Raw genomic sequence first — 57,671 nt, 5'->3', positions numbered from 1 at the left:
TAACATCCAGTATGCGGTCGCCCTTCGTGACGATTTTTTTGACGGTAAAGTCATAGTCCAGACCGTGCTCCTTGGCTAAACGCTTTAAGTCATCAATAACCTGTCCTGTCTGTGTCAGTGCCAGAGCACTTTGTCTACTGCCAACTACGATTGTACGCATCTTTCATTCCTCCTGATTATTCGCAATCCACTGCTTGATCTTGTCCTCACTCCAGGGCACATAACCTCCGCGGCGAATCTCTCCGAGCATATCCATGCGGTATGCCTTGTGCAAAAGCCGCCTGCGTGCGTCAGCCGACTCCACCTCTTCCCTGATCATCGAACGCATCTTATATAAAAAATCCAAATAGTCCTCATACTCAGGCCCGAACTGGTCTTCGAGCTCGTCGCGTATCTCGCGTGCGGCCATCGGCCCTGCTCCTGATGTGGATACAGCCAGCGTAAGCCTTCCCCGTCGCAGCACCGTCGGGTTGATAAACGTTCCGGCCTCGCCGTTGCTGGCCACGTTAACCAGTACGCCAAGACGATTGGCATCCTCCGCTATTTGCAGATTCAGCTTGCTGTCATCCGTTGCCGCATGGACCATAAACGCGCCTATCAGATCGTCTGATTGATACTTCCGCTTCGTCCATCGAAGAGTCTTCTCACTCTCTAAACGTTGAAGTTTCTCGCTTCGTAATAAGGGACTTACAATATGTACGACTGCCCCGGCATTCAGTAGGGTGACGGCTTTACGTTCCGCCACCTTGCCACCGCCGACAATCAAGCATAAACGTCCCCTGCAATTCAGCATAACGGGTACATAATGATCATCACAGGCCATTCTTGCCATCACACTCCTGACCAACTATGGAAAGCGGACCACGTATTGAGAAAGAAATTCAGAATAATGAACCCATACCCGATTAAAGCCCATATAGCCGCTTCCCTGCCGGACCTTCTCCACAAGCGACGTTTGATGAAGTAAACCAAATACATCGCAAGCGCCGTCATGGTAGACATGACTTTGATGTCCAAAAACAGAGTCCACCGTCCAGCCATGGCCACCGACATTACGGCCAAGATGAGCGACATGACCAGAATAATCGTGCCGGCCATCAGCGCTTTATAGGAGTAAACATCCAGCTTCTCCAGACTTGGCAGCCTGCGCATCGTATCATTCCATTGCTTGTGCTTCAGTTTCCGGTGCAGGAACATATAAATCGCCGCAAACACGGCTCCGACGGTCAAAGCGGCGAAGCTGATACTCGCCAGGGCAATATGAATAAGCAAGAGACGATGTTCCGTCTCCCAGCTGTGCAATGCATTGTCTCCTGTCGTGAACCATAAACGATTGACCAGCATGACGCTAAACCCGACAAGGTTCATAAGCAGGACGGCAAATTCCGACCGCTTCATATACGCCAGAGCAATCGAAGTGATCGATATGCAGAACGCCAGCAGGAACAGGAAATCAAACAGCGTAAATACCGGAAAGTGAAAATGTCCGCCTTCCATCGCTCTGATGCCGATTCCGGTGAATTGTAACAGCGCAGTAATAACAAGAAGCCCTGTGCCTATCCGCTTCGCCACCGAATTGCGTGAAACGCAATCCGAGATATAAAACAGAAGGCTCAGGGCATAGATACAAATGCCGGTGATATAAATTAAGTTTAACAGCATGGGTTGTACTCACCCTCCTCAAAGGGTGGCTGGGGCCAGAGACACCTTGAGCGGTTTCTCTTCTGCCTGCTGATCTACAGCATTCTTCGACCGTTCAGCTTTAACGGGTGCAGTTGCTTTCTTGTTGCGGCTGCGGGCTTCCTGCTCATTCTCATGGATCAAGCTTTCCAGCGCAAAGATTTGTGAAAAATAATCCAGTGCTTCACCGCCCTGCTTGCCGCCCGTCATTTCCTTAATCCGGTTAATGGGATCATGCATCATCTGATTAACGATGCTCTTGGTCAAACGACGGATGACTTTTCGCTGGCGTTCATCCAGTTCCGGAAGCTTGTTAAACAAGCTTTCCATCGTTTCTTCATGAATGGCATTCGACTTCTCCTGCAAAGCCCGAATCGCCGGTCTGACACCGAGCGTCTTCAGCCATGTGTGGAATGCATCCATCTCCTCTTGAATCATCACTTCAATCTTCGCTGCTTCCGCCCGGCGCATTTCCATATTGGTCTCTACAATGCCTTCCAGATCATCAATATCGTACAGGAACACGTTGGAAACTTCCCCAACCGCCGGATCAATGTCCCGTGGCACAGCAATATCAATCATGAACAACGGACGGGACTGGCGTTTCTTCATGCTCTCTTTTACCCGCTCCGCATTCAGAACATATTCATTCGAGCCCGTGGAGCTAATAATGATATCCACGTCATTCAGCAAATGCTTGGCTTCGGCAATGGTGCATGGCGTCCCCTTGAATTTGCTTGCAAGTTCCTGAGCACGGCTAAGCGTACGGTTAGCCACAATTACTTCAGCGGCACCGCTGGCATAAAGATGCTTCACGGTAAGTTCGCTCATCTTGCCTGCACCAAGTATCATCACTTTTTTATCGTTAAATGCCCCGAAAATTCGTTTACCCAGTTCCACCGCTGCATAGCTGACAGAGACGGCACTCTCTCCGATCGATGTCTCCGAATGAGCCCGCTTGCCGAGCGTAACGGCTTGCTTAAACAACATATTGAACCAAGTACCCGTGGCATTCTGCTGCTGCGACGTCAAAAAAGCATTGCGCACCTGTCCCAGGATCTGCGTCTCTCCAATGACCATGGAATCCAAACCGCAGGTAACCTTAAACAGATGGGAAATCGCTTGTTCGTCTTCATATATATAGAGGTGCTGTGTAAATTCTTCACGATTAATGCCGAACCACTGTTCCATAAAACTGCGGATAAAGTAGCCGCACATATGAAGGCGGTCTACCACAACATAAATCTCAGTTCGGTTGCAGGTAGCGACAATGACGCCCTCCAATACGCTCTTGGTCGAATTAAGCTGCTCTAACGCCTTGGGCATGTCTTCTTCCGAGAATGTAAAGCGTTCTCTGACTTCCACAGGCGCCGTGCGATAGTTCAACCCAACAACGACGATGTGCATTGCATGTTCACCTGCCTATTTCTCCGAGTAGTTTTGCCGTTCACAACGGACTTCCTTGACCTTGTTCATTATATCACAGTATGCTGAACAGCCTTGTCTATTTTATGAAATGTTTATGAAATCCCCATACTTCTTCGTTCCATTCATGAAGCTTTCTACCTGTTTGATCGCACCTTACTATTGTGGATATAGAACAGCTTAGATATACGTGTTATTTACTACGAAATCTCATTTCAGAGAACGACTCCCTGGAATTCCGCCGATCTTCTCATGTTCTCAAAATAAATAACCATGGAAAAATCCATGGTTATCAGTATACGCATTTTTTAGAAGGCTGGATTAAACGAGTTCAGCCTGTTTCATCTCAGGCGTTTCCACGGTCATTTCACCGAGTCCGCGCACGAGTTTCTTGGCATAGCATTTTTCAGGTTTCAAAGCGGATACCAGATAGTCAATAGCCAACTGCGGATCTACTGTCTCCCCGCAGGTATAACAGTCAATCGCAGCAAAACCTCTCTCAGGGTATGTGTGAATCGAGAGATGGCTTTCCGACAGCAACACCAGCACAGTCGCACCTTGTGGTTCAAACTGCTTGGATTGGACGGACAATACCGTTGCTCCACATGCTTCAGCGGCTTCCACCATCTGAGCTTGTAAAAATTCTGCACTGTTCAATAGTTCAAAATCGACTCCCCAAGTATCAACAGCAACGTGTCTTCCGAAAGTTGAGTATTCCATCTTCCGGGTTCCCCCTTCCTAGGAATAAAATGTTTGAAAATTTCATCCGCTAGGACCTACGTCATTCACTTCCCGAGGGAATAATCTCTCGCAACATTACATGTCCTGAGTGAATCCTGGTTCCTATATTCTTTTCAACGAGATTAAAAATAACATCTATGACGCTTAAATGCAACACCTTTTTCGAAAATAACCCATAAATATTTTACAGCTCAATATATGTGCGTCTGAACTACTTGGTGTCATGGATCCAATAATAAAAAAAGCCGCCCTGTTACAGGGCAGCCTCCTTAGGCTTCTAGCACGAATAGGCGTTGATTAAACTGTCGCAGCCGCTCATCTATCGTCTTCGTAATAAGTTTATCATTCCCTGCTGCAATCCGCTGGTCCAGAAGCACATTAATATGATGCTGGATGGATTCGATCTCTTTCTCTGCTTCATTGCTGTTGAAGAGTCGCTGCAGTTCTCCTGCCGTATTCTTGTACTCATAAATGACAATGCTGTCGTTCCCGGCGACTTGCGTAATTCTGTGCACCGTTCCCGCATGGTAGTCGTAGCTCATCGTAAAGCCGCGATAAATCCGATTCACTTTACCTGATCCCTTAAAAGCCGCAAACAGTTTGCGTACGGCATTTGTCAGATGGGGAGTAACCAATCGGCACGACAGCTCACAGACGTACAAGCCATTCTTGCGTTCAAAGGGCAAATGAACTTCTTCCCCGCTTTCATCTTCGAGCACAAACTCCTGCTCTCCGCTATCCATGACTTTTACCCGGTTAGTAACCCGGAAAGCTTGGGTATATTGCAGAAATTGATCCATTTGAATATCCGTCATTTGCATTGTGGCATTAACATATTCTGTGGCTAACCGCTGAGCCATAAAAATCTCCCTCAATTCTTTTAACTTACTACCATTATACAGCAGATCCAAGCGGTCTTTCCTGCCGTTCGAACGAGAATATCCATCATATTTCATAAAAAAACGGAATTAGCCGGAATCAGAGCGATATTTCCCGCAAGATGCTCACTTTCCTATAAAGAATACACCGATTCCCTATATTACCCTCGAAAAAAATATCACGAAATGAACCGGATCAGGATTGCTCATTGCCTTCCGTTTCCGAATCCGAATATGTCTCTTCCTCATCATCCTTTGTCCCCATGTGGGACTCCATGATGGCCCATAACTCATCTTTACCCAAACCGAGCTCGGATGAAAACATGACAAAAGAGTGATAGGGTTTGAAGCCAAGCGTCTCCTTCACAATCTTAACATGCTTCTGGCGGCGTGTTTTCGGAATTTTGTCTGCCTTGGTCGCGACCACGCATACTGGCCGGTTATAATGCTGCAGCCATTCATACATGCTGATATCGTCCTTTGAGGGCGGGTGACGCATGTCCACAATCAATAATACAAGCTTCAGTTCTTCCCGGCTGAGCAAATATCTCTCAATCATTTCGCCAAATGCCGCACGCTGGGTCTTGGATACCTTCGCATAACCATAGCCGGGAAAATCGACCAGATACAGGTCGTCGTTCACCCGATAATAGTTGAGCTGCTGGGTTTTCCCCGGTGTTGCACTGGTACGGGCCAGGTTCTTACGGGATATCATACGGTTAATCAGTGATGACTTGCCCACATTGGAACGCCCTGCCAGAGCAATTTCCGGCAAGGCGTCTTCAGGATATTGAGCAGGTACGACAGCACTGATGACAAACTCGGCTTTCGTAACTTTCATAATTTAGACTTTCCTCTCTAGTGCACTCCCGCTTGTTCAACGAGCGCATGCTCCAGAACCTGATCCATATGGGATACCGGAACGAACTCAACGTCGTTCTTCACGCTGTCAGGGATATCACGCAAGTCACGTTCGTTATCCTTAGGGAGTAATATTTTTTTGTAGCCGGCACGGTGGGCTGCCAGGGATTTCTCTTTCAAGCCACCAATCGGAAGAACGCGTCCCCGAAGTGTAATTTCCCCCGTCATGGCCACATCACGGGCTACATGCCGTTTGGTTAAAGATGAGATAAGAGCCGTCGCAATCGTAATGCCGGCTGAAGGGCCATCCTTCGGAATGGCTCCCTCCGGGATATGGATATGGACATCCAGCTTCTCGTGAAAATCCGGATCAATGCCCAGTTCTACCGCTTTGGAGCGGGTAAAACTGAAAGCGGCTTGAGCCGATTCCTTCATCACGTCGCCAAGCTTACCCGTCAAGGTCAGCTTGCCGGTCCCAGGCACCACGGTTACCTCAATGGTCAGTGTCTCGCCGCCCACTTCCGTCCATGCGAGCCCTGTTACCGTGCCGACTTGATCTTCAAGCTCGGCCATGCCATAGCGAAACTTCGGAATACCGAGATATTCCTTAATATCGTCAGCCTTAATCTCAATGGATTCCGATTTATTGGTGACGATCTGTTTGGCGGCTTTGCGGCACAGCGCAGCCACTTGCTGTTCCAGATTCCGCACCCCGGATTCACGGGTATACTCCCGGATCACCTTCATGAGCGCTTCCTCGTCCAGAATCAATTGCTCCGGCGTCAGCCCATGCTCACTCTTCTGCTTGGGCAGCAAATAACGATTGGCGATCTGCAGTTTCTCCAGCTCCGTATATCCTGGAATGTACAGCACTTCCATCCTGTCCAGGAGCGGTCTTGGAATGTTGTGCAGCACGTTTGCCGTCGTGACAAACATGACGTTGGACAGATCAAAAGGAATCTCCACGAAATGATCGCTGAACGTATTATTTTGCTCAGGATCAAGTACCTCAAGCAGGGCTGAAGACGGGTCGCCCCGGAAGTCGGATGCCATCTTATCGATTTCATCCAGCAGGAATACAGGATTCATTGACCCCGCCGTTTTCATGCCTTGAATGATACGTCCCGGCATGGCCCCTACATAAGTGCGCCGGTGGCCGCGGATTTCCGCCTCGTCTCTTACCCCGCCTAACGAAATGCGAACGAACTTGCGCTCCAGAGAGCGGGCGATGGACCGGGCCAGTGATGTTTTGCCGACCCCCGGAGGGCCAACCAGACATAGAATAGGCCCTTTCATCTTCTTCACCAGCTTTTGCACCGCCAGATATTCCAGCACGCGCTCCTTCGGCTTCTCGAGTCCGTAATGGTCTTCGTCCAGCACTTGCTCCGCTTTGACGATGTCCAAATCGTCCTCGGTCATGTTGGTCCACGGTAACGCCAAAAGCCAATCGACATAGTTCCGAATCACGCCGCCCTCAGCAGAGCTCGCCGGCATTTTCTCGAGTCGGTCGATTTCCTTCTCTACCTTCTCGTGTACGCGCTCGGGCAATTCAAGCTCCTGAAGCTGACTTCGGAGTTCCTCTACTTCCCCGGCACGACCTTCCTTGTCGCCAAGCTCTTTCTGAATGGCCTTCATCTGTTCGCGCAAGTAGTATTCCTTCTGGGTCTTCTCCATTTGCTTCTTGACCCGCTGGTTGATCTTGCGCTCCAGCTCCAGCACTTCGCGCTCGTTATTCAGTATATCTAGAAGTTTCTCGAGCCGTTTGCGAACATCAATTGTTTCGAGAATTTCTTGCTTATCCTTAATCTTCAGTGACAAATGACTCGTGATGACGTCTGCCAGTCGACCCGGCTCATCAATATCGGAAACGGCCGCCAGTGTCTCTGGTGTCACCTTCTTTGACAGATTGATATAATTCTCAAACTGAGACAGTACGGTTCGCATTAATGCGGAAACTTCGGGGTCATGGTTCTCTTCTTCGGGAAGTTCCCGAGCGATGACCTCATAGTATTCCTCTTGATCCGTATATTCAATAACTTCCGCCCGTTCCATACCCTCCACTAGCACACGTATGGTACCGTTGGGAAGCTTAAGCATCTGGCGTACATTCGCAACTGTGCCAATCCGAAAAATATCATCCTGCGTCGGTTCTTCAATGTTCACTTCCGATTGAGAACATAGGAGAATCAAATTGTCTTCAACCATCGCCTTTTCTAAAGCCTTTACCGACTTCTCCCGGCCTACATCCAAGTGAAGCACCATGCTTGGATAGACCAAAAGACCTCTCAAAGGCAGTAAAGGAAAACGACGACCTTTGGATCTACTGGGTCCCATCGCTTTCGCACCTCCAATGGCTCTCAATGTTGACACTATTCCTATTTTATCAAATCTGCGTATAAAAAACCAACCATACGAAGCTTAACATCCTCCTGCGTCCGTTATTTTACCGTTACGCGGAGGCGTCGCCTGCAGCAATGAAGCGGAAGAGGATGGAAATACCTCGTTTGCAGGGAGCTGAACAACCTCCGGAGCGAACGTTCCGCCAAAAATATGGCCGAACACTTCATCCACCGATTCGACCGGAATTACCCGTAAACCGCCGCTCAAATCCTGGAACAGCGTCTGCCAGTTGTCTTTAGGGATGATCACGCGGGTCGCGCCTGCTTGGAATGCCGCCTCCACTTTAGCGATGACCCCGCCTATCGGTTTTACTTTTCCATGAATGCTCATCTCGCCGGTCATGGCGACTTTATTATCGACTTCAATCCCTTTCATGGCTGATACGATCGCAGTAGCCATCGCAATACCCGCGGAAGGGCCGTCAATCGGCGTTCCTCCAGGGAAATTGATATGCAGGTCATAGTTTTTCGGCGTAAAACCCATCGAACCCAGCACGGTCAAGACATTCTCGATTGAGCCTTTGGCCATGCTCTTGCGGCGCAGCTTGCGAGCACCCCCGCCAAATTCCTCTTCATCCACAACCCCGGTGATATTGTAGGTACCCCGGCCCTTCTCGACAGGTACCGCAGATACTTCAATTTCAAGCAGTGCCCCCATATTCGGGCCATATACAGCCAATCCGTTGACTACGCCGATCTGAGGCTTCTCCGGTATTTTCCGGTCGGGCCTAGGCTGAAGCTGGCTGCTGCTGGCTACCCATTCCACATCCGCGGCCCGCAGCGAATCTCGTTTCTCGGTCAACGCAAGACCGGCAGCCAATTGAATCATATTGACCGCTTCCCGCCCGTTAGAGCAGTACTGCTTCACAACTTCAACCGCTTCCGGCGCAGCATTCAAACCAATTTTCTGAATGGCATCCTCTGCAATCCTCCCAATCTCTTCAGGCAAAAGCGGACGGAAAAAAATCTCCATGCAGCGTGAACGAAGCGCAGGAGCAATCTCTTCGGGCGAACGTGTCGTAGCACCCACCAGACGGAAGTCCGCCGGAAGGCCATTTTGAAAGATATCGTGTATATAGGCAGGTGTATTGGCATCCTCAGAATTATAATATGCACTTTCAAGCAGCACCTTGCGGTCCTCCAGCACTTTTAAAAGCTTATTCATCTGAATCGGATGCAATTCCCCAATTTCATCAATAAACAGGATCCCGCCATGGGCCTTGGTCACCGCTCCCGGCTTGGGCTGAGGAATACCTGCAACCCCCATGGCTCCGGCACCTTGATAAATCGGATCATGAACAGACCCGATGAGCGGGTCGGCAATCCCGCGCTCATCGAAGCGAGCCGTCGTGGCATCAATCTCTGTGAATTTCGCGTCATATTTAAACGGAGATTGCGGGTTCTTCTTGGCTTCCTCCATCACCACGCGGGCGGCTGCCGTCTTCCCGACTCCCGGCGGTCCATATACAATTACATGCTGGGGATTTGCGCTGCATAAGGCTGCCTTTAAGGCGCGCAAGCCGTCCTTTTGACCCACGATGTCATCCATCGTTTGCGGCCTTGTTTTCTCAGCGAGCGGTTTCGTTAGCGATATCGACCGGAGTTTGCGGAGTTTATCGAGCTCCTTGCGCGATTCCCGATCCACCGCTGTTTTGCTTGTCTTCTGCCCGCGCAATAAATTCCAAAAATAAATGCCGATGATGACCGCAAAAAACAGCTGCACCAGCATAATCACGATACTTAAATTCACAAGTCATTCCTCCTGTACTCCATTATGTCTTCATCCAAACGTTAATACATGGTAGTATTGCCGATTCCTTGGATGGTAAAACGCTGGAGGCGGAAAAGTATCAAAAAGTAGATGGATACACTTAAGTGAGACGTTCCAATGAGACGCTCCGCGTACGTATCGTTCCTTTCGATCGCTGTTGTTTCCGAATTTCATGAATGAGAATAGTAATGTAGAAATTCGGCAACAGCTTATCCTTCCGATGCGAGTTTTCCTGCGGAAAACTTTCAGCCGACCGCTTCACTTCTCCGGAATCGATTCGTCTGCTCCGCTGGTGCGACCCATGGCATCCTTCTTCATCGTGGGGGTGGGGAGAGGGTAGAGCTGAGCTTCATTTATCAGAAGCTCGGTTAGGAGCGATTATACTTGGAACAACAACAGAAAGCATAATTGCCTTTAGAAAAATATTAGATCGCTTAAAAATACATTCATATAAATTTGAACCACACATCACCTAAGACCCTGTGCTTCCTTAGAAAACAACAAAACGGCAATCTCTTGTGGTCCAGAGATTGCCGTTTTTATATTAGAGATTGAAACTACCTATACGGAAACTTAGTTATCCAGCTTAAACCGTGGATTTGTGCTTGCGGCCCGGGATTTCGCCCGTTTCCTCGTACACCTTCACGATATGATCGATTTCTTTCTTAAGCTCTTCAACCATGGTCGCTTCAGGTACCTTACGGATCATCTCTCCGTAACGGAAGAGTAGACCTTCACCACGTGCTCCCGCAATCCCGATGTCGGCTTCCCTAGCCTCACCGGGACCGTTTACGGCACAGCCCAGAACGGAAACCTTGATTGGCACTTTGATCTTCGAGATGTACTCCTCCACTTCATTGGCAATGGAGAACAAATCGATATCCAGCCGTCCGCAGGTCGGGCATGATACCAAGGTTGCCGCATCCGAGATCAGTCCGAAGGATTTTAGCAGTTCTCGGCCCACCTTGATCTCTTCCACCGGATCGGCGCTCAAGGATATACGCATCGTGCTGCCGATTCCAAGAGACAACAGCGCGCCAAGCCCGGCGGCACTCTTGACGGTACCCGAGAACAGGGTGCCTGCTTCGGTAATGCCCAGGTGAAGCGGGTATGGTATTACTTCCGCGGCCTTCGTGTAAGCTGCAATCGCCATCGGTACATCAGAAGCTTTAAGCGAAACGATGATATCATGGAAATCCAGTTCTTCGAGGATCCCGATATGATACAGGGCGCTTTCCACCATGGCTTCTGGTGTCGGGTACCCGTATTTTTCAAGGAGATGATTCTCCAAGGAACCGGCGTTAACCCCGATCCGAATCGGAATTCCCTTCTCTTTGCATGCTTTCACGACAGCTTCGACCTTTTCACGCTTACCGATGTTTCCCGGATTGATCCGGACTTTATCGATACCGTTCTCGATCGCCATCAGGGCAAGCTTGTAGTTAAAATGAATATCCGCCACAAGCGGAATATGAATGCGTTTCTTGATTTCCTTAATGGCCGCAGCTGCTTCCTCATTGTTCACCGTTACCCGAACGATCTGACATCCCGCTTCTTCCAGACGGAGTATCTCAGCAACGGTCGCCTCCACATCTGCTGTTTTGGTGGTGCACATGCTTTGAATAATGACTTCGTTCTTTCCCCCAATGGTGAGATTCCCCACCTTGACGGGCCGTGTGTCTTGTCTCAAAAACATGGTACGATCTCTCCCATATAACGCCAAAGCTCCACTCCAGCAAAACCCAACTGGGTATAACTGGAAGTGGAGAATCAGCGTAGATTTATTCCACGTCTAATGCGCTAAAGCACATTAGGCGCTTTCTTCTTGTTTCTTGTCGTCATCGTTACTTTTGGCTTGCAGTTCAGGAATCACTTTATCCCGAACGACCTGCTCCGTAATGACGCAATCCTTAATGTCATCTCTGGACGGCACTTCATACATCACGTCCAGCATGATGCCTTCAATGATCGAACGCAGTCCGCGTGCACCAGTATTGCGCTTAATGGCTTCGCGGGCAATCGCTTCTAGCGCGCCTGGCTCAAATTTGAGGTTTACGTTGTCAAATTCAAGCAGCTTTTGGTACTGCTTCGTCAGCGCGTTTTTCGGCTCAGACAGAATCCGTACCAATGTTGCCTCATCCAGCGGTTCGAGTGTAGACACAACTGGCAGACGACCAACGAACTCCGGAATCAAGCCGAATTTCAGCAAATCTTCCGGCAGAACCATCGTCAGGTATTCACCTGGCTTAAGATCCTTCTGGTTTTCTCCGGATGCATTAAAGCCGATAACCTTTTTACCGATCCGGCGTTTAATGTACTGTTCCAATCCGTCAAATGCTCCGCCGCAAATGAACAGGATGTTCGTCGTATCGATCTGAATGAATTCCTGATGCGGATGCTTGCGTCCACCTTGCGGAGGCACGGAAGCAACGGTGCCCTCAAGAATTTTCAGCAGCGCCTGCTGGACCCCTTCACCGGAAACGTCACGGGTAATGGACGGGTTCTCCGATTTACGAGCCACTTTATCGATCTCATCAATATAGATAATGCCGCGTTCCGCTTTTTCCACATCATAATCCGCTGCTTGAATCAGCTTCAGCAGAATGTTCTCAACATCCTCACCCACATAACCAGCTTCGGTCAGTGAAGTTGCATCTGCAATAGCAAACGGCACGTTGAGAATTTTGGCCATGGTTTGCGCGAGCAATGTTTTACCGGAACCTGTAGGTCCGAGCAGCAAAATATTACTCTTTTGCAATTCTACGTCCTCAATCTTGCTCTGGGTGTTGATCCGTTTATAGTGGTTATAAACAGCAACGGAAAGGGATTTCTTCGCTTGATCCTGACCGATTACATATTGATCCAGAATGTCACGAATGTCGCGCGGTTTCGGAATATCCTTCAGATCCACTTCTTCCTCATGGCCGAGTTCTTCCTCAACGATCTCTGAACACAAGTCAATGCACTCGTCACATATATAAACACCGGGCCCCGCAACCAGCTTGCGGACCTGCTCCTGCGATTTACCGCAGAAGGAGCATTTCAGCTGCCCTTTGTCATCGTTAAATTTAAACATGCTATTACCACCCCTTAAGATTTGGTCGGTGAAGACAGAACATCATCAATAATACCGTACGCCTTCGCTTCCTCCGCGCTCATGAAAAAGTCGCGGTCTGTATCGCGTTCGATTTTTTCAAGGGGCTGACCCGTGCGCTCCACATAGATTTGATTCAGCTTATGTCTGGTCTTGATGATCCAATCTGCATGGATTTGGATATCGGATGCCTGACCTTGAATACCGCCGAGCGGCTGATGAATCATCACTTCACTGTTCTCGAGAGCATAGCGTTTGCCTGGCGCTCCCGCAGTAAGCAACAGTGATCCCATGCTGGCAGCCATGCCAACGCAAATCGTGGACACATCAGGCTTGATCAACTGCATCGTATCATATATACCCATCCCGGCTGTAACCGAACCGCCAGGGGAATTGATGTACAAAGAGATGTCTTTTTCCGGATCTTCCGCAGCTAGAAACAGAAGCTGGGCAATGACAAGATTGGCAACATCGTCATCGATCGCACTGCTGAGGAATATTATGCGATCCTTCAGTAATCTTGAGTAGATATCGTAAGATCTTTCGCCTCGACTGGTTTGTTCCACAACCATAGGTACAAGACTCATGCGACCAACCTCTTTTCCTTGAAAAATATACTACAGCGTTACAAAAGTTATTCTAACATGTTCAAAGCACGATGTCATTTTTTAACCCTGCTTACATTCTATGAACTTGCCAAGAATTATATCCTGCCAACTTGTCTCATTATGTATGTCGAAATTAATAACCAATTCATGTCACAATTAGTAGTAAATTGGCTATTCTTAGTTAAAAATAAGGCACGCATGAAATGTACGTGCCTTATCTAATGTGAGGGCAGCTTATCGCAGCTGCCTATTTATTATTCTTCAGTTGCTTCTTTTTTCTCAACAGGAGCGCCTTCTACGCTGTTTTCCAACAAGAAGTCGATTGTTTTGCGAAGAAGCAGTTCTTCACGAAGGCTGACAAGGGAACCGTTAGCACCCAGGATGCTGCGGATTTCATCAGCAGGACGTTTGTACGTGTCAGCCATGTTCTCCAGCTCTTTGTTGATTTCCTCTTCAGATACTTCGAGTTTTTCTTCTTTTGCGATTTGCTCGAGCACGAGGTTGTTGCGAACGCGTTTTTCAGCATCGTCTTTCATTTGACCTTCCAGATCGGCATTCGTTTGGCCGGAGAAGCTAAGGAACATTTCCAGGTTCATGCCTTGCTGGCGAAGACGGTTGTCGAAATCGCGCATCATGTTTTGAACTTCGGATTGAATCATAGCGTCAGGAATTTCAACTTCAGCGTTAGCTGCTGCTTTTTCAACGGCTTCGTTCTCACGAACGCCTTGTGCTTCTTGCTCTTTGCGAGTCAGCAATTGTTTCTTCAGATCTTCCTTGTACTCGTCAAGCGTATCGAATTCACTTACGTCTTTAGCGAATTCATCATCCAGCTCAGGAAGCTGCTTGCGTTTGATTTCGTGAACTTTCACTTTGAAGACGGCTTGTTTGTTAGCCAATTCTTCAGCATGGTAAGTTTCAGGGAATGTCACTTCCACGTCTTTGAAGTCACCAGTAGCCATTCCGATCACTTGGTCTTCAAAGCCTGGAATGAACGTGTTGCTTCCAAGCTCAAGGGAATAACGCTCAGCTTGTCCGCCTTCGAAAGGAACGCCGTCAACGGAACCGTCAAAGTCGATTACAACGATATCGCCAGACTGGGAAGCACCTTCGTCAATAACGGTAAGCTCAGCATGACGTTGTTGCAGACGCTCAAGCTCTTCGCTCAGTTCCTCGTCGGAAACTTCAGCAGCTACTGCAGCAACTTCGATACCTTTGTATTCGCCAAGTTTAACTTCTGGTTTCACAGTTACTCTTGCTTTAAACTTGAAAGTTTCGCCTTTAGCGAATTGCTCGATGTCTACTTCCGGACGATCCACAGGGAAGATATCCGCTTGTTCTACAGCTTCGCTGTATACTTCCGGAAGAAGGATGTCGATTGCATCCTGGTACAAGCTCTCAACGCCAAAGCGAGCTTCGAAGATCGAGCGAGGTACTTTACCTTTACGGAATCCAGGTACATTTGCTTTTTTAGCTACTTTATTAAAAGCTTTGTCGAGGGCGGATGCAACGCGCTCCGCATCAACCTCAACGTCAAGAACGCCAAGGTTCTTCTCTATTTTTTCCCAAGTTGCTTTCATTTATGCTTTCCCCTCCAAAATAATTCACGTGGTCGACGCAATAATGTATCACGTACCGAATAACCACTATAGTATAAACAACATTAAATTCTTTTTCAAGGGCGAACCCTTATGCTACGATACCGTAAACGTTTTCCAACTCTGGCTAATCTTCCACGCCAGCTGCGACAAATTGCTTGAGAGATCGATAGGCTCCCTCATAGCGGAACCTCATGGTGTCCGTTATGCCGTAGAGCGGGCGGATTTCCTCCTCATTACGAAACCCTTTTAGACTCTCCGACACGATGTCATGCAGAGCAGCCGCCCATATGTCAAGCGTGGATTCTTCTTCATCCAGCATGGAATGGTAATCTTCGGTGCCGTAAATCGCCATGATGAACTGAGACCATAATTCCTGTGCAAAATAAAACAGTGTCGGTTCATGAACCTCAGTCTGATCGGCAACGCGCTCCAAAATTCTCGTAATGGCATCCGGGAAACCTCCCGGGTCCAGGGGAACCGTATCGATCTCAATCTCGACGGCCTCCTGCCCGCGATGAAGGCTCACATGCCCTTCCATCCCTCTTCTCCGCAGCGTTTGCAGCACCCGAAATTGCAGCAGCGGATGAAGCGGCGTATCATGCAGCCACTCAACCAAAATAGCGTCGATCTCCGGACGGTCCAAATAAGCAAGCTGTTCCAGCGCCAAAATGGTTTGCTCCGTCAGCGGTCCGTTCATGACCGAAGCCAGCAGCTTGTCGGCATATCCGGCATCCTGGGCAACTTTGTCCCTAACCATCTGCCTCGCCATGTCCGCTTCGTCCGGATCATCCTCCTCGGGCTCTGCCTCGTTAACTGAACGGGGTACAGCCTGTTCCGGAAATGCAGCTTCAAGCCAGTCGAGGAGCGAATTCCACTCTTCATAATGCCGTTCATTCTGTCCGCCGCATTTCAGCAGAAAGCGCAGAACCTCCATCGCTTCACCGTAACGTTCATTCTCGAGCATAACCGTAAGCTGAATCTGGTAATAATCCAGCGTCTTCGGAAACAGGATGATGTTCTTGTCCTCTTGTTCTTGGGAGAAAGAGTCCTTGATAAGGACACCTCCTTTCTAGTCCTGTTTTTCGTATTTGTTGATTATAGCATATGTAATGCCAAGTTAAAAAAAAGGCGATCGTTCCTCATGCGTTGCCGCATCCGGCAACAAGTTGACGACTGTTTTTATATATTCCAGCCTATATTTTATCAATATAACCCGATATGCTGCACTCATAATCTTACAGAACCAATAATCTTTGCAACTTAAAATAATGATTGAATTTTTCCGACGTATGTGATAATATATTTTTTGCTTGAAAAATTTCTATGTCCCAGTAGCTCAGCTGGATAGAGCAACGGCCTTCTAAGCCGTCGGTCAGGGGTTCGAATCCCTTCTGGGACGTAAAAAGGCACCGCCTCTTAAGGGCGGTGTTTTTGCGTTCACGAGGATGAGAACCCCTGATAGGGGTTCGTCGGAGCCTACGCTTCGGGAGGGTAGCTTCGCAGTCGGCCTAAAAGGCCGCATCCCTTCTGGGTCACAATGAGCATATGAACTCGATAGCAGTTACTAAAACATCCCACACAGAACACAGACTCTAACGGACCGTAGGTTCGTTATTTCTGGTAAAACGGCCCAATTTAGAATTTAACGGACACCACAGCCGTTATTTCGCTATTTCATAGGCAAATTACCCTCATTTTTCCTAAATAACGGACTTCAGGTCCGTTACCAAACCTGTAAGAGCGTTTTCTCCGAAAATAACGGACCCTGAGTCCGTTAAAGCAATGCATACCCGCCACTTGCTCTTAGGGTGGCTTCGCAGTCGGCCTGAAGGGCTGTATCCCTTCCGGGACGTAAACAGGCACCGCCCCATGGGGTAGTGCTTTTGCGTCTAAGGGGATATGAACCCCAAAGTCGATCCTAAAACATCGCGCACAGAACACAAACTCTAACGGACCGTAGGTTCGTTATTTCCTATAAAACGGCCCAAATTAGAAATTAACGGACACCACAGCCGCTATTTAGCTATTTTATAGCAAAATTACCCTCATTTTTCCTAAATAACGGACTTCAGGTCCGTTACAGAACCTGTAAGAGCGTTTTCCCCGCAAATAACGGCCCCTGAGTCCGTTAAAGCAACGCATACCCGCCACTTGCTCAATAAGCTTCTGCAAACAGTCCTGCCTATCGCCAAGCACTGACCCGCTCCGATTTCTTCACGACAATGGAAGACAACGCTCTCGCTCGCGCGGTCAGAAGTATTTTCCTTCCTTCGGGCGTGCGAGTATAGACCAGTTCGGCAGGGCCGATATGCTTGCGCCACAGCTGGGCAAACCGTTCCGCGTGTTCTTTGCGGCGACCGATTTCCTCCGGCACGGCATGGTAATCCCGTTTCTTCATAAACCAGCTTCGCGATTCACGGTATAGAAGATAACGCGGGTTATTGATCGGGTCCAGCACCTGCTGCAGCGAATCCAAAAAGAGTGTTTTTTCCTGAGTGGTTCCGTCCCTAAGCCAACACGTGACGGTTCCTCCCACTTCCTCAGCTTTCAATCGGTGAATGCTTGGCCCAGATTCGACCAGCTTCATATCGAACAGGGCCGTATAAACGACGAGACCAACTTCACGGATACTACGCTCCAGCGACTGATGCCGCGCCAGCATTTTGATGGCTTTATATACCCATGGGCTTGATACGAGTAAGGCAAAGGCAACCGGGATTAGTATATTGAACCAGGCCGGCGCGTCCGATTGGAACAAACGCGGAGACGTTAACGTCTCGCTGAAGGCGCCCAATCCCAGACCAACGGCGAATAGGAGTACGGCTTTCACCGTATGAGAAAACACGACAGGCCTAGGGATGCTCTCTCGATCCGCCGTCAGTTCTTCCGTCATGGAGCTGTGAAGGGCAATCGCCGAATCCCAACGCCCCTTCAGAAGATGCCGCTGCTTCGCACGCTCCAATGTGTCGCGGTTATAAGCGTTAATGCTGTCTGCGGTTTGCCTTTTCCGAAGATCAAGACCCATGCGCTCCAAGCCCGACTCTATGGTCTGGTGCGAGATCGATAAACCTACGAGAGATCGAAATCTTCGGGCCAGCGAGCCCAAATCTTCGCCGCCGTCGCTCTTGGCTGTATCTATGCAGGCCAGATGCCAGATCGCTCCGGTCTTATCGGGATTCCCGCGCTGCGCCCGAATCGCCCGCCCTCTCATCTGATTGGACAGCATGAACGAACCGACATATGATGCCATGACCAAGGAATTGATTCCGGGGGCATCCCACCCCTCACCCAGAAGAGCCGCCGTACCAACCAGCACCCGGATTTCTCCCTCCGAAAACACTTCCGTTATGATTGCGACGATAGCCGAGCGATTCGCATCACGAACATCAATCGTTACATAGCGGCTGTCGTGAGCAAGCGGGCGCTCCGATAAGTGAATATCTCGCCGATCGGCACAAACCCTGGCTAAAGGCAGAGCCTTTGCCGGCAGCACTACAAAGGAGCCGGTCAGAATTCCGATAGGCAGCTCATGCTCGCTCTGCGAGCTGTTTTTCTCATCCAGCTGCCTTCTGATTAACTCGAAAATGGGGACAACGCCGAGCCGATGAAGCGGCTTCTCGTCAGCTGCATCCTTCGGCAGGTCCTCCTTACGGATATAATCGGTCAAAATCACCATCCGCAAGTTCTCCCCCAGCATGGAACGCTCGAAATCAAGAATACGCCCGATGCCGTGCAATTTCGAAACGCTCTGGACCAGCATTTTGTCAAATGCCGGGGTAGAACGCATATAAACCCTCCGGCGTTCAATCATGCCCATTCGGCTGAGCCTCTTTTGTAAACCCTTTAACTCCGGCAGCTCACGATCCATATGCGGATCTTTATACAGCATGCCGCTAAGGAGTTCCTCCAACCACTCTTCCGAAAAATCGGGCGTTTCCTTCTCCTTCATTCCGAGCAGCTTCACCGCTTCCTTCCAGATGGGCTGATTGGCGGCACGCAGATAAAGCACCATGCTGGAGTAATACTCGGGCGAGGATAATATTTCTTCGGTATACGTTTCGGATTGCGTAATCCAAGGATGATTGACAATCAAATCCGTCAGGAACTTATCCCGGATCAGCTCGTCCTTAACCTGGGCTGCCTGCAGCCGAAACTCCCGGAGTTTAGCTGCCTCCTCTTGTGTAGGCGTGGTTAAACTTATGTAATCCTGATGCGGGCACAGCTCACCATGACGGACCAACTCCGGGACGCTAATCTCTTCGTCGATGGGACCGCAAAGCTCGATATACCGCTGCCATTCCCTTGGATTAACATCATATGGCGGTGTGGCAGTAAGGGCAATCTTCGTCGGCTGGCCCAGCATTTCGCACAGCTGCATAGCACTTTGCCACCAAGACATCCGGAGATGATGCGCCTCGTCAAAAATGACTGTATGATAGCCCTGTCGCTTCAACAATTCCAAAGTTTCTTGAGCCTCGGTACCGTTCGTGATATCATCCTCGCTAGCGCTATCCATCACCTCCGCCTCAGAAGCTTCCATGGCCATTTCGGGATCCCTGTAGTTCTCATCTTCAACCTGTTGCGCATGCTCTATCTCCGCCGTACCTTTCTTCCTCACAGAGGTTTGCTCCCCAGCAGTACTAAGCAGGCTATGAAGGGCTTGATAGGTCGTAATCGTTACCAATGCCGGTCGCTTGAGCGAGGTGGAGATCCATTCGGGCTGTTCTTGATCGTCTAGGAATAATTCCACGAATCGGCTCGCCCATTGCTGCTTGATGGTGAGTGTGGGGGCCAGGATGATTGTCGGCCGGTTAATGCGCAGCATGATTTCCAGTCCAAGAACGGTCTTCCCCGAACCCGGCGGCGCCACCAAATGCAGATGCCGATTCTTCAGATGATGCTCCAGCCCGTGAAGGACCCTTTTCTGATAGGAGCGCCACGGATAACGAAACGACAGATTACTCGGAAAAAACTTCATGAATTCCTCCAGTTTAGATGCACCTCTTTCTTCTTCGGTGTGTATAAGAAAAACGTCTATCGACGTACGTTCACAGAAGACAGATCGCGTGTAAAGGATGTTTTTCTTGCATTATCGATTGGGTTCAGCTGCGCTGAAAACTTATATATTCGATAGTCTAAAAAAGTGATCCATGACCTACTGTAATTCCATATGAATAAGCGGAAACGGCTTTCCGGAGCCGTCCAGCTCGGAGCGACCGATTTGCACGAAGCCGTATCTTTTATAAAAAGCATGGGCCATGGGGTTCTGTTCATTCACATCGACTTGCAGCCTCCGCCCCTTGAGCTGTTCGGCATGCCGGATCAGTTCCGTTCCTGAGCCTTGGCCGTGATGGAGGGGATCCACAAACAGCATTTCGATTTTGGCCCCTTCCAGCCCCATAAATCCAATCGGTTCCTGTTCGGTATTCAAGCAGACCCAGATCTCTACGGCTCTCAGCGCTCCATTTTGCATCATCTCATAATAAAACCGGATATCTTCCTCCGTCAGGAAATCATGCGTTTGGGATACGGCACGAAGCCATATTTCCACCAGCCGATCATGATACTCTTCTGTATAAGGCGCTATATGTAACACCACTTCATCCAGTCCCTTCCAAATCATTCGATCTCATCGATATTCATGATAACGTGTAAATTGCTCTATACTATTATAGTGGAATTCGGTACATTAATCAGAGACTTTATCTTTGTCAGGAAGGAGAGAACAACATGCCGTTATGGCTTATATATGCATTGCTGTCGGCGGTCACGGCGGCTCTTGTTGCCATTTTCGGAAAAATAGGTCTGCAAAACATCGATGCCAATTCGGCAACGGCGATCCGCTCTGTCATTATGGCCCTGTTTTTGCTGGGAGTCGTGGGGGTTCAGGGCAAATTCTCAGAACTCGGTGACATTCTGGTTCAGAAGAAAGCCTTAAGCTTCATTGTGCTCAGCGGCATTGCTGGGGCATTGTCCTGGCTGTTTTATTTTCTTGCGCTAAAATACGGCAAAGTATCGCAGGTAGGACCTATCGATAAATTGAGCGTTGTCATCGCGGTCATTCTGGCTTTTGTGTTTCTTGGAGAAAAGATATCCTGGATTAACGCAGCCGGCGTTGCACTCATTGCCGTTGGCGCTCTTCTGGTTGCCGTTAAGTAAGGTTCTACTTAAAACCGCTGCTCAGCGGCTTTTTGTTCGTTCATTTATTGTTAAAACCTATCAATATTATCACATTTATATATTTCTAATTATAAGATAAACATGTCACAATGAGGATAATTCATGGGTGAGGGAGTTGTTGTTATGTCAGAGCAAGTATGGAAAGCGCACGATTATGATCGGCAGTTATCGTTTGTCTCGGCTTATGGAAAAGACGTAGTAGAGCTTCTTGCGCCCCAACCCGGAGAACGGATTCTTGATCTCGGCTGTGGAACCGGTGATTTGGCAAATGAAATATCTGCTTCGGGTGCACATGTAACCGGCATGGATGATTCGGCCGAGATGATTGAGCGCGCCAAAAGCAAATACCCCGGGCTTACGTTTCTGACCGGAGACGGCGAGAACTTCGACACCGAATCACCGTATGATGCCGTCTTCTCCAATGCCGCCCTGCATTGGATGAGGGATGCTTGTGGTGTGGTACGCTCCGTCTATGGCGCACTCAAGCCCGGTGGCCGATTCGTAGCGGAGTTTGGAGGCAAGGGGAATATCGACGGAATTTACCAAGCTTTGAAAACGGTATTCGCCGACCATTATGGAATGGATGCCGACACCCGAAATCCGTGGTATTTTCCCAGCTTGGGCCAATATACGACCTTACTTGAATCCCATGGGTTCCGGGTGCATATCGCCCATCACTTCGACCGTCCCACGAAGCTGCCTGAGGGCAAGGATGGCGTGAAGTATTGGCTGCTACATTTTGGCGATCGTTTCTTTGCTGGATTCTCGGCTCAAGAGAAGGACGAAGCCATTGCCCGTATCAGCCAAGCTGCACAGGCGACGCTCTGGCGTGAGGATGCATTTTATGCAGATTACAAACGCCTGCGAGTCTTTGCAGAGAAGGTTTCAGAATTTTAGGGTTGATTTTCTAAATAGAATGGTTAATAATATGAAAAACTTGAACATGTGATTTTCGTTGATTGGGAGAGTAACTGCACTTGACTTTAGTCCAAGCGAGCCGGGAGGGTGGAAACCGGTACAAAGTCGGCGGTGAAACGGACCCAGGAGATGGTCTTCCGAAATGAAATATCGTAGGAAGCCCCGGCTTACACCGTTATCGTATCAAGGTGGTTAAACCCTCTGTGGTTTAACAACAAGAGTGGTACCGCGAGCACAAGTCCTCGTCTCTTTAGGAGATGAGGGCTTTTTTTGATTTTTCTGACGTGTTTTGTTTATTTTTCAAAGGGGGATTTAACGTGTTAAGTCATTTGATTACTTCGAGCCTTCAGCAAGCTGTAAACCAGGTGTGTGAAGATATGGGCGTCCAACTGCCCGATTCTACTCCAATCCAGATTGAGCAGCCTGCCAGCATGGAGCATGGGGACTATGCCACCAACATTGCGATGCAGCTTGCGAAGCTGCTTCGTAAAGCTCCGCTGCATATTGCCGAGCTGATTCAAGCCGAGCTTGAGCAGGATACGACCTATAAACAGCTTGTCTATGCCACGGAGATTGTTGCCCCAGGTTTTATGAATCTGCGTATCGATTGGGAATATTGGGCTGGTCATCACTTTGAATTACCTCCGGCAACGAACGAGAAGATTGTCATTGAGCATACTTCCATCAATCCGAACAAGTCCGCCCATATCGGCCATCTAAGAAACTCCTGTATCGGTGATACGCTGGTCAGGCTGATGAGGAAGCTTGGTTACGAGGTGGAGGTTCATAATTATATCGACGACCTTGGCAATCAACTAGCAGATACGGTCGTCGGGATGCTCCACACGCCGCTGTCAAAGGAACATGCCCGGTTCGGCGATTACTGCTGGGACGTGTATTCAAGTACCAATAAGGCCTACGAAAGGGAGCCCGGGCTGGTCCAGCATCGGACCGAGGTTCTGCACGCACTGGAAGAGGGTAACCAGAATCTGTCCTGGATCGGACTGCTCGTTGCCGAGAGAATTGTCAAAGAGCATCTTGAAGAAATGAAGCAGTTCGGCATTGACTATGATCTGCTTGTGTGGGAGAGCAGCATTGTCAGAGAGGGGTTCTGGGCGTCCGCTTTCGAGCTGTTGAAGAACACGCCGCTCTTCCATCAAGAAACCGAGGGCAAACTTGCAGGCTGCTGGGTGCTCAAGCAAACAGGAACGGAAACCGTGGACGGTCCGGAGTCAGACCACAGCATGGATAAAGTGCTCGTGCGCTCCAATGGCATCCTGACATACACCGCCAAAGACATCGCCTATCACTTGTGGAAATACGGTGTGCTCTCCAACGATTTTGTATATAAAAAATTCACACACGAGGTTTGGACGACGAGCACTCATGGCGAGCAGCTCTCTTTCGGCAAAGCAGACATGGTCATCAACGTCATTGATTACAGGCAGCAGTACCCGCAGGCGATGGTGAAGCAGGCGCTGGAAAGCTTGGGATTCCATAAAGAGGCCGACAAGCTCCGTCATGTCAGCTACGGCGTCGTTTCGTTAAGCCCTTCCGCCGCTTCGGATCTCGGCATCGATACTTCCGACGGGAAAGCATCCTACGCGATGTCCGGACGTCAGGGGATCGGAATTAAAATCACCGAGCTTATCCATCAAGTTGCCAAGGTCATCGAAGACACCCGTTCCGATAAAAACGGTTTGTCCAGTCATACGATCGCAGCCGCCTCCATCCGTTACTATCTGCTTCGTTTTGCACTGCAAACCGAAGTGGTCTTCGATCTGAAGCAGGCCACTGAAATATCAGGAAATACGGGGGTATACCTGCTCTACTCCTACGCGCGTGCACTCAGCGTGCTCAATAAAGCGCAAGAAGCGGGTGTTTCGCCGTCGGTGCCTGCCCGGTTCCCAGCCATGGAAAAAGCGGAGCATGCGCTCCTTCGCCATATCAGCACCTGGCATGATACCCTGTACGCCGCCGGCCGGGATCTATCTCCAAGCGCCATCTGCAACTTTACTTATGAGCTGTGCTCCTTGTTCAACAATTTTTATTCGGCATGCCCAATTCTGAAATCGGCGTATGAAGTGCTCCGGTTCCGCGTATGGCTCACTTCCTTATTTAAAAACACTCTTGGAGAAGCACTGGATGTACTGGGACTGCCCACGCCAAGCCGGATGTAAATCTCCCTCTAACGAGATTAACGAATGACGCTGCACTAAAAAAGCCACCGTACGATTCATGTTGAATACGTACGGTGGCTATCATATATTACTGCAATCCTCTGACGGTCAGTCTGACCTGGACGGCATCTGTTGCAGGCTCTTCTTGCAGGGTCCAGTTGACGGCCAGCGCTTCCTTCAAGCGAGCGACCTGCTCCTCCTGGAGCTTCAGCCCCTCAATAATGCCTTCACCTACACTAAAATCAGATTCTGAGCTGATGTGGAAGGCTTCCTCCAGCCAGATCTTCAACCCGTTGCGGGTATTAAACGTCATTTTGTACCCCTCGGTAACGGCCTTCTCTAAATCTTCCCCATGTTCTTTTGCATAAGAGAACAATTCCTCATAGTGAAAATGACCATTGTTCGCGACTTGGAATCTCTCGACCTCACCCGAGCGCACAGCCTCCAGCAGCTCGGAGGTAGTTAGCCCCGATTTTTTGGCATGCTCCAATAAAATGGCGGTATTCTGTGAGATTTTCGTAAGCTGCATGCTCGACGCCTCCTCAATATGTATCGTAAAATACTTTTTTCTTCTATTATAAGACGAAACCGCTAGGATGTCAGACACTTCTCAAAACATAAGCTATATTCGCTCCCGATGTATTCACCGAACGGTTCAATCTGGGCATACCCCAGCTTCTTATAAAAATGAACGGATTCCTCCTGCGGCTCGCCTGTTTCCAGGCGCGAAAAACGATAACCCCGATTCTTCGCTTGCTCTTCCAGATAGAGCAGAATCCGAGAGGCTATTCCTCTGTTCCGGTATGGAATGTCCACAAAAAACCGCTTGATCTCAACCATCTCTTCATCCAGCGGCCGTACAGCTCCACAGCCGACAGGTCGGCCCTCATGGTAGGCGACCACGAAGAGGGTTTCTTTTACCTTGGGGTCAGTCAGATCCAGCCCGAATATTCCTTCCGCCGGGTATAACGTCGATAAATAATCGTCCAGCTTCGCGATGAGCTCCTGAAGATCATTGTCGGTCTCTCTTACCAAAGTCATAGTGATTTCATTCATCTTTCTATACCTCCACTTTTCTAGTCGTATTATGGATTGGGGTTCTCACCCTCACGGGACGTTCTTATCCCAGTCGGGATACGGCCCTTCAGGCCGACTGCGATGTAATCCTTACGAAGCATAAGCTCCGACGAACCCTATTTGGGGTTCTCGTCCCAGTCGGGACACGGCCTTCCAGGCCGACTGCGATGTAATCCTAACGAATCTTATGCGCAGGCGTAACCCCTTGGGGTTCTCACCCTCACGGGACGTTCTTGTCCCAGTCGGGATACGGCCCTTCAGGCCGACTGCGTAGTAACCCTAACGAAGCTTATCCTCCGACGAACCCCATTGGGGGTTCTCATCCTCACGGGACGTTCTCGTCCCAGTCGGGGTACGGCCCTTCAGGCCGACTGCGATGTAATCCTAACGAAGCTTATGCGCAGGCGTAACCCCTTTTTGGGGTTCTCATCCTCACGGGACATAAAAAGACACCGTCATTTGACGGTGTCTTCTTTTTACGTCCCAGAAGGGATTCGAACCCCTGACCGACGGCTTAGAAGGCCGTTGCTCTATCCAGCTGAGCTACTGGGACAAATATGTATGAAAATCTTTTAAACAGTAACGAAGTATATTATATCGCATCTTTTGTATTTTTCAAAGAACTTTTTTCAAAATGGTCCGGAACAGAATCAGGAGCGGGCTTACTGGGTAATATGAATATCATGAAAATGACTCCAGGAGCGTGATATCATGAGACAGCTTTTATCCTCTTTATCGTATTTCAGCATCTTCTTTGCCCCCTTCATCCTTCCTGTCATCGTCTGGATTTTCTCCCCGGACGCCTATGTAGCCAAGCACGCCCGTCGCGCCCTGTTCTCGCACCTGTTCCCCATTATCGCTGCGATCCCTTTAATCTACATGGCCGTAACCGCAGGGTCCTTCGGTTCCGTCATTGGATACCTGATCCTGTTCGGCATCATCTACTTCGGGGCTTTTGTTTATAATGTGATCATGGGCATTCAAGTCCTGAGGGAGTACGCTTACTGATCATATTTAAAAAGGACCATGCGCTTAATTGCATGGTCCTTCTTGTGTTAATTCGTTGTGTTATACGTTTAACCGCATGGTCCTTCTTGTGTTATTTCGTTGTAATCAGCACCATTTTTTCATTGCCGTCCCACTTCACTTCACAGCCCAGCGCGGATGCCACGAAACGCAGCGGCACCATCGTGGTGCCTTTTACCATCCGCGGCGCCGAATCCAGTGCTACATTTTTTCCGTTAACGACCGCTTGCTTGGAGCCCATCTTCAGCTTGATCTGGGCAGATCCTTTGCTGGAAGATACGCTTTGCGTCTTTTGATCCCATTTGACCGAGGCATCGAGGGATTCGAAGATCGGGCGCATTGGGACAAGAACGCTTCCCCCTACCATGACCGGTGACTGTGCATAGGATTGGAGCTGACCGTTGATTTTGATGCGAATCGGCGCTTCTCCGATTTGTTTGCCGGACTGATCATAATATTTAAGCTTTACGCTTTTTACGCGTGTATCGTAATAAATGCGCAGGGTCGTCGTTTCATTGGCCGTCATGAACATGGAATCCGTATCCGTCCCCAAAGAGCGTCCTTTTGCATCATACGCCGTTGATTTCACGGTAATTCGTTGGGACACATCCCCGTTCTCCACACCGATCGTAACGACGAGCTTATTGTTGATCGTTGTTCTGCCCTCGGCTATGATTTTCGGAGTCTGACTGTTTCCCGTCAGGAACACCTTGAGATCGCTGACCGCTTTGCCAGCTTCCAGCTCAGCCTGGAAAGTCGCGATTTCGTTAGATGAAAGGTATCCCGAGGTTGTATTGACTTCCAAAACCTTGCCGCTGCCGTTGCTGCCGACAACAATGACTCCCGCTTGCCCGCCTTTATTCCGGTTCTGAATCGAGCCGGTCACGACAAGCTTTCCGTTCTCCAGGCGGCTGCCCGTTTGAAGCAGCTTCACGGCATCTTCAACCGGATCGATAACGGATACCTTTACGCTTTTGATCAGTTTGGCTGCCTTCAGCTGTACGATGAACGTACCGACATCACTGCCGCCAAAGTAGCTGTCCGCCGATGTCACTTCAACCGCTTTACCGGAAGCATCATAACCTACCGCGAGCATGCCCACGTTGTGCCCGACCGTTGAATTCTGCACGACACCCGACACGTTAATCACGCCGTTATTCGTATAGTAACCTGAAGCCAGCAGCTGTGCTTGATCGCCGGCGGGTCCTGCAGGAATGACTTCCACCCGCTTAACGCTGCTGCCGCTATCCAGATCCACCTCATATGTACCGATTTCATCACTCATCATATATTCGGAATCACCGACAACCTCAAGCGCTTTGCCGTTTTCATCATAACCCACGACATAGAATCCCGCTTCCGCACCGGTTCCTCCGTTGCGAATATCCGCCGTCACGCGCATCTTGCCGTTCACCAGCTCATGCGTGGACTCAAGAACCGTGACGCTCTGTACGGTATCCGCGTATACCGGCACTTGGACGGAGCCCAATGTAAGCGACAATGCCAGGATTCCCGCTCCCCACAGCTTAACCATATGTTTATTCCATCTACCCAATTTCAATCTCCCCTTGTCTAATATGTTAGAAGTGACGCTAATCCAACATTATAGGGAGGATTCTTCAGTAATCATATAGAGGAAAAGCCCTATTTGCATCTCTTTCATAATCAAGAGTCCCGCGTGGTCCATACTCCCTACTGAAGCGGAATCGGAATCGACAAGAATCCTATCTTTTATCGACATCTTTTGCAGAACTACGTAAAAATCCATTGTCCTATATAGGAATATCATCATTGTTATAGCCACTGGAAAGAACATATACGCTTCGGGGTGATTCCCATTGTGATACATAATAATAAAAAGCTTGGTGAACGCACCAAGCTTTATTTTTTGGTCTTTTTTCTTACCGGCTGCGGCTCATCGTACACGATCCGAAAATCCACGATGTTCCCGTATGCATCCGATTCGATATGACAACAGCCCGTCAGCAGCTCTTTCATCATCTCTCTCCCGCGCTGTACTCTTGATTTAGCGCCGGAGTAAGATATCCCCAAATGCTCGCTTAATTCCTTTTGCGACATCCCTCTATATTCGGTCAATTCAAGAGCTTCCCGATATTTATCCGGCAAGCATGGCAGCACGGACTGAAAACAGGCAATCACTTCCTGATCATAATCAATCTCTGTATATTCATCGTCTGCAGACAGCTGCTCCGGCAGCTCTTCACCTGACCGAGTCTTCCTGTAATGATCCACGATGCTGTTGCGAGCTATTTGAAATATCCAGGAGCCCCGTTTCTCCTCATCCTTTAAATCTGAGATATGGGTGTGGACCTTCATAAATACATTCTGCACAATATCATCCACATCAGCGCGCTCACGAATCCTAGTCATGACAAACCTTTTAACAGGCTCATGGTACTCCGTCCAAATGGCGACTGCATCCATCTGAAAGCTCACCCCCGGCATTTTCCAAAAATAATTCGATTGATTTTTGCGTCCATTCCAACAGACCAGCGTCTCCCTTAGTGTAAACCAAATCATAGGAGGCTGGAAAGAGATGAAATACAATTTACTCGGTAATACAGGTGTGCTGGTATCAGAGATCGGGCTCGGCACGATGACGTTTGGCGGAGGAGCGAAGTGGGGAATGTTCGGCACGCTGGATGATAAGGAAGCAGGATATCTTGTAGATCAGGCCTTGGATGCGGGTGTCAATTTCTTCGATACAGCCAATGCCTACGCCGAAGGCCGCTCTGAAGAGATTCTTGGTAAAACACTGAAATCCAAGCGACATCAAGCGCTGATTGCTACGAAGGTTCGTGCGCGCACGGGTCCGGGCCCCAACGATATTGGACTGTCGCGGCTGCACATCATTCGTCAGGTGGAAGAAAGCCTTAAACGCCTTAACACCGATTATATCGATCTATATCAAATTCATAACCCGGATCAATTAACCGATTGGGAGGAAACACTCCGTGCACTGGATGACCTTGTCCGAAGCGGAAAAGTCCGGTACATTGGCAACTCCAATATGACCGGTTGGGAAATCATGAAAACGCGCGGCATCTCCACTATGCACGGTCTTCATGCATTCAAAAGCAGCCAATCGTATTATTCACTCGCCGCAAGGGATATCGAAAGAGAGATTATCCCTGCCCTAAAGGATCAGCATATGGGTTTGATCGTCTGGAGCCCGTTAGCAGGCGGGTTCTTGACCGGAAAATATACGCGTGAACATCGGGGAGGCTCCGAGGACCGCCATGCCAAATTGGCTTTTCCGCCGATTGATACGGAGCGGGTGTACCCGATTCTTGATGTGCTTCAAGATATCGCGCAAGCTCATGAGGCAACTGTCGCCCAAATTGCGCTTGCGTGGCTCCTTCATCAACAAGCGGTCACCACAGTTATCGTAGGAGCTAAACGTACTGACCAACTGCAAGATAATTTGGGAGCGAGCGGGTTGATTCTGAATGAAACCGAACTTTCTCGACTGGATGAAGTAAGCCGTCTGCCTGCTGAATATCCGGGATGGCCTTTTATGGAACTGGACGAGGATATCATTCGAAAGCATGGGCAGAACTGAGTTTTTTAGAATGGGGAATGCTGGTATGGCGGCATTGCCCTTACACATACAAAAAGAGATCTGCCGATGAGCATCGGACAGATCTCTTCTTTCTTTTTTATATCTCTAAAAATATTGAGACCCTTCGCTGAGCCGCTGGTTCAGCTGCTCATATAGCTGGCCTGTAGATAGCAGCTGCTGCTTGAATGCATCCCGATCTTCCTCCGCGGTGGATTGAACGGTGCTCTCGAACGCTTCATCCGTGGCATCGACAAATGCATCATGCATACTGTTGTCGTACCAATCCACCTCCATGCTGGCGTCGCTGCGGACGATTTTCACCAGCTCATAACCTCCCAGCGGGGAGGACGGCGTCAGATAAGCCAGCAATGCACTTTCTCCTTCCGCTGCGGGATAGACCTCAACCTCAGCGCAAGGAGCGCCATTCACTTCCGTAATCCGGCGGATTTTTGCATCTTTAATTGCATACATCATACATTCTCCTTCATCGCGATGTGCAGGGACTGCACGATCCGTATAGTTTTCAGTCAGTCGGAGAGCAATCGCAGCTCTTCCATTTGCTGGCGCGTGGCCGGTGTGCCCAATTGATAAATGGTTCGATACACCTTGTCCAAGGAATATTGAAACAACGAATTGGAGGATTGCTCCGGCGTATCCGGCCATGGGAATACATAGCCTGGAAACCCCTCCTCCTCCTTCTCCTGCATCATGTCCAGCTCAATCCGAACTTGGTCCGCCTCTTCCGGCGTTGCTTCGATCTCCCATTCATAAGCGCTCGCTCCCTGTTCGGTCAACACGGAGCGGCTCTGGACGGAAACGTAGTAGGTCGACTTATTCATGGACGCATCTCTCCTTCTCTTTGATATTCGTCCTCTTTCTTAGTTTTCGTAAAAGGACAGACATTTTATGCCTTCCTTCGGCATATATCTGTATCACTTTGGCGACGTAGGATTAAAAAGATGGGACAGCGTATGACAAAGACAAAGAGAGGATGAACCGTCATGTGCGGAATAACCGGTTTTATACAATGGAGCGGCGATTTGACGCAGGATTCGCAGCTGCTGGTAAAAATGACAGAAAGTTTGGCTCACCGCGGACCTGACGGATCCGGCACCTGGATTTCCAACCCGTGCGCATTCGGTCACCGAAGACTCAGCGTGATCGACCCCGAAAATGGCGCCCAGCCGATGATCATTCATCGGGAAGAGGAAGTCTATGCCATTGTATATAACGGGGAATTATATAATGCTGCGGAGCTTAAAGACGAATTGGTACGACGCGGTCATCGTTTCAATACCAAATGCGACACGGAAGTTTTGTTAGTCTCTTATATCGAATGGGGTCCCGATTGCCTGGAACGCCTCAATGGCATATTTGCATTCGCGATTTGGGACAGCGTGCGGGAACAAGTATTTTTGGCTCGAGACCGGGTAGGGGTAAAACCCCTGTTCTATAGTTACATTGACGGAACGCTCGTATTCGGATCGGAACCGAAAGCATTGCTACAGCATCCGAAGGTGGAGCCTGTGGTCGGGGCCGAGGGGCTTGCGGAAGTGTTTATTATCGGTCCGGCGCGAACCCCGGGACATGGTGTCTACAAGGATATCGCAGAGCTTCGCCCTGGAATGGCGATGATCTTTAACCGGGAAGGATTGCGCAAGTATACCTATTGGAAGCTGGAAAGCAAGCCCCATGAGGATGATGCGGATCAGACGGCAAGCTACTTACGCGATCTTCTGCGGGACACCGTTGAACGTCAGCTGGTATCCGATGTACCTGTCTGCTCCCTGTTATCCGGCGGTCTTGATTCCAGTGCGCTCTCCTCGCTCGCCGTCGATTACTACAAACGGACGGGCCAAGGACAAGTGCACACCTACTCCGTCGATTATGTGGACAACAACAAACATTTTAAATCCCATTCCTTCCAGCCGGGCGCGGATGCGCCATGGATCAAACGGATGCACGAGGAGCTGGGCACGGACCACCATTGGATTGAATTCGACACGCCCGAACTGATCGAAGCGTTAGATGTCTCCACGCAGAAGCGGGACCTCCCGGGCATGGCTGACGTGGACGCCTCCCTTCTCCTCTTCTGCCGTGAGATTAAAAAAGGCGCGACCGTCGCCATATCCGGTGAAGCCGCTGATGAAATATTCGGCGGTTACCCTTGGTTCCACCGGGAAGAAATGCTGAATTCCGGTACTTTCCCATGGTCTGTCGCCCCGGATATGAGAGCCGGGCTGCTGTCTGCCGAAATTCGGGACTGGATCAAACCGCTGGAATACCTCGGAGACCGTTATGCCGATGCGGTAGCCGAAGTGCCGAAGCTGGACGGGGAGTCCGGGCAGCAGGCCAAAATGCGGGTCATGTCCTATCTCAATATCACCCGCTTCATGCCAACGCTCCTCGATCGCAAAGACCGGATGAGCATGGGCGTTGGGCTGGAGGTCCGCGTTCCCTATACCGATCATCGCCTGATCGATTATGTGTGGAATATTCCTTGGAGCATCAAAACGACAGGCGACCGTGAAAAAGGCATTCTGCGCAAAGCTCTTGAAGGTGTGCTTCCCGACGATGTCCTGTACCGCAAAAAAAGCCCGTATCCCAAAACTCACAATCCGAACTATCTGGCAGCCGTCAAAGCGCAGGTGCTGTCCATTCTGGACGATTCTTCTTCGCCGCTGCTTCCGCTCATCGATACGGCACGGATCCGGGAATTGGCTTCTTCGCCGGATGCTTCCTCCAATCTCCCTTGGTTCGGTCAATTGATGTCCGGTCCGCAGCTATTTGCCTACCTGGCCCAGGTGCATTTCTGGCTCAAAGAGTATAACGTATCCATACGTTAAGTTCTTATTGTTTACGAAAAATCAAAGAAACCATACCCGCAATAGCCGGTATGGTTTCTTTTTATAGTGTTACTATTCAATTATCGTGCCTGCAGGTCCGCTACAAGCTTGCGCAGCGCTTTGCCCCGATGGCTGATCTCCTGCTTCTCCTCCAGGGAAAGCTCGGCCATCGTCTTCTCATGGCTTGGCAGGTAGAACAGCGGATCATATCCAAACCCGCCTTTTCCGGACGGATCCGACGTGATCCAGCCTTCAACGCTCCCTTCAGCCTCAAGCTTTTCTCCCGAGACCGGATCGTACAGCACCAGCACACAGACAAATCGGGCCGGACTTAGCAAGGGCTGCTCCGTATCCTCACCGAGCCTTAATTGTTCCAGCTCACCGAGCAGCTTCTCGTTATTGTCCTTATCCGCGCCGTGCTCGCCGGCATATCTGGCGGAATAAACGCCAGGCGCGCCATTCAGCGCATCCACGCACAATCCCGAATCATCGGCCAGAACAGGCAATCCCAGTGCGTCGCCAACCGCCTTGGCTTTTTTAAATGCATTGGCTGCGAATGTGGCTCCATCCTCAACGACATCCGGCAGATCAGGGTAATCGTACATGCTCTTGACCTCCGTACCAAAGGCAGCAAAAGCATGCGCAAATTCCTTGACTTTCCCCTGATTGCGGGTAGCTACGATTAACGTGTCTCCAAGTGTCAATGTCATGGGATTATACTCCAGTACTCGCATTCACGGAACCGATTTTTGCTGCAATCGGGCCAAGCGCCTCTTGCTGACGTCCGATCAGCTCGCGGATTCCCTGTTCCCCAAGCTCCAGGATCTGATCCAGTTCCTCACGAGAGAACGGGCTTTCTTCGCCGGTTCCCTGAACCTCAACGAATTTGCCGCTTCCGGTCATGACCAGATTCATGTCCACCTTCGCTTTGGAATCCTCTTCATAATTCAGATCCAGCAGCGCCTGTCCGCCTGCAATGCCCACGCTAATGGAGGCCAAGTAGTCCGTAATCGGAAATACCGCTAGTTTATGTTGTTCTGCAATTTTATTTACCGCTATGGCTAAAGCTACAAATGCCCCTGTAATGGAGGTGGTCCGCGTTCCGCCATCCGCCTGGATTACATCGCAGTCCAGCGTAATTGTCCGCTCGCCAAGAGCATGCAGATTCACAACAGACCTAAGCGCTCTGCCGATCAATCGCTGAATTTCCATCGTCCGGCCACTGAGTTTACCGCGATTGGCTTCCCGTTGGTTACGGGATTGTGTTGCGCGCGGCAGCATGGAGTACTCAGCCGTCACCCAGCCCTTTCCTTGTCCTTTCAGAAACGGGGGAACCTTCTCATCCACGGTTGCCGTAATCAGCACCTTGGTGTCTCCCATCTCGATGTACACGGAGCCTTCCGCATATTTATTCACATGGGTCGATAAATTCATCGGTCGAAGCTCATCGCTCTTACGTCCGTTAGATCTCATGTTTTCTGCCTCCTACTTCTTATCGCAATCCTGATTAGCATTCCCTATTCTACCAAAGTGCAGGCACAAAAGCACCTTTTCCGGCGCATATTTCAAAGATGGCCGTGAAGGGTCAGATCGAAATTTCGTTAATGAACTCCGGACGGCTGACAGGCTCGCTGTAATTACGGCTATCCGTTCCAACGACCTCGGAGAGATCGTTCATTCGAATTTTGACCTTCGCATCATCCGAATTCTCGGCTACGGTTAGCACGACGGCCTGCAGCAGCTCGGTTGGAACCTGCTCTCCCTGCTCAAACATGCTGTCCTGAAGCGATACGGTAACAGCGCCGTCCTCTCCTTTTTCGACCGATGCAACGGTGGTATCGTCCGGGATGACCTCGACAAGCCCATCACCGTAATGCGGTCCCCGGATCAGTTCGTTCAAAGCAGCCTTAACCGCATCCTGTCCAGTCGGAACAAGTCTGGTAACAGGTACATAATACTGAATGCCGTCTGGCGTCACTGAAGAGAAATAGACGGTAACCGGCGAAGAGGAAGTGTACAATGCGTCATCCGCCTTTTGAAGGTTGATCCCCATTGCTCGTGAAAGCGGACGGTCCAGCGGCGTGTGATTGACCGGCATTTCCGTTAGTTTGACTCCATCCACCCATACCTGCATCGATTCGATGCCTTCATGTCCCGTCAGCGTCCACGTCAACGCCTCCAAGATTCTTCGTTCATCTGCCGCTTGATATTCCGTAAACGATTTATTGAATTCAACAACGGCCAATTTGCTCTCCGGATCGACCGTCACATTATGGATCTGCGTACCTGCAGGCAATACCGCCTGGAAACCCTGTGGAACATAGCCAGCATAGCGGCCTCCGTTCACAAGCACTTCAAGAGATTCTTTCACGGCGCTTGCACCTTCTACCTTCGGAATACCCAAGGTTAGAGGTGCCAGCATTCCCCGCGCATCCGAAAGATAAACCGTTGTCTGCGTGCCAATGTCACCTTGTGCCGCTGTGGATCCGGCCGTGTTCAGCATCTGCTTCTCCACTTGTGCAGGCGGCGGGTCAATCGCCTCCGATTGCTTCCCGGAAAATACGCCGCAGCCGGACAACACGATCGGAACAGCAAGCAGCCCGGCAGCGGAAAGCCTGCGAAGGTTACGTTTACTACGTTTCATGTATTGTTCCTCCCTAACATTTTTTTGTACAGGTTGTACTCCTATGTATACGAGCCCTTTCCAAAAAAATAACTCTCAGTTTTGCCCTTTCTGGACAAAGGGGGGTGGAAAAAGTACAATCGTCGTATGCATCTTCATCAACCACGAAAATGAGGTGAGTTCCATCATGGCAGAAAACGATTCAAACATTCCATACAGTCTGAACAGCAAGAAGGTAGCGGATGCGACACGGAGCCTGCTGCATAAGCGTGGAATCAAGTTGGAGGAAATCGCGGAACTGGTGATGATCCTTCAGAATAAATACTACCCGAATTTGACCATGGACGAGTGCATGGAGAACGTGGATGCCGTACTCAGCAAACGCGAAGTCCAAAACGCCGTATTAACCGGAATTCAACTAGATATTTTGGCGGAGGAAGGCAACCTCATATCCCCGCTTCAAGAAATGCTGGCCAATGACGAAGGGTTATACGGCGTGGATGAAGTCCTGGCATTTTCCATCGTTAACGTATATGGAAGCATCGGCTTCACCAACTACGGGTATATCGACAAACTCAAACCCGGCATCCTTGAGCAATTGAATGATAAATCAAGCGGCCGTGTACATACCTTTCTCGACGATATCGTCGGCGCGGTTGCCGCAGCCGCCAGCAGCCGGATCGCCCACCGCAAGCAAGCGGAGCGTGAGATCGAGTTGTACGGCACGACCGAAGAGCTTCCAAAAGAATAAAACGCTCATAAAAAGAAGATTCGCTCAACATGCGAATCTTCTTTTTTTCTGCCTACCAGAAGGAAACAGCTCACCGGACGGGAGCTATCCAAGCCGAGAGTAGGTAATTTCAAAGAATTATAGACGAATGCAGTTAGAAAGCATACCTCTTTACGGGCCGGAACCATGAGTTTCTTCTATAATAAGAAGCCTCCTCTCACCTATGAAAAAACGGGCTGTCCAATCAAGTAAATCGGTAAATCTATCTAGTCATTTTTGAAAAGATCCATCATATGATATGATGAAGAACATTCCAATAGAGCGCCTATGGAAACCCCGCCAAGCCTATGGCGGGGTTCTTTTTTTAAAGAATATGATAGAGATAGATTACCGGTTCGCACCAACCATAACAGGAGAAACATTCCAGATGTCGGATGCATAACGGTGAATCGTGTTATCGCTGGAGAAATGTCCGGAGTGGGCCATATTTATTATCGATTTCTCGGTCCAGGCTCCGGTATTCAAATAAGCACGATCGATCTCCGACTGGGTTGCCACATAACTGGCAAAGTCCGCTAATACAAAAAACTCATCGTTATGATCAAGCAGGGACTGGAGAATCTGACCAAACTCCAACTCGTGACAGCAGAAAGGTCCTGAAGATATTAACTGATTCAGCACACGGGCGATTCTGGGATCCTGCTCATACCGCTCCCTGGATACATAAGCTCCCGTCCTGTAATACTCAAGCACTTCCTCCAGCTTCAATCCGAACAGGAACATATTCTCATGGCCAAGCAGCTCGAACATCTCCACATTAGCCCCATCCAGCGTGCCGATGGTCAAAGCGCCGTTCAACATGAACTTCATGTTTCCCGTGCCGGATGCCTCCTTGCCAGCCGTGGAAATTTGCTCGCTCACATCGGCTGCGGGGATAATCTTCTCCGCCAGAGACACCGAATAGTTCTCCAGGAACAGCACCTGGAGTTTGTCATTGACCTGCGGATCCTTATTCACGACTTCGGCAACGACATTAATGAGTTTGATGATGCTTTTGGCCAGATAATAACCCGGTGCTGCCTTCGCCCCAAAAATGACGGTACGGGGAACGCGATCCGCGCTTGGCTGATCCTTAATCTCGTTATACGCGTGCATCACCCGTAATATATTCAGCAATTGCCGTTTATAGCCGTGCAGCCGCTTCACGTGGACATCGAATATGGAATCGGGATTAATGACAATCCCTTGCTTATTCGCGATGTAATCGGCAAGCCGTTCTTTATTGTTCCGTTTGATCCGCTGAATCCCCAGCTGAAAGGCGGAATCGGTCTTCAGTCCCTTGAGCTGAATTAATTGATGCGGATCCGTGATCCATGAATCGCCGATACCATCGCATATCAATTGACTCAGGCCGGGGTTGCTGTGCATCAACCAGCGCCGGTGGGTAATCCCGTTGGTTTTGTTGCTGAATCGCTCCGGATACAGCTCATAATGCGGTTTCATGACCTGTGTCTTAAGCAGTTCCGTGTGCAGCGCCGCCACACCGTTTACATGATAGCTGCCCACAATTGCCAGATTGGCCATGCGGATCTGGTCGCTTTCAATGATGGCAAGCTGCGATATGCGCTCATGGTCGCCAGGATAGCGTTCCAGCAGCATGCCGCAGAACCGCTTATTGATCTCTTCGATCATCATGTAAATGCGCGGCAGTAGCTCACGAACCATGCCGGCCGGCCATTTCTCCAAAGCTTCGCTAAGCAGCGTGTGGTTTGTGTAGGAAACGGTCCGGCTCGTGATGTCCCAGGCTTCCTCCCAACCGAAACCCTTATCGTCGATAAGAATCCGCATCAGCTCCGGAATCACCAAGGTCGGATGCGTATCATTGATATGAATGGCCACATGCTCGGGCAGCTCATGATAGGACCGTCCCAGCTTGTCGAACGTCCTGAGAATGCTCTGAACGCCCGCGGAACAGAGAAAGTACTGCTGCTTCAGCCGGAGGAGCTTGCCTTCGTAAGCCGAATCATCCGGGTACAAAAACTCCGATATCGATTCGACCGAACGGTTATATTCCAAAAATTTATAATAGCTGTTGTGATGATGAGCCGAACGGATTCTGGATATATCCGAAGCGGATTCGGCGCTCCACAATCGCAGCGTGTTCACCTGCCCCTCACCGTACCCGATCACCGGAACGTCGTAAGGTACCGCCAGAACCCGCTCATAATCCATCGTGTGAAACACGGTTCGCCCCTCCTGCACATCCACCTCCACGCGGCCCCAAAAGCGCACTTCCACCGCCTTGTCAGCCCGCCGTTCTTCCCAGACGTTGCCCCGCTGAAGCCAGTTGTCCGGCAGCTCGACTTGGTGGCCATCAATAATCTTCTGTTCAAACAATCCGTACTTATACCGGATTCCGCACCCGTGGCCTGCATAGCTTAGTGATGCCAACGAATCGAGAAAACATGCCGCTAGACGTCCGAGCCCCCCATTTCCAAGGCCTGCATCCGGTTCCTGCTCCTCAATCTCATCCAAATTCCACCCGAGGTCCAAAAGGCCGCTGCGGACCATACCCAGCACGCCCAAATTCAGCAGATTGTTTCCCATTAACCGCCCGATCAAAAATTCAAGCGAGAAATAATATACCTGCTTCTGCCCGGTATCCCGGTATATCCGATTGGCGGCCGCCCATTCCCGTCCGACATACTCCCGGATCATGCCGCCGAGTGTTTTGTATACATCCTCAGCTGTCGCTTCCTCAAGTCCCTTCCCCAACCGACTCACCAACTGCTCCGTAAAGACCTGCTTGAATGTTTCCTTGTTGTTAAACAAAAGAAAGTTCCTCCTGACGGATTCGAATTATTTTGTGATCAAATCGAGATGTCCTTGGCGATGACAAAAGGTTTGCGAAAATCCCCTTGAAGCTTATGATCCCGCGAGATCATCACATCTTTATCGAGTATGACGTTCTCCAGCCTCACATTCTCGCCAATGACGCATTTTTGCATGATGATGGAGTTATGGATGCTTGCGCCTCGTTTTACCTGTACTCCGCGAAACAGAATGCTATTCTTTACTTCCCCGTCGATCTGGCAGCCGTTGGCCACCAGTGCATTGCTCACATCGGCCGAATTCAAATATTTAGCGGGAACCTCATACTTGATCTTGGTGTGGACAGCCTGCTTGCGAAACAAGCTGTTGTACGTTTTAGGATTCAGCAGGTTCATGCTGGTACGGTAATAGCTCTCAAGCGAATTGATCACCGCATGATAGCCGAGGTATTCATATCCCGCAATGTTCAGCTTGTGCCGGTTACGCATGATCGCGTCCCGGAAGAAATGGCTGCCCCCATGGGCGATGCAGTGGTCGGCCATCTCCAGAAACCGCGCTTTCTCCATCACAAACATCTCCATGTATACCGCATCATGCTTGTGATCGTAATGAATATCCTTGACCATGCCGTCCTCATCGACATCGAGGCGAACACAGGAACGGTGCTCTTCCCGTGGTGCAGTCACTTTTGTATAAACAAGCGTCACGTCGGCGCCCTGCTCCAAATGGTATTCGTATACCTCATTCAAATCGACGGTGCTTATATGCTGGCTGCCGGAATGCACGATATGCTTCGCGGATCCCCGCTCAAAAAAATCGAGATTGTTATAAATATGCCGCAGCTCGCCGGCGGACACATCGGCTTCATCGTTCCAATCCGGCGGAAGTATGAACAGGCCGCCCCGCTTGCGATGCATATCCCAAGGCCTGCCTTCGCCCAGATGATCCATCAGGGACCGGTATTTCCTGCGAACAAACAGCGCAATATCCTCGATGCCCGCATGCATCATATTGGACATCACGAAGTCGATCAGGCGGTACCTCCCCGCAAAAGGCACAGCGGCCCCGCACCGGTAATATGTCAATTCACTCAATACATCCCGTTCATGCTCCAAATTAATAATACCCATGAGTTCTCTCATCTGCGAATCCCATCCTAACCTTGATTATTATGGGACGAAGACGACGATTGAAGCAGCTTCAGGACGTCTTCATCTTGACCGCTTGCAAGCACAATCCGGGATGGATCTTCAGGAGGGGGACCAATGACGGCATGATCTTGAATGATCATGTCCTCAGTGATAATCGCCCGGTGTATTCGTACATGGCTACCGATGCGCACCTTGGGCATAATGACGGAATCGGTAATGACACTGCCTTCCCCTACCTCCACGCCATAAAAGAGGACCGAATGTTCTACCTCGCCGCACACGGTGCAGCCCTCGTTAATCATGCTGTTCCGGACGACGCCGGTTGGAGAAATATACTCTGCCGGCTGATTCGGGTTCCGGGTGTAAATGCGCCACAGCGGATCGTTCAAGTCCAGCTTGGGCTGCTCGCAGAGCATATCCATATTGGCTTCCCAGAGGCTCTCGATGGTGCCGACGTCCTTCCAGTACCCTTCGAACGGATAAGCGTACAGCGTTTTGCCGTCCGTCAGCATGCTCGGCAGAATGTCTTTGCCAAAATCATGGCTCGTATCCGGATGCTCCGCATTCCGCAGTAAATAGGATCGCAGCAGCTTCCAGCGAAACAGATAAACGCCCATGGATGCCGTCGTACTCTTCGGATGCGCAGGCTTCTCCTCGAACTCGAAAATCCGGCAGTTCTCATCCGTATTCACCATGCCGAACCGCTTCGCTTCGTCCAGGCTCACCTCGATGACGGAGATGGTGCAATCGGCATCCTTCTCCTTGTGGTAAGTCAGCATACGGTCATAATCCATCTTATAGATGTGATCTCCCGACAAAATCAAAACGTGCTCGGGATCGTACTGATCAATAAACTTAAGATTCCGATAAATCGCATCTGCCGTCCCGCGGTACCAGGTCGTCCCGTCCTCCCGTTCATGGGGCGGAAGCACGAATACGCCTCCATTCAACCGGTCCATGTCCCAATCGCTTCCTACGCCAATGTAAGAATGCAGAACCAGAGGTTCATACTGGGTTAGTACCCCAACCGTGTCGATTCCCGAATGGGAGCAGTTGCTCAGCGGAAAATCAATGATCCGGTATGTACCCCCAAAATAAACAGCCGGCTTGGCGAGCGTCTTCGTGAGGCCCTTCAGCCGTTTACCTTGACCTCCTGCGAGCAGCATAGCGACCACATCTTTTTTCTTCATGACAGATTCTCCTTTAAGGGGCTTTATGAGATACGAATCCTATAACATGAAAATGGCGGAACCAAGGGAACGCTTCGATACGAATATGGTGGAGTGGATCATGATGACGAGTGATTAAGAAAAATGCCTTGAGGGAATGCCTTACTTAAACAGCAAGGTACATCAACTATATGCGGGGTAGTGAGAAACTCTGACTCTAATGAGGGAAGGCCCCCCATCTTAGGTATTACCGGCCTTCTCTTCTATAAAAAAGCCGTAGCGCCACTTGCCAAGCATCCTGATCGCAGCGGCTGTTCGGGCAGACTATCCGACTGCATCTGATCAAGAGATGCTCCACAATGTAGCCCTCTGAATCTATTAAACAAAAAACCGCCTATTCTACGCATGATGGAAGTCAACGTACAAGCAGACGGTTTTATTTATGTCTTGATTATATCAGGAATGCGGCTGTTTCCGTACAGAAAAATAGCGCATTCCATCCTCGTTTTCGATCTCCTCGGCTTCTCCGCGGCGGGTCAGCTCGGCGAGATGGGCCAGCGCTTCGCACATGGCGAAGCGGAGCTGGTGGATGCCGAGCTTCTCGCCGAAGAGGGCGGTGCAGACCTCGAAGGCGGTTAGGCGACCGGCAGCGCTCAGCATGCCGGCGATGGTCGCCAGGCGCTCCTCGTGATGGAGGAGGAGCGTGTCGATCCGTTCACGGAAATGCGTGAACGGGTGGCGGTGTCCGGGGTACGCCGTCCGGACATGCAGTTCCCGCAGGCGGCGCAGCCCTGCGAGGAATAGTGCCAGCGGCTCGGCATCGCTGCCGGGCAGCAGGCTCACGTTGGGCGAGATTTGCGGCAGCACGGCATCGCCGCATAGCAGAACGCCGCTGTCTGCATGGAAGAACGACAGATGCCCCGGAGCATGGCCGGCCGTTTGCACCGGGACCCATATCCGGCTGCCCATCCGGAACGGCAGATCCTCGCTGATAAACGAGATCTCCGGCTGCGGCGTAACTTGGGGGAAGAAGCCGTTCAGATGCTCCGGCAGCAGGGCAAGCTTGGTTTCCGGCATGCCATGCTGCCGGAAGAACGCCGGGAGTTCGTGATCCATCGCGGAATCCGTTCCCCACATGAGCATCGCTTCCCGATGCGCCCGCTCTGACATCCACACCTTGGCGCCCGAACGCTCCTGAAACCACCCGGCAAGCCCATAGTGATCCGGGTGATGATGGGTCAGCACGATCGAAGCAATGTCGCTGAACTCGAACCCGAGCTGCTCCATCGCCGCCAGCCATTCCTGCTCCGAGGAACTCGTTCGCGGCCCCGGATCGATGATGGTCATACCGTCATCCCCCCGCAGCACATAGCTGTTCACCCATCTTAAGGGGTTGGACAATGTAATCTTCACCTGACTGAGCTGATGTTCTTCTATAGGATGAATGTCCGGGCTTGGTCCCTTCTCTTCCTGATTCATCGTAGATGCAACCTCCATCCGCATTATGACTTCAATTCCGACTCCTTCATCATAAGCCTGTATTCGGGATATGTATACAAGGCTGCCCTGCATGTTGGTTAGAGGATTGAAGCGAGCAAGTTACTATGTTTCACTAGAGGACGCTGCGCATACGTATCGTTCCTCCAATCGCTGTTGCCCTCGGATTTTCCTTACTGTATTTATCCATTGTAAAAATCCGAGGGCAAAGGCGAACGCTGCCGCTTTTCCGGAATCAATTCGTCTGCTCCGCTGCTTCGAGCTCGTTCATTATAAAGCCTTGATCGGCTGCATCATTATCGTAATCATGTAAGCCTATGCAACGTCCCCCTTCTAACAAAACAATAAGGCAACCTCAAAAAAAGATTGGGTTGCCTTCCCTCCTACTGACATGCACGTTTTCCACTATATTTTTAAAGCTATTCTAATATCCGATATAGGTTCCATCCGTTACGCGTAAAGTTCTTTCCCTCTCATCTCCTACTTAATGAATCTCGACTCTTATTGGAAGGCTCCATCCAGCTGACGGACTGCCTCCTCGCGTGTGCGCTGGACCGCTTCCTCGGCAGGCAGGGTGATCTTGATTCCGTCCTGGCCCATCCATTCGACCTCTCCGTTAGCGGCTCCGCGTCCAACGATCAGACGCAGCGGAGCGCCGGCAAGGTCGGCATCCTTGAACTTGACGCCGGCCCGTTCGTCCCGGTCATCCAACAGCGGCTCCAGACCAGCCTTATTCAGCTCGCTGTAGATATGTTCAGCCAGTTTCATCTGAATCTCATCCTTAACCGCAACCGGGATAATGTGCACCTTGAACGGAGCCACGGACATCGGCCAGACCAACCGCTCATCCGAGATGCACTGCTCGGCGATGGCGGACATGACGCGGGAGACGCCAATACCGTAGCAGCCCATGATCAGCGGTTTCTCCCGTCCGTCGGAATCCAGGTACATGGCGTTCATAGCCTCACTGTACTTCGTACCCAGCTTGAACACATGTCCAAGCTCAATCCCGCGATGAAACTGAAGCGGAGCTCCACAGCGCGGGCAAGGTTCACCTTCCGTTACATTCCGGAAATCGCCGGTGTGTTCCAGCGAAAAATCATGTCCTGGGCGGACTCCCTTCAGATGGGTATCCCCCTGGTTAGCACCGGTGATCCCCTCTGCCATAGCTGCTACTTCGGAATCGACCAATACCTTCAGGGTTAGACCTACCGGTCCCGCAAACCCGACTGGGGCTCCCGTCGCCTGCATCACCTCTTCGGCGCTCGCTAATTCCGCGAGTTCTGCTTCTAGGTAAGACTTCACCTTTGCCTCGTTTGCTTCGCGGTCTCCCCGGACAAGCACCGCAACCCGTTCTCCGTCCACGTGGTAAATCAGCGTCTTGATCAATTGCTCCGGGCCGACTTGCAGGAAGTCAGTCAGTTCCTGAATGCTCTTCACATTGGGAGTTATTACCCGTTCTATAACTGAGCTTCCGTCGGTCTTTACGGATTCTCTTCCTGCAGGCTCAGCAGAAGCCGCAGACTCCGCTCGCTCCAGATTTGCAGCGTAACTGCAATCACTGCAGGAAACAACGGTATCCTCGCCTATATCCGCCAGTGCCATAAACTCATGGGTTTCCCCTTGCCCGCCAATCGCACCCGCATCGGCTTCCACCGCCCGGAACGTCAGGCCACAGCGTCTGAAGATTCGTTCATACGTTTCATACATGTTCCGGTAGGACAGATCCAGGCCTTCCCAGTTCCGGTCAAAGGAATACGCATCCTTCATCATGAATTCACGCCCCCGCAGCAGACCAAAACGCGGACGCCGCTCATCCCGGTATTTGTTCTGAATTTGGTACAGGTTGACTGGCAGCTTCCGGTACGAAGAAATCTCTTGGCGAACGATGGACGTAATCACTTCTTCATGGGTTGGTCCAAGCACGAACTCCCGATTATGGCGGTCATGCAGCCTGATGAGTTCCGAACCGTAAACATCGTACCTGCCCGATTCCTTCCACAGCTCGGCGGGCTGAACAGCGGGCATGAGCATCTCCTGTCCGCCGGAGGCATCCATTTCCTGCCGAATAATAGCTTCGATCTTTCGCAAGACCCGCCATCCCAGCGGCAGATACGAATAGATTCCTGCTGCCGTTTGACGGATATAGCCGCCGCGGAGCATCCATTGATGGCTCAGTGCCTCCGCCTCGGAAGGCACATCACGCATCGTTGTCATCAATAATTGGCTTTGCCGCATCTTCCTCATACTCCTTCTTATGTCCATGAATGAACCTGCCTGAGCGCAAAAAGAGCACATTCGCTCCTAGGGACGAATGTGCTCGTGGTACCACCCTGATTCCATCTTACCGGATGCAAAAGACGCTCCATTGAAGATGCTTCATACGGCGGTAACGGGCCAAACCGGCGCCGCTTGTTCACAGCGGGCAACTACAAGGTAGGAAGGACACAGCCTAGCGGGGGAAGCCTTTCAGCCAAGGGCTTCTTTTCTGTCTCGCCGAATCTTGCATCCTCATGTCCTTGATGATCGTTATTCACGGGAAATTCATTTTCCAATACATTACAGCCGGACGGTCAGAATGTCAAGCATGAACGGGTAGGCGATTCTAATGAGCGATATGGTCCAGCACCTGCCGTAAGATCCCGATGACATGCTCATCTTCATACGTATAAAAATATGTATTTCCTTCCCTCCGGTATTTGACTAATCTTAAACTTCGCAGATAGCCAAGCTGGTGGGATACCGCCGACTGACTCATGCCAAGCACCTCGGCAATATGGCCGACCGGGCATTCTTCTTGCGAGAGCAAATGAAGAATCCGGATCCGCGTCGGATCAGAAATGGCCTTCAGCAGTCGTGACGCTTCCATGGCCTCGTCTTCGTGCAGCAGCTCATGGTGCTCTTTTTCCATAAACTAATCCCCTCTTCTCCATAATGGCTTGAACGATTTCGCGGGCATCCCGTGAAACTCCTGCCAAGAGTGCGGAGCCCCTGTGCGTCTGCCAAGGCAAACCTGCATAATAGAGCCCCTTTACCGGACTGATACCGCGTGTATGAATAACAGCCTTCTCATGATCCAGCGCTCGATCCACTTGAAGCCAATCATAGCTGGGAACAAAGCCGGTCGCCCAGATAATATTCTGAACCTTAAGCTCCGTTCCATCCTCGAATCGCATTCCGGAAGCGCCGGCATCAACGGCTCTCTTTTTCAACACCACTTTACCGCACTTGACCGCTTGTTTCAATTCATATCCAAAAATCGGGTCTCCGCGGCGCTTCAGCTTACGCCCCACCCAGGAGGAACCGCCGGCTGATAAAATGCCGAGTTTGTCCAACCACCAGAACATGCCCTTTCCCCCAATGGTCATGGGTAAATAACGCGGCTGCTGTCCGAGGGCCAAATACGTTTCCCGACCACGTGACAGTTCGACCGCAATCTGTGCCCCGCTGTTCCCGCCGCCAACGACAAGAACGCCGCCCTCCTGAAGCTGGGAAGGTCGCCTGTAATCGGATGAGTGCAGCTGGAGAATGTCCTCTGGAAACGATGCTGCAAACGTCGGAATTCGAGGCTGCCGGAACGGCCCGGTAGCGATGATCAGCGCCTTTGCATGATATTCTCCCTGATGGGTGTCGATTATAAAACGGTCTTCTTCCTTCCGGACACACTTCACATCCGTCTCAAACTGAATGGGCAGCCTAAACCGCGCTGCATACGATTTCAGATAGGACGCCATCTCATCTTTATCCGGGAACCCGTCGGGATCCCCCTCTAACCTCATTCCATACAAGGCACTATGAGTCCTCGGCGTAAACAACTTCAAGGAATCATATCTCGTCTTCCATGTTTCACCTGCCTCCATCCCCCGATCCAACAACAGAAACTTCATCCCTGCCTGCTGCAGCCAATAGCCAGCTGCCAATCCTGCCTGCCCCGCGCCGATAACGATTACGTCCCATATCATCTAGGTATCACTCCAATTATATGAATAATTGCTCATATATACATATAACATGGATCTTGTTTCCCCTTCAAGCATAAAATGGTGACTGCATCGTCAAACGCCGCATGAAACTGGAATAAATATCTGATGAATCCAGTTGACAACATACACATTCAGTCATACAATAGGCATAAAGTTGCTTCGAGGAAACAATATATGCTCGGCCCAATTTAGTAGGGAGAGGTTAAACTTTATGGATGAGACAAAATATCGGCAGCATTTGCATCAGGCGGCGCTCGGCGAGCGTTTTCTGATTGAACAGGTGGATATCCGCGGAGAGCATAAACGACGGCTTCTGGACCTCGGATTCGTTCCGGGCTCCGTTATCGAAGTGCTGAAAGCCAGCCCGCTCGGTGACCCCACCTCTTATAGAGTAGCAGGTACCGTCATTGCATTAAGAAAAGAAGAGAGTCAGTTAATCTGGGGTAAGGTGATGTCATCATGAGAACTTTTACCGTCGCGCTGGCTGGCAACCCGAACACGGGAAAAAGCACGCTTTTTAATGCACTCACCGGCCTGAAGCAGCACACCGGCAACTGGTCCGGCAAAACAGTCAGTCTCGCAAGCGGCCATTACGATTACAAAGACACCCGCTTCCAATTTATCGATCTGCCCGGGACATACTCCTTGTTCTCCAACTCGGCCGATGAAGAAGTGGCGCGCGATTATATTATTTTTGAGAAACCGGACGTTACCCTGCTGGTTCTGGATTCTACGGCGCTGGAAAGAAGCCTTAATCTCGCACTGCAAGTGCTGGAAATGACCGACCGGGTCATCGTCTGCCTGAATCTGATGGACGAAGCGAAGAAAAAAGGAATCAAGATTAATACACGCAAGCTGGCGGATCAGCTCGGCGTTCCCGTTATTCCGATTTCGGCCAGAAACAACGAAGGGCTGGATACCCTGTCCGAGCAGCTGCTTCTCATGTGTACAAGGCAGACTCCGACTACGCCGTATCGGATGAAATATAACGAACAGCTGGAATCGCAAATTTCCGGCCTGGAGTCCGAATTACGAGACATTTTCGGTGACGTATATCCAGCCAGATGGCTGGCGATCCGTTTTCTTGATGGAGACCGGAAGCTGATCGCCACGCTAAAAGAACGATTAAAGACTTCGGATAAAGGGGGGATTTCGCTTGGAACAGCTAAAGCGCTTGGAAGCTCTAACAGCCGCCATTCCTGCTGAGCAGGTAGAGGATGTTCGGGAAGACATCGTGGGTGAGTTATTCAAAAAATCCCGCGAGCTGTGCAGCGAAGCCGTCACCGTGACCAACCGGGAGCTTCTGTACCGTTCCGAGCGTCTGGACCGCATCTTCACCTCCAAGCTGTGGGGATTTCCGATCATGCTGGCCATGCTCGGCGTTATTTTTTACTTAACGATAGCGGGGGCTAACGTGCCTTCTTCCATGCTGGCAAGTTTCTTTGGCTGGATCGAAGGATATCTGACGATAGCCTTTCAGGCCCTTCATGCTCCCGATTGGCTCTATGGCGTGCTGATTCTCGGATTGTTCCGGGGTACCTCCTGGGTTGTCAGTGTCATGCTGCCTCCCATGGCCATCTTCTTTCCAGCCTTTGCGCTGCTGGAGAACTATGGCTATTTGCCTCGGGTAGCCTTTAACCTGGACCGCCTGTTCAAAAAAACGGGTGCGCACGGCAAGCAGTCCCTCACCATGGCGATGGGATTCGGCTGCAATGCGGCGGCCATTATGTCGACCCGGATCATCGAGTCGCCTCGGGAGCGAATGCTCGCCATTCTGACCAATAACTTCGTGCCCTGCAACGGTCGCTGGCCGACCCTGATCCTGCTGGCCTCCTTGTTCATGGCTGCAGGTTTCTCGGGAGGAGCCCAGACGCTCGTAACGGCTTCCGTTGTTATGGGCATGGTGCTGATCGGTGTCGTTGTCACGCTCACGGTATCATGGGGTCTATCCAAAACCGCCTTGAAAGGCATTCCTTCCCACTACACGCTGGAGCTGCCTCCATACCGTAAACCGAAGATACTGAATACCATTCTCCGGTCGACTCTGGATAAAACCCTCTATGTACTGCGCAGGGCCATTATCGTAGCGGCGCCTGCAGGCGTCCTCACCTGGGTGCTTGCCAACATCTATATTGGCGATGCCAGCATTCTGATTCATTTCGTTGAATTTCTCGATCCGTTTGCGCGCGCGCTCGGACTCGATGGCTTCATTCTGATGGCCTTTATCATCGGCCTTCCCGCCAATGAAATCGTGCTGCCGATCCTGCTGATGGGATATTTGGCTACGGGGTCCCTGACCGAGGTTACCGATATGTTTGCCCTCAAGCAAATCTTCCTGGACCAAGGCTGGACCTGGCTGACCGCACTGAACATGATGCTGTTCTCGCTGCTTCATTATCCATGCGGTACCACGCTCGTCAACATCTGGAAGGAAACGAAAAGCGTGAAGTGGACGTTCCTGTCCTTTGCCATCCCGACGGCCATCGCCATCGGCGCCACCTTCCTGGTCACTCAGGTGGCCCGGGCACTGGGATGGGTTTAACGACCGAGGATTGAATCAACATCATTTAAAGCAAAACGAGCCGCTCCAAGAAGTCTCCTTGAAGCGGCTCGTTTGTTTTTATACCGGAAATGGATGAGTTCTATGAAACTTAACCTTTCACCGAACCAGCAGCGATGCCTTCCACGATACGATCGCTGAGGAACAGGAACATCAGCAGAATTGGCAAAATACTGATCATCAAGGTTGCGCCAATCGCACCCCAATCGGTTGTGTATTGTCCGATAAAGTTCTGCACGCCGACGGTGAGCGTCTTGAACATGTCCGAGCTGATGAACGTATTCACGAAAATAAATTCGTTCCAGTTGTAGATCATGTTAATGATGGCAGTCGTCGCCAGCACCGATCCCGTCATCGGAAGCACGATCCGGAAGAAGACCCGGTGAACCGAGCAGCCGTCCATAACCGCCGCCTCTTCCACTTCCTTCGGCAGCGTGTAATAGAACCCGAGCAGAATCATAATGGTAATCGGCATATTGAAAGCCACGTACGACAATATCAAAGAAACCGGATGATCGGTCAGGCCAACCTTGTTGAAAATGCTGAACAGCGGAATCAAGGTGGAGTGAACCGGAATCATCATGGCAACCATAAATAATCCGAGGACGAAGGAGCTGCCCTTCCACTTCATTCTCGTAATCGCGAAGGTAACGAGACTTCCCAAAATGACCGTGAGCGCAGTGGCGACAACGGTAATCCAAACGCTGTTCAGAAAATAAACGCTGATGTTGCCGGCACTCCATACCTTCTCGTAATTCTCCCAGCGCGGATTCATCGGAAGGGACAGCGGAGGAAGATCGAAGACTTCCTGATTGTTTTTTAATGAGAACAGCAGCAGCCATACGAGCGGGAACAGCTGGAATACGGCAACGCCGATCAGCACGATATACAGCAGCGCGTAACCCAGCTTGCCTCCCACTCCGTTTCCGGACCGGGCGCGCCCGTCTTGGAGCTGTCCTGTGGCTCCGGATATCATGAAGCATTCCTCCTTATGAATATTGGATCGTTTCTTTCGATGCCGTTAATTTCCGTATGACCCACGTTACGATCAGACAGATTACCAGCAGGAAGAATCCGATCGCGCTGCCGTAACCGAAATCATAAGCGCGGAAAGCCGTGTGATACATGTAGGACGCCATTACTTCACTTGCGCCGTTAGGCCCCCCGTCCGTCATAACAAAGATGAGGTCGAAATATTTCAAGGAACCTACCACCGCCAGCACAATCGTCACCTTAATCACTTCCATAATGAGTGGAAGCTTGATCCGGAACGCAATTTGCAGGGAAGTCGCCCCGTCGATCTTGGCCGCTTCCACCAGCGATGCCGGGATATTCTTCAAAGCTGCATAATAGATCAAGATATAGAAACCGGCATACTGCCACAGAATCGGAATAAACAAAGCGAACAAGACAAGCGACGGCTCAGCGAGCCATGCCGGCGGGTTCGTGATCCCTATGGATTCCAGGAAGCTGTTCACAATCCCGTTCGTCGGGTGGTAAATGCGCAGCCACAGCTGCGCGATCGCAACGGAGGACAGCAGCATGGGGATGAGATAGATTTTACGGAACAGGTTGGCGCCCTTGATCTTGGAGGCCAGCACCATTGCCACGGCCAGGTAAATGATCAGGCTTGCTGCCGAGAATACGGCTAACAGCAGGGAGTGCCATGCACTGTCCCAGAACTTGCCGTCTGAGAGCAGGGCCTGGTAGTTATCAAGTCCGATAAAGGTCATCGCACCGATGCCGTTCCATTCGTTCAGTCCGTAATAGGCGGTAAGTATGATCGGAATATAAACGACGGCCATAATCACAAGCAGTGCGGGCAAAACATACAGCGCGATGATTTTTTTGTTGGACATCACTTTATCCAAAGTGTCCGACTCCTTTCTTCCTATGGTCTTAAGGAAAGATTTATCCGGCATCGCTGCCGGATAAATCAGGGTCCCGTTTCTTTGTTGTCCTAAAGAGTCTTACTTACCTTTGGAAATCGCTGCATCATGCTCCTCGGAAAATTTCTCCGGTGTTACGGCTTTGCCGAAGAGCGCCTGAATCATGTTCAGATGTGTCTCGGCGGCATTCGCCTCCATCTGAACATCCGCGAACAGGGTGATGCTGCTTGCTTGGTTCATTTCATCAAAGAGATCGATGTACAGCTGCGGAAGCTCAAGCGTCGAGGTATCCACCTTCGTTGCCGGGATGACGCCGGCACCTGTAACGGACTGCTCGCCCCACTTGGTGACGAAATACTCAACAAACTTCTTGGACTCCTCTTTCACTTTGGAGTTCTCGCCGATGAACAGGCCGACACCCGGTCCGCCTACCCAGCTGTTAATATCGCCTTTGCCGCCTTCAACCGTCGGGAATTTGAAGAAACCGACGCTGTCGCGGAATTCTTGCGGAATCTCTTCATTGGTCGTAAAGTTAGGCAGTTCCCAGGTCCCCATCATGTACATGGCCGCTTTGCCGTTCAGGAATTCGGATTTCGCTTCCTCGTTGGATAAGCCGTTGAACCCTTTGACAAACGCGTTGCCATCCACCAGCGATTGAACCTCGGCGGCTGCCTTTACAAGCGATTCGTCCTTGAAAGAACCTGAACCGCTGATTGCGCTGGCAAGCGTTTCTTGTCCGCCGATTCGGTCTGCCAGGTACATGTACCAGAGCGAACCGGTCCAGCGATCCTTGTTGCCCAGTGCGATCGGAGCAATCCCGTTATCGGACAGCGTTTTCACGACATTTTTGAATTCTTCGTAGGTTTGCGGAATCGCCAGATTATGCTGCTCGAATATCGCTTTGTTGTAGTATACCGGAGCGATATTGAACTCGAGTGGAAGCGCATACGTTTTGCCGTCAATGGCATAAGCCTCGGTCGTGCCGGCTACGAACTTGCCATTAAGCTGACCGTCCAGCAAATCATCTACTGGTGCAAACAGTTTGCCTTCGACATAAGGCTTCAGGAATCCCGCTGCCCAGGTTACCCCTACGTCCGGAAGCTCGTTCGAGGCGGAAAGCACTTTCAATTTATTTTTATATTGCTCATTATCCAGAACTTCCTGTTTGATCGTCACGTTCGGATTCTCTTTTTGATATTCTTCGATGATCTGATTCACGATTTTGTTCTGTCCCGCAGAAACGCCTGCCGGCCATAAGTGCATGAAGTTCACCGTGACTTTATCGCCCTCGCTGCCGCTGATGCCTGAATCCCCCGTGCTGCTGTTGCTCGATCCACAACCAGCCGCAACCAGAGCGAGACACAATGTTAGAAGCAGAACCGTCCATTTTTTGTTGAACACGTTTACAACCCCTTTTCTAGTATGCTGTTCGCGTATTGAAACCGCTTTAATCAAATTTTATCAGTGAGGGGATGAATGTATAAGGTCATAATGATTGGGACTAATTCCACTTTTATTGGATTTCCTTTCCGCTATCGGATACGCTATGGCGATATTGACTCGGGCTTACCTCCTCAAGGTCACGGAACACTTTCACGAAATATTTCGCCGTTTGGTATCCCACCTTCTCCGCAATTTCCGCGATAGGCAGCGATGTGCCCGCCAACAGCTCCTTGGCCCGCTGTACCCTGCGACGCGTTAAATATTCGCTGAAGGTGAGTCCGGTCTGCTCTTTGAATAACACGCTGAAATAACTGGAATTCAGGTGAAGCACTTCTGCCACTTCCTTAAGCGATACCGATTCCTGAAGGTGCTGATCCACGTACTTCAGCGCTTCCTGCACCTGAATGCTGTAGCCCTTATCCAGCTGCGCCGCCTCGAGGAGCTTGGGATCCACCAGTTTCTCCATCCGCTCAATCCGATCAATTTTTTCCTGGCGTTCCAGGGCCGACTCGACCGCAGTTACCAGCTTCCGCTTATCCAGCGGCTTTAGGAGATAATCCACGACGCCGTATTGCAGCGCTTTACGGGCATAATCAAATTCCGAATAACCGGATATGACGATAATGACCGGCGGATGCTCTAGTTCATGCAATCTCTCAATGAGCTCAAGTCCCCCGATTTCCGGCATGCGGATGTCCGTCACCACCAGATGAGCCACCTGCTCCTGCAGCCACTCCAGCGCCTCTACGCCGCTTGAAGCCGTCACGATTCTGCAGCGCCCCGACGACCATGCCTCCAGGGTCTTCCTTACCCCTTCCCTCGTTCTTGGCTCATCATCCACGATCAGTATCGTTTTCATGCTGTTCCCCCTCCCCACCATTAGCCTGAAAATCATTCGGAATTTGAAATGAAATCGTCGTTCCCTGACCCACCACGCTGTGAATACGCAGGCCGGCTTGCCCGGAAGCGTAATACAACCGGATTCGTTGCTCTACATTGGCAATGCCAACACCGCTTTTTTTAGAAGATTCCGCGTATCCCTTTTCCATGGAGGAATACAGAGAGGCCACCGTCTCCTCGTCCATTCCCGGGCCGTCATCGCTAACCGAAATGACCGTATATCCCGGGTGATCCGAGGCCTTCGCCCGTACAATAACGGTGCCCGGACCTAATCGCTGCTCAACTCCGTGGAGGATCGCATTTTCCACGATCGGCTGAATCAGCAGCTTCGGAATCGGCACGTTTTTGCTGGCTTCATCCGCCTCGATTTTCCAGGATAACCGGTCCAGCATCCGCATTTTCATAATCATCAAATAACGCTCGGCATGATCCAGCTCGTCCCGGACCGATACCCACTCATCCTCGTCTTTGCGGTTAATGACGTAACGGAATAAGCCGGACATCGCGACCACGATTTGGGCCAGCTCTTCTTCCCCTTGATCATCCAGCGCCCAGTAAAACGCTTCCAATGTGTTAAAAAGAAAGTGCGGATTGATCTGCGCCTGCAGCGCTTTAAGTTCTGTCCGGCTCTGAATGATCTCCTTCTGATACACAACCTCGATTAATTCGTTCAGCGAATCCACCATCTGGTTGTACGAATTGTTAAGCTCGTTGATCTCCATCGTCTTCGAGGTGACGGCAATGGGCCTCAGCGTTCCCAGTCTCACGCCGCGCATGGCTTTGATCAGATTCAAAATCGGCCGGATGATCATCGTGGTCAGTATAAAGCTTAAGAACAGAAACAGCAGCGCACCCACGCCCCCGGATACGATAATCGCGGTCCGCAGCACCGATATCCCCTCCGTCGTATAGTCGACAGGCGTCAGGATGACCAGGTTCCAGCCCGTGGCCTCAGACTGTTTCTGTACGGCAATGTAGTCCTCATGGCCGATCGTAACCGTCTCCCCTTCGCGGTGCAAAACCTCCTTCGCATCCACCACGGTGGCAAAATCCGACGAGATTTCATTCCCCGCCTGATCAAACAATCCCATCGTTTCACGCGAATCGCTGCCCATGCCGCCTGCAGAGTCCGCCAGCGCAAAATAGTCCTTCTCCAGCTTCACGAGCAAGTACCCGCCGTGGGCAAAGGAATGGTCAATCAGCCGAATTCTCCGTACCGCTACCACCACATCCGGATCCCGGGGATCCTGACCGAACCATACCAGCTTTCCCATGCCCTGGTCTGCTGCAGCAATCCAATCGCCCCTGACCCGGCTGGTCAGACTTCCTTCATCCAGCGGAAACAGCCGCCGATAATCCTTCGTATATAATTCCAGCGACCGGATGCCCGTAGCATAGGCTTCATATTTACGAACCTCCTGTTGAAGGGACTGCCGTTCACCGAATGTTATCGGCTTACCTGCGGTCTCCTGCGCCAGAAAGCGCTGAACCGTTGCGTTCGTCGAGACTTGGGCCGTCAGCGTATCCACCTGCTTGAGCAGCGCATCCAGCTTCCCCGTGGCCTGAACGGCCGTCTGCTGAATATGCTTCTCCGCACTGTTGCGAAGCAAAGCCGAAACCTGATCATATACAAACACCCCGACCAATGCCAATACGATCACCATCACCAGCATAAATCCAAGGAAGATTTGATTCCGCAGTGTATTCAGCCTGCCAAACCTGTTCAAGTTCTGCACTCCCTTTCGATTTGGAACTGTAATTCACTATACACAATCTTGTTGAAGTTAGGGAGTCCTCGCCGTTCCGCAAAGGTTTAAGGCATATGTACTTTATTACTCAAAAAAAGAGGAAATGCGAAAGGTAGTTTCCCCTTGCACTTCCTCTCATATACAGCCAAGCATACTATACCGGATATAATTCCTGATGCCGCTCAAGCTCTCTTTTGCAATCGGTGCACAGCCCTCTTACGGCGCCGGCGTCATCAGCATAAAAGATTAATTGTCGCTTGCGCCGGCATTTACTGCATGCTTGTCCGTGCTGACCGCTCCGGGTTCGCGTTGTTGTGTTCAGATGGATGACATTACGCTCCATGCCGCTTCTTTTCTTACGTCTGAACCATACAACTGCAATAAGGACTAGAACGGCTCCGGTCATCATCCCGATCATCCATCCCATGTTTATTTCACCTCCGACATGTGCAGGCTATTTGTACAAAATAGCTAAAAAACGATTAGCAGATTTACACTCCATGATCACGTATAAACGACGTTACTACATTAATACATTTGCGAACATTTTAACATATCTTGTATTTGTCATGGCGGTTCCTGCCCATTTCCAATCACAGAATATAACCGAATTTCCGCAATGAAAACACAAAAAAGCCTTCTCACTCCCGTTGCTACGGGAAGGAAGGCTTTCGCTGTGCTTTCGTTCATGCAACCGGCATGGTGTCAGATCTTCAACTCACCGAGTTTTATCAACTCAACGACAGCTTGCGAACGGCCCTTGACGTTTAATTTCTGCAAGACATTGGAGATGTGGTTACGCACCGTCTTTTCGCTAATAAACAACTGCCCGGCGATATCGCGAGTCGTTTTGTCCTGCACTAGCAATTCAAACACTTCGCGTTCACGGTGGGTTAACAAGAACTTGCTGTTATGGTCGGTCCCCTTCAATGGTGTCACCCCTCCTTGCCCGGGTATGTGTGGTCTAACAAGGGTAAGGGATACAGTCAACTCATCTTATGTAAGATGAGGGGGGAAGGTGCGAAAGAGGCGAACAATTTGGGCGATTGGCCCGTATTGGCGATTTTTGTCCTTGCTTCCTCTCGAGGGTTGGTCTATGATGATGGTGTAAAAATAATTTTCTTTATTTTTTCATATTTATAAAAATTATTTTCAGAATTGGAATCCCATTCGTTATGCCCAGGCAATAAGCTCACCGGGAACCTTGAAGGAGGCTTGTGATGACACCAATCTTGCATATTATTTCTGTCGAAAAGGAAAGTCTGCCCCGTCAGGAACGACGGCTCGCAGAGTTTATTTTGACAGCTCCATCCGAGATTGTGCATATGGGCATTAAAGATCTTGCAGAGCAGTGTGAGGTCAGCGCTGCCACCGTAACCCGTTTTTGTAAGAACTTTCAGTGTAAAGGGTATCCTGATTTTAAGCTCAAGCTCGCCGCCGAGATCGCTCATGCCGAAATGGCCTCACGCACGGGAAATACGCGCTATCAGGATATCGTTGCCGGCAACGCGCTTGCCGGCATCGTCGAGGCGATTGAATCCAATCATCTGACTTCGATACGGGATACGACAGAACTGCTCGATCTGGGTCAGCTGGAGCGAGCCGTGGATGCCCTATGCCACGCGAAGCGCATTGATCTGTACGGAGTGGCTACCTCTTCCATTGTGGCACAGGACTTCTACCAGAAGCTGATCCGGATCGGCAAAAACTGCACGGCTTTCGCAGATTCGCATATGCAGATCACATCAGCCTCTACCCTGACTTCAAGCGATGTTGCCGTTGCTGTTTCATACTCCGGCGAAACACCGGAGACCATCGATGCGTTGACTTGTGCCAAAGACGCCGGCGCCTTCACGATCAGCATCACGTCGTACCGAAGCAGCGCCATCTCCGCTCTGGCAGACATCACACTGTATTCATCTTCATTAGAGGAAGGAATGCGCCGGGGAGACATGGCTTCGCGTATCGCTCAGCTTCACATTATTGACATCCTGTTCATGGGTATGGCCAGTCGGGACTTCTCTACGTATGTTCCCCGTCTGGAGCAATCATATCTTAATGTTCAAAACTATCGCAAAAGCCGAGGAGGACAATAACCAATGAATATTTACACATTCCGCGATGAAGAACAATTTGTGCAAACAGGCGCTAACCTGATCTCCAGCCTGATTCACACCAATCCGCGCGCTAAGCTGGGACTGGCTACAGGAAGCACACCGGTCGGGCTCTATGCCAAACTGATTGAAATGAATCGTCAGGGCCTGGTCAGCTTCGCCCAGAC

The 57,671-nt window shown here is 50.5% G+C and carries 51 protein-coding genes, 2 tRNA genes and 1 other annotated feature (2 of these 54 only partly in view); of the genes, 13 read left to right on the top strand and 40 right to left on the bottom strand.

The features are described from left to right. The 14 genes from hemC to AC0VZ8_RS07760 form a co-directional block, all read right to left on the bottom strand. Positions 1-160: the beginning of a hydroxymethylbilane synthase gene (hemC, locus tag AC0VZ8_RS07825; RefSeq protein WP_220686158.1), read on the bottom strand. Its footprint begins 797 nt before the window's first position; only the first 160 of its 957 coding nucleotides appear in the window; the start codon lies at positions 158-160; its stop codon lies beyond the left edge, outside the window. A gap of 3 nt (positions 161-163) precedes the next feature. Continuing rightward, entirely contained in the window at positions 164-823 is a 660-nt protein-coding gene (locus tag AC0VZ8_RS07820; protein ID WP_260069372.1) for a precorrin-2 dehydrogenase/sirohydrochlorin ferrochelatase family protein, read from the bottom strand. Between the two features lie 8 nt (positions 824-831). Beyond that, positions 832-1,662, bottom strand: coding sequence for a cytochrome c biogenesis protein CcsA (ccsA, locus tag AC0VZ8_RS07815; protein ID WP_260069371.1), 831 nt, complete (start codon positions 1,660-1,662; stop codon positions 832-834). An 18-nt stretch (positions 1,663-1,680) separates the two neighbouring features. After that, positions 1,681-3,087 carry a glutamyl-tRNA reductase gene (gene hemA / locus AC0VZ8_RS07810; protein WP_475486562.1) on the bottom strand — a complete coding sequence of 469 codons (1,407 nt, stop codon included), beginning with the start codon at positions 3,085-3,087 and terminating at the stop codon, positions 1,681-1,683. Between the two features lie 339 nt (positions 3,088-3,426). Then, positions 3,427-3,825: an adenosylmethionine decarboxylase gene (speD, locus tag AC0VZ8_RS07805; protein ID WP_006208786.1), complete on the bottom strand. Its 399-nt coding sequence runs from the start codon at positions 3,823-3,825 to the stop codon at positions 3,427-3,429. Positions 3,826-4,115: 290 nt separating this feature from the next. Then, a complete protein-coding gene (locus AC0VZ8_RS07800; RefSeq protein WP_071223429.1) occupies positions 4,116-4,706 on the bottom strand; it encodes a non-ribosomal peptide synthetase module in 591 nt (196 codons plus the stop codon). Between the two features lie 214 nt (positions 4,707-4,920). Continuing rightward, a complete protein-coding gene (gene yihA / locus AC0VZ8_RS07795) occupies positions 4,921-5,565 on the bottom strand; it encodes a ribosome biogenesis GTP-binding protein YihA/YsxC (protein ID WP_475486561.1) in 645 nt (214 codons plus the stop codon). A 17-nt stretch (positions 5,566-5,582) separates the two neighbouring features. Beyond that, entirely contained in the window at positions 5,583-7,919 is a 2,337-nt protein-coding gene (lon, locus tag AC0VZ8_RS07790) for an endopeptidase La (protein WP_475486560.1), read from the bottom strand. 84 nt (positions 7,920-8,003) lie between these two features. After that, positions 8,004-9,713 (bottom strand): ATP-dependent protease LonB, encoded by a 1,710-nt coding sequence (lonB, locus tag AC0VZ8_RS07785; RefSeq protein ID WP_475487660.1) that lies wholly within the window; start codon positions 9,711-9,713, stop codon positions 8,004-8,006. A 628-nt stretch (positions 9,714-10,341) separates the two neighbouring features. Continuing rightward, complete coding sequence (ispG, locus tag AC0VZ8_RS07780; protein WP_009590416.1) at positions 10,342-11,451, bottom strand: flavodoxin-dependent (E)-4-hydroxy-3-methylbut-2-enyl-diphosphate synthase; 1,110 nt, start codon at positions 11,449-11,451, stop codon at positions 10,342-10,344. A gap of 114 nt (positions 11,452-11,565) precedes the next feature. Beyond that, on the bottom strand, positions 11,566-12,831 hold the full coding sequence (clpX, locus tag AC0VZ8_RS07775) for an ATP-dependent protease ATP-binding subunit ClpX (RefSeq protein WP_071223434.1): 1,266 nt from the start codon (positions 12,829-12,831) through the stop codon (positions 11,566-11,568). Between the two features lie 14 nt (positions 12,832-12,845). After that, positions 12,846-13,436 carry an ATP-dependent Clp endopeptidase proteolytic subunit ClpP gene (gene clpP / locus AC0VZ8_RS07770; RefSeq protein WP_006208779.1) on the bottom strand — a complete coding sequence of 197 codons (591 nt, stop codon included), beginning with the start codon at positions 13,434-13,436 and terminating at the stop codon, positions 12,846-12,848. A gap of 275 nt (positions 13,437-13,711) precedes the next feature. Then, complete coding sequence (tig, locus tag AC0VZ8_RS07765) at positions 13,712-15,034, bottom strand: trigger factor (protein WP_475486559.1); 1,323 nt, start codon at positions 15,032-15,034, stop codon at positions 13,712-13,714. A gap of 145 nt (positions 15,035-15,179) precedes the next feature. Next, a complete protein-coding gene (locus AC0VZ8_RS07760; RefSeq protein WP_071223436.1) occupies positions 15,180-16,019 on the bottom strand; it encodes a hypothetical protein in 840 nt (279 codons plus the stop codon). A 361-nt stretch (positions 16,020-16,380) separates the two neighbouring features. Between AC0VZ8_RS07760 and AC0VZ8_RS07755 the strand changes: the two genes are divergently transcribed. Beyond that, positions 16,381-16,454, top strand: a tRNA-Arg gene (locus AC0VZ8_RS07755). A gap of 783 nt (positions 16,455-17,237) precedes the next feature. Here the strand turns inward: AC0VZ8_RS07755 and AC0VZ8_RS07750 are convergent. Continuing rightward, positions 17,238-20,033: a DEAD/DEAH box helicase family protein gene (locus tag AC0VZ8_RS07750; RefSeq protein WP_475486558.1), complete on the bottom strand. Its 2,796-nt coding sequence runs from the start codon at positions 20,031-20,033 to the stop codon at positions 17,238-17,240. A 177-nt stretch (positions 20,034-20,210) separates the two neighbouring features. Beyond that, positions 20,211-20,678: an acetyltransferase gene (locus AC0VZ8_RS07745; RefSeq protein WP_475486557.1), complete on the bottom strand. Its 468-nt coding sequence runs from the start codon at positions 20,676-20,678 to the stop codon at positions 20,211-20,213. Positions 20,679-20,785: 107 nt separating this feature from the next. On the opposite strand from AC0VZ8_RS07745, the gene AC0VZ8_RS07740 reads away from it, so the two are divergent. The 3 genes from AC0VZ8_RS07740 to AC0VZ8_RS07730 all read left to right on the top strand — a co-directional run bounded on the left by AC0VZ8_RS07740 (position 20,786) and on the right by AC0VZ8_RS07730 (position 24,333). Beyond that, the gene (locus AC0VZ8_RS07740; RefSeq protein ID WP_071223439.1) at positions 20,786-21,214 is read left to right on the top strand and encodes an EamA family transporter; all 429 of its coding nucleotides are present in this window, start codon (positions 20,786-20,788) and stop codon (positions 21,212-21,214) included. 144 nt (positions 21,215-21,358) lie between these two features. Beyond that, a complete protein-coding gene (locus tag AC0VZ8_RS07735; RefSeq protein ID WP_260066899.1) occupies positions 21,359-22,132 on the top strand; it encodes a class I SAM-dependent methyltransferase in 774 nt (257 codons plus the stop codon). 49 nt (positions 22,133-22,181) lie between these two features. Continuing rightward, positions 22,182-22,406: a binding site (T-box leader), on the top strand. A 64-nt stretch (positions 22,407-22,470) separates the two neighbouring features. Then, positions 22,471-24,333, top strand: a complete 1,863-nt coding sequence (locus tag AC0VZ8_RS07730) for an arginine--tRNA ligase (RefSeq protein WP_475486556.1) — start codon at positions 22,471-22,473, stop codon at positions 24,331-24,333. Positions 24,334-24,421: 88 nt separating this feature from the next. Here AC0VZ8_RS07730 and AC0VZ8_RS07725 read toward each other — a convergent pair whose 3' ends face one another. The 3 genes from AC0VZ8_RS07725 to AC0VZ8_RS07715 form a co-directional block, all read right to left on the bottom strand. Next, positions 24,422-24,862 (bottom strand): hypothetical protein, encoded by a 441-nt coding sequence (locus AC0VZ8_RS07725; protein ID WP_260066901.1) that lies wholly within the window; start codon positions 24,860-24,862, stop codon positions 24,422-24,424. A 62-nt stretch (positions 24,863-24,924) separates the two neighbouring features. Beyond that, positions 24,925-25,389 carry a GNAT family N-acetyltransferase gene (locus AC0VZ8_RS07720; protein WP_475486555.1) on the bottom strand — a complete coding sequence of 155 codons (465 nt, stop codon included), beginning with the start codon at positions 25,387-25,389 and terminating at the stop codon, positions 24,925-24,927. 500 nt (positions 25,390-25,889) lie between these two features. Continuing rightward, a tRNA-Arg gene (locus tag AC0VZ8_RS07715) sits at positions 25,890-25,963 on the bottom strand. A 158-nt stretch (positions 25,964-26,121) separates the two neighbouring features. Here AC0VZ8_RS07715 and AC0VZ8_RS07710 point away from each other — a divergent pair. Further along, positions 26,122-26,418 (top strand): magnetosome magnetite crystal formation protein family, encoded by a 297-nt coding sequence (locus tag AC0VZ8_RS07710; protein ID WP_194541457.1) that lies wholly within the window; start codon positions 26,122-26,124, stop codon positions 26,416-26,418. 91 nt (positions 26,419-26,509) lie between these two features. Here AC0VZ8_RS07710 and AC0VZ8_RS07705 read toward each other — a convergent pair whose 3' ends face one another. Next, a complete protein-coding gene (locus AC0VZ8_RS07705) occupies positions 26,510-27,991 on the bottom strand; it encodes a copper amine oxidase N-terminal domain-containing protein (RefSeq protein WP_475486554.1) in 1,482 nt (493 codons plus the stop codon). A 326-nt stretch (positions 27,992-28,317) separates the two neighbouring features. Beyond that, a complete protein-coding gene (gene sigZ, locus AC0VZ8_RS07700; RefSeq protein WP_475486553.1) occupies positions 28,318-28,881 on the bottom strand; it encodes an RNA polymerase sigma factor SigZ in 564 nt (187 codons plus the stop codon). A 112-nt stretch (positions 28,882-28,993) separates the two neighbouring features. Between sigZ and AC0VZ8_RS07695 the strand changes: the two genes are divergently transcribed. Further along, the gene (locus tag AC0VZ8_RS07695; protein WP_194541455.1) at positions 28,994-30,019 is read left to right on the top strand and encodes an aldo/keto reductase; all 1,026 of its coding nucleotides are present in this window, start codon (positions 28,994-28,996) and stop codon (positions 30,017-30,019) included. Between the two features lie 105 nt (positions 30,020-30,124). Here AC0VZ8_RS07695 and AC0VZ8_RS07690 read toward each other — a convergent pair whose 3' ends face one another. Next, complete coding sequence (locus tag AC0VZ8_RS07690) at positions 30,125-30,490, bottom strand: hypothetical protein (RefSeq protein ID WP_194545084.1); 366 nt, start codon at positions 30,488-30,490, stop codon at positions 30,125-30,127. Positions 30,491-30,546: 56 nt separating this feature from the next. Then, a complete protein-coding gene (locus AC0VZ8_RS07685; RefSeq protein WP_194541454.1) occupies positions 30,547-30,858 on the bottom strand; it encodes a hypothetical protein in 312 nt (103 codons plus the stop codon). A 162-nt stretch (positions 30,859-31,020) separates the two neighbouring features. Here AC0VZ8_RS07685 and asnB point away from each other — a divergent pair, with 162 nt between their 5' ends. After that, positions 31,021-32,865, top strand: coding sequence for an asparagine synthase (glutamine-hydrolyzing) (gene asnB / locus AC0VZ8_RS07680; RefSeq protein ID WP_475486552.1), 1,845 nt, complete (start codon positions 31,021-31,023; stop codon positions 32,863-32,865). A gap of 80 nt (positions 32,866-32,945) precedes the next feature. On the opposite strand, the gene AC0VZ8_RS07675 is transcribed toward asnB, so the two are convergent. From AC0VZ8_RS07675 to AC0VZ8_RS07665, 3 genes are all read right to left on the bottom strand, one after another. Continuing rightward, positions 32,946-33,575 carry an XTP/dITP diphosphatase gene (locus AC0VZ8_RS07675; protein ID WP_475486551.1) on the bottom strand — a complete coding sequence of 210 codons (630 nt, stop codon included), beginning with the start codon at positions 33,573-33,575 and terminating at the stop codon, positions 32,946-32,948. A 4-nt stretch (positions 33,576-33,579) separates the two neighbouring features. After that, complete coding sequence (gene rph / locus AC0VZ8_RS07670; RefSeq protein ID WP_194541451.1) at positions 33,580-34,338, bottom strand: ribonuclease PH; 759 nt, start codon at positions 34,336-34,338, stop codon at positions 33,580-33,582. Positions 34,339-34,450: 112 nt separating this feature from the next. After that, positions 34,451-35,509, bottom strand: a complete 1,059-nt coding sequence (locus AC0VZ8_RS07665; protein WP_475486550.1) for a GerMN domain-containing protein — start codon at positions 35,507-35,509, stop codon at positions 34,451-34,453. Positions 35,510-35,675: 166 nt separating this feature from the next. On the opposite strand from AC0VZ8_RS07665, the gene AC0VZ8_RS07660 reads away from it, so the two are divergent. Next, positions 35,676-36,239 carry a phosphatidylglycerophosphatase A family protein gene (locus tag AC0VZ8_RS07660; protein WP_071223452.1) on the top strand — a complete coding sequence of 188 codons (564 nt, stop codon included), beginning with the start codon at positions 35,676-35,678 and terminating at the stop codon, positions 36,237-36,239. Positions 36,240-36,605: 366 nt separating this feature from the next. Here the strand turns inward: AC0VZ8_RS07660 and AC0VZ8_RS07655 are convergent, their stop codons facing one another. From AC0VZ8_RS07655 to AC0VZ8_RS07625, 7 genes are all read right to left on the bottom strand, one after another. Then, positions 36,606-39,050, bottom strand: coding sequence for a glycogen/starch/alpha-glucan phosphorylase (locus AC0VZ8_RS07655; RefSeq protein WP_194541450.1), 2,445 nt, complete (start codon positions 39,048-39,050; stop codon positions 36,606-36,608). Between the two features lie 38 nt (positions 39,051-39,088). After that, positions 39,089-40,192, bottom strand: a complete 1,104-nt coding sequence (glgD, locus tag AC0VZ8_RS07650) for a glucose-1-phosphate adenylyltransferase subunit GlgD (RefSeq protein ID WP_475486549.1) — start codon at positions 40,190-40,192, stop codon at positions 39,089-39,091. 14 nt (positions 40,193-40,206) lie between these two features. Then, positions 40,207-41,391 (bottom strand): glucose-1-phosphate adenylyltransferase, encoded by a 1,185-nt coding sequence (locus AC0VZ8_RS07645; protein WP_475486548.1) that lies wholly within the window; start codon positions 41,389-41,391, stop codon positions 40,207-40,209. A gap of 435 nt (positions 41,392-41,826) precedes the next feature. Further along, the gene (locus AC0VZ8_RS07640) at positions 41,827-42,849 is read right to left on the bottom strand and encodes an MBL fold metallo-hydrolase (protein WP_475487659.1); all 1,023 of its coding nucleotides are present in this window, start codon (positions 42,847-42,849) and stop codon (positions 41,827-41,829) included. 519 nt (positions 42,850-43,368) lie between these two features. Continuing rightward, positions 43,369-45,105 (bottom strand): proline--tRNA ligase, encoded by a 1,737-nt coding sequence (locus AC0VZ8_RS07635; protein WP_475486547.1) that lies wholly within the window; start codon positions 45,103-45,105, stop codon positions 43,369-43,371. Between the two features lie 367 nt (positions 45,106-45,472). Further along, positions 45,473-45,778, bottom strand: coding sequence for an ArsR/SmtB family transcription factor (locus AC0VZ8_RS07630; protein ID WP_071223457.1), 306 nt, complete (start codon positions 45,776-45,778; stop codon positions 45,473-45,475). Next, the gene (locus AC0VZ8_RS07625; RefSeq protein ID WP_475486546.1) at positions 45,759-46,829 is read right to left on the bottom strand and encodes a flavin-containing monooxygenase; all 1,071 of its coding nucleotides are present in this window, start codon (positions 46,827-46,829) and stop codon (positions 45,759-45,761) included. The genes AC0VZ8_RS07630 and AC0VZ8_RS07625 overlap by 20 nt, the downstream gene beginning before the upstream one ends. Positions 46,830-47,061: 232 nt before the next feature. Here AC0VZ8_RS07625 and AC0VZ8_RS07620 point away from each other — a divergent pair, with 232 nt between their 5' ends. Genes AC0VZ8_RS07620 through AC0VZ8_RS07610 form a run of 3 tightly spaced genes read left to right on the top strand, consistent with a single transcriptional unit; the run spans position 47,062 to position 49,392 of the window. After that, complete coding sequence (locus AC0VZ8_RS07620) at positions 47,062-47,313, top strand: FeoA family protein (protein WP_127589552.1); 252 nt, start codon at positions 47,062-47,064, stop codon at positions 47,311-47,313. Further along, positions 47,310-48,056, top strand: a complete 747-nt coding sequence (locus tag AC0VZ8_RS07615) for a FeoB small GTPase domain-containing protein (protein WP_475486545.1) — start codon at positions 47,310-47,312, stop codon at positions 48,054-48,056. The genes AC0VZ8_RS07620 and AC0VZ8_RS07615 overlap by 4 nt, the downstream gene beginning before the upstream one ends. Further along, complete coding sequence (locus AC0VZ8_RS07610; protein ID WP_475486544.1) at positions 48,007-49,392, top strand: nucleoside recognition domain-containing protein; 1,386 nt, start codon at positions 48,007-48,009, stop codon at positions 49,390-49,392. Before AC0VZ8_RS07615 ends, AC0VZ8_RS07610 begins: the two co-directional genes overlap by 50 nt. Before the next feature lie 109 nt (positions 49,393-49,501). On the opposite strand, the gene AC0VZ8_RS07605 is transcribed toward AC0VZ8_RS07610, so the two are convergent. The 7 genes from AC0VZ8_RS07605 to AC0VZ8_RS07575 all read right to left on the bottom strand — a co-directional run bounded on the left by AC0VZ8_RS07605 (position 49,502) and on the right by AC0VZ8_RS07575 (position 56,320). Continuing rightward, on the bottom strand, positions 49,502-50,386 hold the full coding sequence (locus AC0VZ8_RS07605; protein ID WP_216535402.1) for a carbohydrate ABC transporter permease: 885 nt from the start codon (positions 50,384-50,386) through the stop codon (positions 49,502-49,504). A gap of 13 nt (positions 50,387-50,399) precedes the next feature. Further along, positions 50,400-51,281, bottom strand: a complete 882-nt coding sequence (locus tag AC0VZ8_RS07600) for a carbohydrate ABC transporter permease (RefSeq protein ID WP_216535403.1) — start codon at positions 51,279-51,281, stop codon at positions 50,400-50,402. Positions 51,282-51,380: 99 nt separating this feature from the next. Continuing rightward, on the bottom strand, positions 51,381-52,700 hold the full coding sequence (locus tag AC0VZ8_RS07595) for an extracellular solute-binding protein (RefSeq protein ID WP_475486543.1): 1,320 nt from the start codon (positions 52,698-52,700) through the stop codon (positions 51,381-51,383). A gap of 112 nt (positions 52,701-52,812) precedes the next feature. Further along, entirely contained in the window at positions 52,813-53,601 is a 789-nt protein-coding gene (locus AC0VZ8_RS07590) for a response regulator transcription factor (RefSeq protein WP_475486542.1), read from the bottom strand. Next, positions 53,576-55,369 (bottom strand): cache domain-containing sensor histidine kinase, encoded by a 1,794-nt coding sequence (locus AC0VZ8_RS07585; protein WP_475486541.1) that lies wholly within the window; start codon positions 55,367-55,369, stop codon positions 53,576-53,578. The genes AC0VZ8_RS07590 and AC0VZ8_RS07585 overlap by 26 nt, the downstream gene beginning before the upstream one ends. A gap of 175 nt (positions 55,370-55,544) precedes the next feature. Then, entirely contained in the window at positions 55,545-55,817 is a 273-nt protein-coding gene (locus AC0VZ8_RS07580; RefSeq protein ID WP_475486540.1) for a hypothetical protein, read from the bottom strand. A gap of 278 nt (positions 55,818-56,095) precedes the next feature. Continuing rightward, positions 56,096-56,320, bottom strand: coding sequence for a helix-turn-helix domain-containing protein (locus AC0VZ8_RS07575; protein WP_475486539.1), 225 nt, complete (start codon positions 56,318-56,320; stop codon positions 56,096-56,098). A 290-nt stretch (positions 56,321-56,610) separates the two neighbouring features. Between AC0VZ8_RS07575 and AC0VZ8_RS07570 the strand changes: the two genes are divergently transcribed. Both AC0VZ8_RS07570 and nagB read left to right on the top strand, forming a co-directional pair. Beyond that, positions 56,611-57,486, top strand: coding sequence for a MurR/RpiR family transcriptional regulator (locus AC0VZ8_RS07570; protein WP_475486538.1), 876 nt, complete (start codon positions 56,611-56,613; stop codon positions 57,484-57,486). Between the two features lie 3 nt (positions 57,487-57,489). Further along, a protein-coding gene (gene nagB, locus AC0VZ8_RS07565; RefSeq protein WP_071223468.1) for a glucosamine-6-phosphate deaminase crosses the window boundary here: on the top strand, positions 57,490-57,671 show its beginning. It continues 547 nt past the right edge of the window; 182 of the gene's 729 nt are visible here — the first part of the coding sequence; the start codon lies at positions 57,490-57,492; the stop codon falls past the right edge of the window.

It is taken from the genome of Paenibacillus sp. QJM3NY_38, from assembly GCF_056173265.1.
This window is presented reverse-complemented; position numbering and strand designations above follow the sequence as displayed.

What these genes read in the sequence shown, in the direction of transcription:
- AC0VZ8_RS07725 (WP_260066901.1), bottom strand. Translation starts at nt 24,862, where the DNA reads ATGCAGCTTACGAAAATCTCACAGAATACCGCCATTTTATTGGAGCAT.
- sigZ (WP_475486553.1), bottom strand. Translation starts at nt 28,881, where the DNA reads ATGGATGCAGTCGCCATTTGGACGGAGTACCATGAGCCTGTTAAAAGG.
- AC0VZ8_RS07645 (WP_475486548.1), bottom strand. Translation starts at nt 41,391, where the DNA reads ATGAAGAAAAAAGATGTGGTCGCTATGCTGCTCGCAGGAGGTCAAGGT.
- AC0VZ8_RS07635 (WP_475486547.1), bottom strand. Translation starts at nt 45,105, where the DNA reads ATGCGGCAAAGCCAATTATTGATGACAACGATGCGTGATGTGCCTTCC.
- lon (WP_475486560.1), bottom strand. Translation starts at nt 7,919, where the DNA reads ATGGGACCCAGTAGATCCAAAGGTCGTCGTTTTCCTTTACTGCCTTTG.
- AC0VZ8_RS07605 (WP_216535402.1), bottom strand. Translation starts at nt 50,386, where the DNA reads ATGATATCCGGAGCCACAGGACAGCTCCAAGACGGGCGCGCCCGGTCC.
- AC0VZ8_RS07640 (WP_475487659.1), bottom strand. Translation starts at nt 42,849, where the DNA reads ATGAATCAGGAAGAGAAGGGACCAAGCCCGGACATTCATCCTATAGAA.
- yihA (WP_475486561.1), bottom strand. Translation starts at nt 5,565, where the DNA reads ATGAAAGTTACGAAAGCCGAGTTTGTCATCAGTGCTGTCGTACCTGCT.
- AC0VZ8_RS07800 (WP_071223429.1), bottom strand. Translation starts at nt 4,706, where the DNA reads ATGGCTCAGCGGTTAGCCACAGAATATGTTAATGCCACAATGCAAATG.
- glgD (WP_475486549.1), bottom strand. Translation starts at nt 40,192, where the DNA reads ATGAGAGAACTCATGGGTATTATTAATTTGGAGCATGAACGGGATGTA.
- clpP (WP_006208779.1), bottom strand. Translation starts at nt 13,436, where the DNA reads ATGAGTCTTGTACCTATGGTTGTGGAACAAACCAGTCGAGGCGAAAGA.
- tig (WP_475486559.1), bottom strand. Translation starts at nt 15,034, where the DNA reads ATGAAAGCAACTTGGGAAAAAATAGAGAAGAACCTTGGCGTTCTTGAC.
- ccsA (WP_260069371.1), bottom strand. Translation starts at nt 1,662, where the DNA reads ATGCTGTTAAACTTAATTTATATCACCGGCATTTGTATCTATGCCCTG.
- AC0VZ8_RS07740 (WP_071223439.1), top strand. Translation starts at nt 20,786, where the DNA reads ATGCCGTTATGGCTTATATATGCATTGCTGTCGGCGGTCACGGCGGCT.
- AC0VZ8_RS07630 (WP_071223457.1), bottom strand. Translation starts at nt 45,778, where the DNA reads ATGGAAAAAGAGCACCATGAGCTGCTGCACGAAGACGAGGCCATGGAA.
- asnB (WP_475486552.1), top strand. Translation starts at nt 31,021, where the DNA reads ATGTGCGGAATAACCGGTTTTATACAATGGAGCGGCGATTTGACGCAG.
- AC0VZ8_RS07620 (WP_127589552.1), top strand. Translation starts at nt 47,062, where the DNA reads ATGGATGAGACAAAATATCGGCAGCATTTGCATCAGGCGGCGCTCGGC.
- AC0VZ8_RS07690 (WP_194545084.1), bottom strand. Translation starts at nt 30,490, where the DNA reads ATGTATGCAATTAAAGATGCAAAAATCCGCCGGATTACGGAAGTGAAT.
- AC0VZ8_RS07615 (WP_475486545.1), top strand. Translation starts at nt 47,310, where the DNA reads ATGAGAACTTTTACCGTCGCGCTGGCTGGCAACCCGAACACGGGAAAA.
- lonB (WP_475487660.1), bottom strand. Translation starts at nt 9,713, where the DNA reads ATGCTGGTGCAGCTGTTTTTTGCGGTCATCATCGGCATTTATTTTTGG.
- AC0VZ8_RS07745 (WP_475486557.1), bottom strand. Translation starts at nt 20,678, where the DNA reads ATGATTTGGAAGGGACTGGATGAAGTGGTGTTACATATAGCGCCTTAT.
- AC0VZ8_RS07675 (WP_475486551.1), bottom strand. Translation starts at nt 33,575, where the DNA reads ATGACATTGACACTTGGAGACACGTTAATCGTAGCTACCCGCAATCAG.
- AC0VZ8_RS07750 (WP_475486558.1), bottom strand. Translation starts at nt 20,033, where the DNA reads ATGAAGTTTTTTCCGAGTAATCTGTCGTTTCGTTATCCGTGGCGCTCC.
- AC0VZ8_RS07720 (WP_475486555.1), bottom strand. Translation starts at nt 25,389, where the DNA reads ATGAATGAAATCACTATGACTTTGGTAAGAGAGACCGACAATGATCTT.
- ispG (WP_009590416.1), bottom strand. Translation starts at nt 11,451, where the DNA reads ATGTTTTTGAGACAAGACACACGGCCCGTCAAGGTGGGGAATCTCACC.
- AC0VZ8_RS07685 (WP_194541454.1), bottom strand. Translation starts at nt 30,858, where the DNA reads ATGAATAAGTCGACCTACTACGTTTCCGTCCAGAGCCGCTCCGTGTTG.
- AC0VZ8_RS07590 (WP_475486542.1), bottom strand. Translation starts at nt 53,601, where the DNA reads ATGAAAACGATACTGATCGTGGATGATGAGCCAAGAACGAGGGAAGGG.
- AC0VZ8_RS07580 (WP_475486540.1), bottom strand. Translation starts at nt 55,817, where the DNA reads ATGGGATGGATGATCGGGATGATGACCGGAGCCGTTCTAGTCCTTATT.
- rph (WP_194541451.1), bottom strand. Translation starts at nt 34,338, where the DNA reads ATGAGATCTAACGGACGTAAGAGCGATGAGCTTCGACCGATGAATTTA.
- AC0VZ8_RS07760 (WP_071223436.1), bottom strand. Translation starts at nt 16,019, where the DNA reads ATGCTCGAGAATGAACGTTACGGTGAAGCGATGGAGGTTCTGCGCTTT.
- AC0VZ8_RS07735 (WP_260066899.1), top strand. Translation starts at nt 21,359, where the DNA reads ATGTCAGAGCAAGTATGGAAAGCGCACGATTATGATCGGCAGTTATCG.
- AC0VZ8_RS07710 (WP_194541457.1), top strand. Translation starts at nt 26,122, where the DNA reads ATGAGACAGCTTTTATCCTCTTTATCGTATTTCAGCATCTTCTTTGCC.
- AC0VZ8_RS07570 (WP_475486538.1), top strand. Translation starts at nt 56,611, where the DNA reads ATGACACCAATCTTGCATATTATTTCTGTCGAAAAGGAAAGTCTGCCC.
- AC0VZ8_RS07820 (WP_260069372.1), bottom strand. Translation starts at nt 823, where the DNA reads ATGGCCTGTGATGATCATTATGTACCCGTTATGCTGAATTGCAGGGGA.
- AC0VZ8_RS07660 (WP_071223452.1), top strand. Translation starts at nt 35,676, where the DNA reads ATGGCAGAAAACGATTCAAACATTCCATACAGTCTGAACAGCAAGAAG.
- clpX (WP_071223434.1), bottom strand. Translation starts at nt 12,831, where the DNA reads ATGTTTAAATTTAACGATGACAAAGGGCAGCTGAAATGCTCCTTCTGC.
- hemA (WP_475486562.1), bottom strand. Translation starts at nt 3,087, where the DNA reads ATGCACATCGTCGTTGTTGGGTTGAACTATCGCACGGCGCCTGTGGAA.
- AC0VZ8_RS07625 (WP_475486546.1), bottom strand. Translation starts at nt 46,829, where the DNA reads ATGATATGGGACGTAATCGTTATCGGCGCGGGGCAGGCAGGATTGGCA.
- AC0VZ8_RS07695 (WP_194541455.1), top strand. Translation starts at nt 28,994, where the DNA reads ATGAAATACAATTTACTCGGTAATACAGGTGTGCTGGTATCAGAGATC.
- AC0VZ8_RS07665 (WP_475486550.1), bottom strand. Translation starts at nt 35,509, where the DNA reads ATGAAACGTAGTAAACGTAACCTTCGCAGGCTTTCCGCTGCCGGGCTG.
- speD (WP_006208786.1), bottom strand. Translation starts at nt 3,825, where the DNA reads ATGGAATACTCAACTTTCGGAAGACACGTTGCTGTTGATACTTGGGGA.